Origin of the sequence: Aliikangiella coralliicola (genome assembly GCF_007004725.1) — a bacterium.
Classification (GTDB): domain Bacteria; phylum Pseudomonadota; class Gammaproteobacteria; order Enterobacterales; family Kangiellaceae; genus Aliikangiella; species Aliikangiella coralliicola.
In genome coordinates this window covers 57,672-115,342 of record NZ_ML660174.1, presented here as the reverse complement: position 1 = coordinate 115,342, position 57,671 = coordinate 57,672, and the positions used below count along the sequence as shown (strand labels likewise).

50 protein-coding genes (1 of these 50 only partly in view) are annotated in these 57,671 nt (G+C 41.4%); 18 read left to right on the top strand and 32 right to left on the bottom strand.

Annotated elements, in window-relative coordinates; genetic code table 11:
• The 4 genes from FLL46_RS26650 to rlmD form a co-directional block, all read right to left on the bottom strand.
• Nucleotides 1-397 carry the 5' end (the start) of a CTP synthase gene (locus FLL46_RS26650; protein ID WP_142935452.1) on the bottom strand. Its footprint begins 1,238 nt before the window's first position, so 397 of the gene's 1,635 nt are visible here — the first part of the coding sequence; it begins with the start codon at nt 395-397; its stop codon lies off the left edge, out of view.
• A 411-nt stretch (nt 398-808) separates the two neighbouring features.
• On the bottom strand, nt 809-1,639 hold the full coding sequence (gene mazG, locus FLL46_RS26645) for a nucleoside triphosphate pyrophosphohydrolase (RefSeq protein WP_246119413.1): 831 nt from the start codon (nt 1,637-1,639) through the stop codon (nt 809-811).
• Between the two features lie 87 nt (nt 1,640-1,726).
• Nucleotides 1,727-3,946, bottom strand: a complete 2,220-nt coding sequence (relA, locus tag FLL46_RS26640; protein ID WP_142935450.1) for a GTP diphosphokinase — start codon at nt 3,944-3,946, stop codon at nt 1,727-1,729.
• 79 nt (nt 3,947-4,025) lie between these two features.
• Nucleotides 4,026-5,366, bottom strand: coding sequence for a 23S rRNA (uracil(1939)-C(5))-methyltransferase RlmD (gene rlmD, locus FLL46_RS26635; protein WP_142935448.1), 1,341 nt, complete (start codon nt 5,364-5,366; stop codon nt 4,026-4,028).
• A gap of 224 nt (nt 5,367-5,590) precedes the next feature.
• On the opposite strand from rlmD, the gene FLL46_RS26630 reads away from it, so the two are divergent.
• Together FLL46_RS26630 and barA are read left to right on the top strand one after the other, a co-directional pair.
• A complete protein-coding gene (locus FLL46_RS26630) occupies nt 5,591-6,739 on the top strand; it encodes a hypothetical protein (RefSeq protein ID WP_142935446.1) in 1,149 nt (382 codons plus the stop codon).
• Nucleotides 6,708-9,554: a two-component sensor histidine kinase BarA gene (gene barA / locus FLL46_RS26625; RefSeq protein WP_142935444.1), complete on the top strand. Its 2,847-nt coding sequence runs from the start codon at nt 6,708-6,710 to the stop codon at nt 9,552-9,554. The genes FLL46_RS26630 and barA overlap by 32 nt, the downstream gene beginning before the upstream one ends.
• 46 nt (nt 9,555-9,600) lie before the next feature.
• Here barA and mtaB read toward each other — a convergent pair whose 3' ends face one another.
• From mtaB to FLL46_RS26610, 3 genes are all read right to left on the bottom strand, one after another.
• A complete protein-coding gene (gene mtaB, locus FLL46_RS26620; protein ID WP_142935442.1) occupies nt 9,601-10,941 on the bottom strand; it encodes a tRNA (N(6)-L-threonylcarbamoyladenosine(37)-C(2))-methylthiotransferase MtaB in 1,341 nt (446 codons plus the stop codon).
• 6 nt (nt 10,942-10,947) lie between these two features.
• Entirely contained in the window at nt 10,948-11,436 is a 489-nt protein-coding gene (locus FLL46_RS26615; RefSeq protein ID WP_142935440.1) for a DUF4442 domain-containing protein, read from the bottom strand.
• Nucleotides 11,437-11,528: 92 nt separating this feature from the next.
• The gene (locus FLL46_RS26610) at nt 11,529-12,518 is read right to left on the bottom strand and encodes a YhdH/YhfP family quinone oxidoreductase (protein WP_142935438.1); all 990 of its coding nucleotides are present in this window, start codon (nt 12,516-12,518) and stop codon (nt 11,529-11,531) included.
• A gap of 330 nt (nt 12,519-12,848) precedes the next feature.
• Here FLL46_RS26610 and FLL46_RS26605 point away from each other — a divergent pair, with 330 nt between their 5' ends.
• The gene (locus tag FLL46_RS26605) at nt 12,849-14,249 is read left to right on the top strand and encodes a peptide MFS transporter (protein WP_142935435.1); all 1,401 of its coding nucleotides are present in this window, start codon (nt 12,849-12,851) and stop codon (nt 14,247-14,249) included.
• A gap of 106 nt (nt 14,250-14,355) precedes the next feature.
• Nucleotides 14,356-15,732: a YfcC family protein gene (locus tag FLL46_RS26600; RefSeq protein ID WP_142935434.1), complete on the top strand. Its 1,377-nt coding sequence runs from the start codon at nt 14,356-14,358 to the stop codon at nt 15,730-15,732.
• Between the two features lie 128 nt (nt 15,733-15,860).
• Here the strand turns inward: FLL46_RS26600 and FLL46_RS27250 are convergent, their stop codons facing one another.
• On the bottom strand, nt 15,861-16,007 hold the full coding sequence (locus tag FLL46_RS27250; RefSeq protein ID WP_168204331.1) for a hypothetical protein: 147 nt from the start codon (nt 16,005-16,007) through the stop codon (nt 15,861-15,863).
• 73 nt (nt 16,008-16,080) lie between these two features.
• Between FLL46_RS27250 and FLL46_RS26595 the strand changes: the two genes are divergently transcribed.
• Entirely contained in the window at nt 16,081-16,500 is a 420-nt protein-coding gene (locus FLL46_RS26595; RefSeq protein WP_142935432.1) for a CBS domain-containing protein, read from the top strand.
• Nucleotides 16,501-16,515: 15 nt separating this feature from the next.
• On the opposite strand, the gene queF is transcribed toward FLL46_RS26595, so the two are convergent.
• The gene (gene queF / locus FLL46_RS26590; protein WP_246119412.1) at nt 16,516-17,331 is read right to left on the bottom strand and encodes an NADPH-dependent 7-cyano-7-deazaguanine reductase QueF; all 816 of its coding nucleotides are present in this window, start codon (nt 17,329-17,331) and stop codon (nt 16,516-16,518) included.
• Between the two features lie 5 nt (nt 17,332-17,336).
• Nucleotides 17,337-17,663: a DUF1820 family protein gene (locus FLL46_RS26585; protein WP_246119411.1), complete on the bottom strand. Its 327-nt coding sequence runs from the start codon at nt 17,661-17,663 to the stop codon at nt 17,337-17,339.
• A 96-nt stretch (nt 17,664-17,759) separates the two neighbouring features.
• Between FLL46_RS26585 and FLL46_RS26580 the strand changes: the two genes are divergently transcribed.
• Nucleotides 17,760-18,353: a class I SAM-dependent methyltransferase gene (locus tag FLL46_RS26580; protein ID WP_142935427.1), complete on the top strand. Its 594-nt coding sequence runs from the start codon at nt 17,760-17,762 to the stop codon at nt 18,351-18,353.
• Nucleotides 18,354-18,925: 572 nt separating this feature from the next.
• Here the strand turns inward: FLL46_RS26580 and FLL46_RS26575 are convergent.
• Nucleotides 18,926-20,158 (bottom strand): nucleoside recognition domain-containing protein, encoded by a 1,233-nt coding sequence (locus FLL46_RS26575; protein ID WP_142935425.1) that lies wholly within the window; start codon nt 20,156-20,158, stop codon nt 18,926-18,928.
• A gap of 278 nt (nt 20,159-20,436) precedes the next feature.
• Between FLL46_RS26575 and ttcA the strand changes: the two genes are divergently transcribed.
• The gene (ttcA, locus tag FLL46_RS26570; RefSeq protein ID WP_142935423.1) at nt 20,437-21,342 is read left to right on the top strand and encodes a tRNA 2-thiocytidine(32) synthetase TtcA; all 906 of its coding nucleotides are present in this window, start codon (nt 20,437-20,439) and stop codon (nt 21,340-21,342) included.
• Nucleotides 21,343-21,458: 116 nt separating this feature from the next.
• On the opposite strand, the gene FLL46_RS26565 is transcribed toward ttcA, so the two are convergent.
• From FLL46_RS26565 to FLL46_RS26555, 3 genes are all read right to left on the bottom strand, one after another.
• The gene (locus FLL46_RS26565; protein WP_142935421.1) at nt 21,459-23,792 is read right to left on the bottom strand and encodes a TonB-dependent receptor; all 2,334 of its coding nucleotides are present in this window, start codon (nt 23,790-23,792) and stop codon (nt 21,459-21,461) included.
• Between the two features lie 77 nt (nt 23,793-23,869).
• Nucleotides 23,870-24,160 (bottom strand): hypothetical protein, encoded by a 291-nt coding sequence (locus FLL46_RS26560; RefSeq protein WP_142935419.1) that lies wholly within the window; start codon nt 24,158-24,160, stop codon nt 23,870-23,872.
• Between the two features lie 356 nt (nt 24,161-24,516).
• Nucleotides 24,517-24,777 (bottom strand): DUF5062 family protein, encoded by a 261-nt coding sequence (locus FLL46_RS26555; RefSeq protein ID WP_142935417.1) that lies wholly within the window; start codon nt 24,775-24,777, stop codon nt 24,517-24,519.
• A gap of 220 nt (nt 24,778-24,997) precedes the next feature.
• Between FLL46_RS26555 and FLL46_RS26550 the strand changes: the two genes are divergently transcribed.
• The 8 genes from FLL46_RS26550 (at nt 24,998) to FLL46_RS26515 (ending at nt 35,462) form a co-directional block, all read left to right on the top strand.
• On the top strand, nt 24,998-25,981 hold the full coding sequence (locus FLL46_RS26550) for an AAA family ATPase (protein ID WP_142935415.1): 984 nt from the start codon (nt 24,998-25,000) through the stop codon (nt 25,979-25,981).
• A gap of 107 nt (nt 25,982-26,088) precedes the next feature.
• Nucleotides 26,089-27,159: a DUF58 domain-containing protein gene (locus FLL46_RS26545; RefSeq protein WP_142935413.1), complete on the top strand. Its 1,071-nt coding sequence runs from the start codon at nt 26,089-26,091 to the stop codon at nt 27,157-27,159.
• Nucleotides 27,156-27,698 carry a DUF4381 domain-containing protein gene (locus tag FLL46_RS26540; RefSeq protein WP_142935411.1) on the top strand — a complete coding sequence of 181 codons (543 nt, stop codon included), beginning with the start codon at nt 27,156-27,158 and terminating at the stop codon, nt 27,696-27,698. The genes FLL46_RS26545 and FLL46_RS26540 overlap by 4 nt, the downstream gene beginning before the upstream one ends.
• Complete coding sequence (locus FLL46_RS26535; protein ID WP_142935409.1) at nt 27,695-28,783, top strand: vWA domain-containing protein; 1,089 nt, start codon at nt 27,695-27,697, stop codon at nt 28,781-28,783. Before FLL46_RS26540 ends, FLL46_RS26535 begins: the two co-directional genes overlap by 4 nt.
• Nucleotides 28,773-30,539, top strand: coding sequence for a vWA domain-containing protein (locus FLL46_RS26530; protein ID WP_168204330.1), 1,767 nt, complete (start codon nt 28,773-28,775; stop codon nt 30,537-30,539). The genes FLL46_RS26535 and FLL46_RS26530 overlap by 11 nt, the downstream gene beginning before the upstream one ends.
• Nucleotides 30,539-32,266, top strand: coding sequence for a BatD family protein (locus FLL46_RS26525; protein WP_142935405.1), 1,728 nt, complete (start codon nt 30,539-30,541; stop codon nt 32,264-32,266). The genes FLL46_RS26530 and FLL46_RS26525 overlap by 1 nt, the downstream gene beginning before the upstream one ends.
• Before the next feature lie 302 nt (nt 32,267-32,568).
• The gene (locus FLL46_RS26520) at nt 32,569-34,719 is read left to right on the top strand and encodes an adenosylcobalamin-dependent ribonucleoside-diphosphate reductase (RefSeq protein ID WP_142935403.1); all 2,151 of its coding nucleotides are present in this window, start codon (nt 32,569-32,571) and stop codon (nt 34,717-34,719) included.
• A gap of 59 nt (nt 34,720-34,778) precedes the next feature.
• Nucleotides 34,779-35,462 (top strand): TSCPD domain-containing protein, encoded by a 684-nt coding sequence (locus FLL46_RS26515; protein WP_142935401.1) that lies wholly within the window; start codon nt 34,779-34,781, stop codon nt 35,460-35,462.
• Between the two features lie 237 nt (nt 35,463-35,699).
• Here FLL46_RS26515 and FLL46_RS26510 read toward each other — a convergent pair whose 3' ends face one another.
• Nucleotides 35,700-36,107 carry a hypothetical protein gene (locus FLL46_RS26510; protein ID WP_142935399.1) on the bottom strand — a complete coding sequence of 136 codons (408 nt, stop codon included), beginning with the start codon at nt 36,105-36,107 and terminating at the stop codon, nt 35,700-35,702.
• A complete protein-coding gene (locus tag FLL46_RS26505) occupies nt 36,104-37,000 on the bottom strand; it encodes an oxidoreductase (protein WP_210418830.1) in 897 nt (298 codons plus the stop codon). The genes FLL46_RS26510 and FLL46_RS26505 overlap by 4 nt, the downstream gene beginning before the upstream one ends.
• A gap of 127 nt (nt 37,001-37,127) precedes the next feature.
• On the opposite strand from FLL46_RS26505, the gene FLL46_RS26500 reads away from it, so the two are divergent.
• Nucleotides 37,128-37,733 (top strand): TetR/AcrR family transcriptional regulator, encoded by a 606-nt coding sequence (locus FLL46_RS26500; RefSeq protein WP_142935395.1) that lies wholly within the window; start codon nt 37,128-37,130, stop codon nt 37,731-37,733.
• 190 nt (nt 37,734-37,923) lie between these two features.
• Here the strand turns inward: FLL46_RS26500 and FLL46_RS26495 are convergent, their stop codons facing one another.
• From FLL46_RS26495 to FLL46_RS26480, 4 genes are all read right to left on the bottom strand, one after another.
• The gene (locus FLL46_RS26495; protein WP_142935393.1) at nt 37,924-38,571 is read right to left on the bottom strand and encodes an OmpW/AlkL family protein; all 648 of its coding nucleotides are present in this window, start codon (nt 38,569-38,571) and stop codon (nt 37,924-37,926) included.
• A 169-nt stretch (nt 38,572-38,740) separates the two neighbouring features.
• Nucleotides 38,741-39,286, bottom strand: coding sequence for a peptidoglycan recognition protein family protein (locus FLL46_RS26490; RefSeq protein ID WP_142935391.1), 546 nt, complete (start codon nt 39,284-39,286; stop codon nt 38,741-38,743).
• A 143-nt stretch (nt 39,287-39,429) separates the two neighbouring features.
• Nucleotides 39,430-40,362, bottom strand: a complete 933-nt coding sequence (locus tag FLL46_RS26485) for an electron transfer flavoprotein subunit alpha/FixB family protein (RefSeq protein ID WP_142935389.1) — start codon at nt 40,360-40,362, stop codon at nt 39,430-39,432.
• On the bottom strand, nt 40,362-41,111 hold the full coding sequence (locus FLL46_RS26480) for an electron transfer flavoprotein subunit beta/FixA family protein (protein WP_142935387.1): 750 nt from the start codon (nt 41,109-41,111) through the stop codon (nt 40,362-40,364). Before FLL46_RS26480 ends, FLL46_RS26485 begins: the two co-directional genes overlap by 1 nt.
• A gap of 452 nt (nt 41,112-41,563) precedes the next feature.
• Here FLL46_RS26480 and FLL46_RS26475 point away from each other — a divergent pair, with 452 nt between their 5' ends.
• Nucleotides 41,564-43,219, top strand: coding sequence for an electron transfer flavoprotein-ubiquinone oxidoreductase (locus FLL46_RS26475; protein WP_142935386.1), 1,656 nt, complete (start codon nt 41,564-41,566; stop codon nt 43,217-43,219).
• A gap of 545 nt (nt 43,220-43,764) precedes the next feature.
• On the opposite strand, the gene FLL46_RS26470 is transcribed toward FLL46_RS26475, so the two are convergent.
• From FLL46_RS26470 to FLL46_RS26415, 12 genes are all read right to left on the bottom strand, one after another.
• Nucleotides 43,765-45,102: a DUF3466 family protein gene (locus tag FLL46_RS26470; protein WP_142935384.1), complete on the bottom strand. Its 1,338-nt coding sequence runs from the start codon at nt 45,100-45,102 to the stop codon at nt 43,765-43,767.
• 35 nt (nt 45,103-45,137) lie between these two features.
• Complete coding sequence (gene maiA, locus FLL46_RS26465; RefSeq protein WP_142935382.1) at nt 45,138-45,803, bottom strand: maleylacetoacetate isomerase; 666 nt, start codon at nt 45,801-45,803, stop codon at nt 45,138-45,140.
• Nucleotides 45,804-46,076: 273 nt separating this feature from the next.
• On the bottom strand, nt 46,077-46,643 hold the full coding sequence (locus FLL46_RS26460; protein WP_142935380.1) for a MarR family winged helix-turn-helix transcriptional regulator: 567 nt from the start codon (nt 46,641-46,643) through the stop codon (nt 46,077-46,079).
• 193 nt (nt 46,644-46,836) lie between these two features.
• On the bottom strand, nt 46,837-48,948 hold the full coding sequence (locus tag FLL46_RS26455; protein ID WP_142935378.1) for a 3-hydroxyacyl-CoA dehydrogenase NAD-binding domain-containing protein: 2,112 nt from the start codon (nt 48,946-48,948) through the stop codon (nt 46,837-46,839).
• A 68-nt stretch (nt 48,949-49,016) separates the two neighbouring features.
• Nucleotides 49,017-49,952, bottom strand: a complete 936-nt coding sequence (locus FLL46_RS26450; protein WP_142935376.1) for a PaaX family transcriptional regulator — start codon at nt 49,950-49,952, stop codon at nt 49,017-49,019.
• Between the two features lie 39 nt (nt 49,953-49,991).
• On the bottom strand, nt 49,992-51,080 hold the full coding sequence (gene paaE, locus FLL46_RS26445) for a 1,2-phenylacetyl-CoA epoxidase subunit PaaE (RefSeq protein ID WP_142935374.1): 1,089 nt from the start codon (nt 51,078-51,080) through the stop codon (nt 49,992-49,994).
• A 119-nt stretch (nt 51,081-51,199) separates the two neighbouring features.
• Entirely contained in the window at nt 51,200-51,730 is a 531-nt protein-coding gene (gene paaD, locus FLL46_RS26440) for a 1,2-phenylacetyl-CoA epoxidase subunit PaaD (protein WP_246119410.1), read from the bottom strand.
• The gene (gene paaC / locus FLL46_RS26435) at nt 51,724-52,485 is read right to left on the bottom strand and encodes a 1,2-phenylacetyl-CoA epoxidase subunit PaaC (protein WP_142935372.1); all 762 of its coding nucleotides are present in this window, start codon (nt 52,483-52,485) and stop codon (nt 51,724-51,726) included. Before paaC ends, paaD begins: the two co-directional genes overlap by 7 nt.
• Nucleotides 52,486-52,508: 23 nt before the next feature.
• Nucleotides 52,509-52,796 (bottom strand): 1,2-phenylacetyl-CoA epoxidase subunit PaaB, encoded by a 288-nt coding sequence (paaB, locus tag FLL46_RS26430; protein WP_142935370.1) that lies wholly within the window; start codon nt 52,794-52,796, stop codon nt 52,509-52,511.
• 41 nt (nt 52,797-52,837) lie between these two features.
• Nucleotides 52,838-53,794, bottom strand: coding sequence for a 1,2-phenylacetyl-CoA epoxidase subunit PaaA (paaA, locus tag FLL46_RS26425; protein ID WP_142935368.1), 957 nt, complete (start codon nt 53,792-53,794; stop codon nt 52,838-52,840).
• Between the two features lie 198 nt (nt 53,795-53,992).
• Nucleotides 53,993-55,195: a 3-oxoadipyl-CoA thiolase gene (pcaF, locus tag FLL46_RS26420; protein ID WP_142935366.1), complete on the bottom strand. Its 1,203-nt coding sequence runs from the start codon at nt 55,193-55,195 to the stop codon at nt 53,993-53,995.
• Between the two features lie 172 nt (nt 55,196-55,367).
• Nucleotides 55,368-55,763, bottom strand: coding sequence for a hotdog fold thioesterase (locus FLL46_RS26415; RefSeq protein ID WP_142935364.1), 396 nt, complete (start codon nt 55,761-55,763; stop codon nt 55,368-55,370).
• Between the two features lie 443 nt (nt 55,764-56,206).
• Between FLL46_RS26415 and FLL46_RS26410 the strand changes: the two genes are divergently transcribed.
• Nucleotides 56,207-57,349 carry a hypothetical protein gene (locus FLL46_RS26410; protein ID WP_142935362.1) on the top strand — a complete coding sequence of 381 codons (1,143 nt, stop codon included), beginning with the start codon at nt 56,207-56,209 and terminating at the stop codon, nt 57,347-57,349.
• Nucleotides 57,350-57,671 lie beyond the last annotated feature (322 nt).

The following is a 57,671-nucleotide window of genomic DNA, read 5'->3' as shown; positions in this document are numbered from 1 at the left end:
CATCTCCCGCACCTTCAATCACTTTCTGTTTAATTTGATCAGTTATGTGGGGAATAACCTGAACGGTGCCGCCGAGATATTCACCTTTACGTTCCTTTTTAAGCACATCAGCATAAACACGGCCCGTCGTGAAATTATTAGCCTGAGTCATACGGGTGCGAACAAATCGCTCATAGTGACCGAGATCCAGATCAGTTTCGGCACCATCGTCAGTCACAAATACTTCACCGTGCTGAAATGGACTCATCGTACCCGGATCAACGTTGATATAAGGATCAAGCTTCAGCAAGGTCAATTTAAGCCCTCGCGACTCTAATAGCGCTGCTAATGAGGCTGCCGCAATACCTTTTCCGAGAGAAGATACAACACCGCCCGTAACAAATATAAACTTAGTCATGTAAAATCGCCAAAATCGTTTAAAAACAAATTGTTAGAAAGAAACTTCTGAGCACGGCTTGCTGTTTTTTTGTTACTAACTAGCACTAACTCCAACATAAACATCTTGAAATGGGAGTTGTAAAAATTAAAAGTTTAGTTAAAACATTATTGACTTTTTCGCAAGACACTGTTTTTGCTAGCAAAAAAGCTGGTTTGTGTAACAAAAATCAAGATCACTAGAAGCTATCAGGACGGGAAGCTATTGTAACAAATAATTTCTTGCGAATCACGAGATTAAATTGAATATTGCGGTATTGTGCGGAATTCGGGTGAGAAACTTTGACTAACAGGTATTTTGTTCGTCTCCCCCTTCAAGTCTAATTGGCAAAGCTAATAAAAAAGAGATAACGACAAGTTGAAGCAGCTGAAGTTAACGAGTTTTTTTCGCCCGTTGCCACAGTAATTCCAATTCCTCCAGAGTCGACTGGTTAAGCGGTTTCTCACTGAAAGTTTCTACTTTGCGAAATCTAGAATCAAACTTTTGATTTGCTTTTCTAAGCGCCATATCGGCATCAATACCATAGTGACGACTCAGATTAACCACGGCGAATAAAAGGTCGCCGACTTCTTCTTCTAAATTTTCAGAATCGCCTTGATCAGCTGCCAGGGTTATTTCTTCGCACTCCTCTTTCACTTTGTCCCATACTTGGTCAACATTTTCCCAGTCAAATCCAATTTTTGCGACTCGCTTCTGTATTTTTTGTGCTCGCTTTAGCTCTGGAAGTGCTTTAGGAATATCATCTAAAACACTGGTATTCGTTTTCGATTTTTGTTGCCTTTCCTGGTGTTTCTGTTCTTCCCATGCTTGCTTCAGTTGTTTTTCACTTTCAAATTGAACATCTCCAAATACGTGCGGGTGCCTTCGTACCAACTTGTCACAAATATTTTCTACAATGGCATAAAAATCAAATCGTTTTTCCTCTTTCGTAAGTTGCGCATAAAAAACCACTTGAAACAACAAGTCACCTAATTCATCTTTTAAACTGTCAAAGTCTTTAGATTCAATTGCCTCTGCCACCTCATAAACTTCTTCAATAGTAAAGGGTAAAATAGTCTGATAGTCCTGCTCTAAATCCCAGGGACAGCCCCCTTCCCGATCTCTTAGTGAGGACATTACCGCCAGCAATTTATCAATTCCTGAACTATTCTCAACCTGGGCTAATAATTTTTCTGCAATATTTTCTTTTTGAATTTCAGACACAATCTTCTCAATCGATTCGGTTACTAATTTTGCGATTCAACAGGTTTTACGACTCAAGTGATTTTACAACTTAACAGTTCTACTGGTTTATTTTCTCTGTACACTCACGATTGTTGGCAATCTTTCAATCCGCGACATAATTCGAGACAAGGCATTGATACTGGAAACTTCAATTTGAATATGAATGCTGACCATTAATCGCTTTTTATTAACATGAGTATTGAGACTGGTTACACTCACTTTTTCATCTGCCATTAATGTGGTTACGTCTCCTAACAAACCTTTACGATCATAAGCTTTAATGAGCAAGTCAATAAGATAACTTTCGTTGACCGAGTCACTCCAGTCAACGCTAAGTACTTTTTCAGGGTTCGATTTTTGTGATGTTAACAAATAATGACAGTCCGAACGATGGATCATAATCCCCCTCCCCACCGTGACATAACCTGCTATCATATCGCCTGGAACAGGTTTACAACAACCTGCCATTCGCGTGAGTAAATTGCCGACGCCTTCAACCAGAATATCACTGGACGCGCTGCGCTTGGTAACCTTAGCGGGTCTTTTGATCACTGTATCGCGGTTGATCGGCGGTTGAGCTTCTTGAATACTGCGAATGTAGTTAGTGACCTGATGTAAGCCTTTGTCGCCAACACCGATACCAGCAAATAACTCTTCTTCTTTGTTAAAGTTAAAATGCCTGGCCACTTTTAAATAATCAACTTGGCGAAAATTATGCTTATGGATTTCTTTTTCTAATAATTGTTTACCCGCCGCAATATTTTTATCTTTATCCTGGTGTCGAAACCACTGGTGAATTTTGGATCGGGCGCGAGAGGATTTAACGTAACCTTGATGCTCGCTTAACCAGTCTCGACTAGGTCCGCCGGTTTTACTGGTTAGAATTTCAATTCGTTGCCCCGTTTCGATTGGCTGAGTTAAAGGAATAATTCTGCCGTTAACTTTAGCCCCTCTGCAACGATGCCCTACTTCGGTATGAACTCGATAAGCAAAATCGACAGCAGTTGACCCGCTCGGTAAGTCAATTAATTTGCCTCGCGGTGTAAACACATAAATTCTTTCTTCCAATACCTGGTTGCGAAACTCTTCAACAATATCAGCAGACTCAGTCACTTCATCTTGCCACTCCAGCAATTGCCTCAACCAGGCTATTTTCGCCTCATAACCATCGCTCGGCGCAGCTTTGCCTTCTTTATATTTCCAGTGCGCGGCAACACCTAACTCAGACTCCTGATGCATTTCGTGTGTGCGAATTTGAATTTCAAGCGTTTTACCTTCCATGCCAACCACTGCCGTATGCAACGACCGATAACCATTCTCCTTTGGCGTCGCAACATAATCATCAAATTCTTTGGGAATGTGTTTCCAAAGGCCATGGACTGCACCAAGAACCGTATAACAATCCTGTATTTTTGGAACCAGAACACGCACCGCACGAACATCATAAATTTCTTCAAAGCCAACTTGTTTACGTTGCATTTTTTTCCAAATGCTAAATATGTGTTTCGCTCTTCCCTGAAGCTCCGCATCGACATTAAAGTCAGCTAAAGAGTCACCGATAATCTGTAAAACCTTCTCCACATAAATTTCACGCGCTCCACGCTTTTCTGCAAGGCTTTTGGCAATTTTTTTATACTCATCGGGTTTTAAAATCCGAAAGGCCAAGTCTTCCATTTCCCACTTTAACTGCCCGATACCTAACCTGTTCGCCAAAGGTGCGTAGACATCATTGACTTCCTGGGCTACAAGAATACGTTTTTCAGAATCGGACTTTACTGCTTTGCGTAATATGCATAATCTTTCTGCCAGTTTGATTAATACCACTCTGACATCATCAACCATCGTGAGCAGCATCTTACGCAGGTTATCAATATGGCCGGGATCATTACTTTCAGCGTAGTTTGACTGCAAAGCCCGAATAGCATCCATAGTCGCAACGCCCTTAATTCTATTGGCAATTTTGCTTGAACATTGCTCCTGAATTGTTTCGATATTCAATAACTCAGCATCAACAAAGGGATAGAGAATAGCGGCTATCAATGTTGTATTATTAGCATTCAATGAGGAAAGAATATTTCCCATCTCAAAGCTCTGTTCAAAAATATCAGGGAGTTTCGCCGCTTTATCGCCGGTTTCCTGTTGACTTACCTGTTGTAAAAGCTCAGTCGCTTTATCCCACCCTTCTTGATCATTCGGATCATTTTCAGGTTGAATTGATAAACACCATTGATGATAGTGACTATCATTAATATCTTTCGGTGTGCGAATGTCGTGTACTTTTACCATTTGCTTTCCGCTGCCAGTCTTAATTTACAACATTAGTCTGTTGATATTTTTTATTTAATATATATTTTTTCTTTTTTAACTAAACTTTTTCAAATAACGCGATTGATTCAACATGCGTTGTATGTGGGAACATATCCATAACGCCGGCTTTACATAAACGATATCCAGACTTCACCAACTCTCCGGTATCTCTGGCCAATGTTGCGGGATTACAAGATACATAAACAATTTTCTCCGCATTAAATCGAACAATATTATTAATAACTTCTAATGCGCCACTGCGCGCCGGGTCAATTAATATTTTGTTGTATTGGCGCTGATTCCATTCTTTATCAGACAAATCAGAAGTCAGGTCGGCCTGGTAAAATTCAACATTATCCAACTGGTTAAAACGCGCATTTTCTGCGCCTCTTTCAACCATCGCCTGTACACCTTCTACGCCAACGACTAACTTCGCTTTCGTGGCTAAAGGAATGGTAAAGTTCCCAAGTCCACAAAATAAATCTAACACCTGATCCTCTGGCTGAACGTCTAACAACTCTATTGCAAAAGGGACCATTTTACGATTAATGCTGGCATTAACCTGGGCGAAATCTAAGGGTTTTTGAAGCAACTCAACACCAAATTCCGGTAACCGATAACTGAGTTGCGCCGCCTCATCATCAATCGGCCAAAGACGAGTAATTGTGTCCGGCCCTTTGGGTTGCAAATAAACAATCAAATTATTTTCTTGGGCAAATGAAAACCATTTGGCACGATCCGAATCGCTCATCGGTTTAAGATGACGAATGATTAATGCCACTTTATCATCGCCACAAGATACTTCTATTTGCGGTATAAATTGACGACCATCAAGTGTATCGATCAACTGACTGGCAGTAACCAACAAATCTGATACTTGCTTTACCAGCACAGGACAAGAATCTATATCTGCAAGAAAGTTAGAGTATTTTTCACGAAAACCTATCAGTGTTCGCTCTTTTTTCATGACGTAACGAACACCCAACCGAGCTTTTCGTCGATAGCCTAATAAATCAGCTTGCAGCGGTGGCAGCCACTCTTCAGGCTGAGTTTGTGCAAAATGCGCCAGTTGTTCCTGTAAAATAGACTGTTTATGACTGATCTGTGCTTCACTGGACATATGCTGCATGCTACAGCCACCACAAACCTCAAAATGCTTACAAGGCGGCTCTACTCTGTCATCTCCAGAGGTAATAACTCGATGAATTCGACCTTCATCGAATTTTCCTCGCTGGTAAGTATAGAGCATTTCAACCCGTTCACCAGCTAGCGCGCCATCGACAAAAACAGTCTTTCCGTCAATTCTGCCAACCCCTCTGCCTTCATGGGAAAGACTATCAATATCAATGACGACGGGTTCAGTAGGTAATGATTTCTTTTTCCGGTATTTTCTGGACATCTAACAACTTCCGCAGTGAATTTCAGGTCACCTACAATGGCAACAACTTACTAACCCGGCCCCCATTTTCTTAGTTATCAACGGGATTCGGGCTAAATCGATGGTGCATTATATACTTACGAAAGTGAACTATTAACAAATTTATCCGTTGCTTTAACAATTCAGGTGGGTATAGTCAGTGCAAATGGAATAATACTCGCCTCAAACCTTAAAAATAGCTAAAAATGCGTCGAGAACAATACAAAAAAATGGGACTACCTGAAAATCAGACAACTGTTTTCAAGTATCTTCTTTCAATAACACGAACAATTTGGCATTCAAGTCTTATTCTCTTTTTTAGTGCTTTCTCAAATAATGTCCTGTCTGATTCGGACAAAAGCACTGGTATCTCAGAGAAAAATCAATATAACCTATTGATTTTTCACGATAATATGAGCGAAGTTCAAAATCAATTCTCACAATCTTTGCAAGCTCAACTTCTGTTGAAAATGCCTGATTACAACTATGAGCTAATCGATACTAGCTCAAAATCCAGGAAAAAAATTGAAGCTCATTTGACACAACCTGCAAGCTGCGCAGTAACCATCGGTGCCGTTGCGACTCAGAAAGTGCTCAGTGTCAGGCACCCGGTATATATCTTTAGTCTTTATGTCCCTCGATATAAACTGGATAATCTTTACCGAATCTATCAAAAACTTGGTATTCCATTGAGTGGAATTTATGAAGAACAGCCATTTACCCGGCAAATGTTTCTTGCAAAAGCGCTAAATCCAGAACTCAACCAGGTAAATATTCTCCTGGGCCAGGCAGATAAATTTTATTTGCGCGAATTTCAAAAGCTCGCTTCAGAAAATCAACTATCACTCAACTATCAAATACTCAAACCCGCCGACACCCCGGAAAAGTTTTTGAATAATGTCACTAAACCAACTGATTTTCTGCTAATTCTTAATAACGCCCAGCTTTTCCAAAATTCAAAATTAACGGGGGTTGTACTAGCCGCTTACTATCAAAAAGTAAATCTTATCGGCAATCGAATAGAACATGCTAAAATTGGAACATTAGCAAGTATTTATACATCTCCCAATACGCTGGCAATTGAGACCACCGGAGAACTAAAAAAGATATGTGAGGCAAAAATTAATCAAAACAATAAGCCTGAGGGCAAAACTAAAAGTAATAGCGGCAAAAATAATCGAGACAAAAATCAGAGCGATAGCCAAACAAAACCAAGATTCGCCAACAGTTTCAGTGTCATCATAAACGATCAGATTGCGCAAAATATGCAATTGGGAAATCTGAGTTCCAACGAGTTAAGTAAACAAGTGACTCGAATGGAAAATGAACAAAATAGAAGGCACGGTAATGAATGAATGGGGTATAAAAGCAAGAGTTATCCTGCTCGCACTCATCCCAACAGGATTAGTCGCGCTGGTGATGGGCGCCTATTTTATTGCCACCAGAATGCATGATCTTGATGTCTCACTCAAAGAGCGCGGTCAAACCATTGTTAATTATCTAGCACAAACCGCAGAATATTCCGTTATCTCTGCGAACACTCAAGCACTTGAAAGACTGGTTTCAAATGCGCGAGACGGCGATGACGATATTCTTGCTGTCGCAATTTTCGATAAGAATAATCTGCTTTACGCCAAATCAGGAACCGCCGGGCTCATTCAAAAACTGGCAATAAACTCGCAAAGTTTACCGAGACAAACATTTACAGAGATTGTCGGTGAAGGGATTGTCGTTAGAACCCCCATCGTCACTCGGCCAATGCTCGACAATAACTTTCAATTTAATCAATCGGCCCCCGAACTACCAACCCTTGGTTATGTTTCTGTGTATCTCACGATGAAAAATGCCAAGTTACGCCAATACCAAACTGTTGCCACCGCGTTGGTTATTTTGATTATCGGTTTAGGATTGGGCGGCGTGCTCGCCCAGGGAATGGCCCGCTCAATTACGATCCCAATTATTCAACTCGCATCTGCAGTTAAGAGAATTAAGGAAGGACAACTCAAAGTATCAATCAAATCCCAAGCTACCGGAGAACTTAAAACGCTAGTTGATGGGTTTAACGATATGAGTCAATCCATTTACGAAGCCAGTGAAGAAATGCAGGCAGCTGTCGAACAAGCCACCGCGGATCTTCACGAAACCAACGAAGCATTAGAATTACAAAACGTCGAACTGGACATGGCCCGTAAACAAGCCATAGAAGCCAGCCGAGTTAAGTCAGAATTTCTGGCGAATATGAGTCACGAGATCCGAACGCCAATGAACGGCGTTATCGGTTTTACCAACTTGCTATTGCGCACTCAACTAACCTCCAAACAGGCCGATCATTTAAATACCATCAAAAAGTCTGCCACCGGTTTATTATCTATTATCGACGATATTCTCGACTTCTCGAAAATTGAAGCAGGAAAAATGGATTTGGAGAAGCGCTCACTTAACATTAATGATTGCGTTGACGAAGTGCTTAATTTATTGGGCCCGGCGGCACAAGGAAAAAATATCGAATTGCTCGGAATTGTCTATCAGGATGTTCCCGAGTATTTGTTGGGAGACTCCGTCAGAATTTCACAAATATTGACTAACCTTACTAACAACGCGATTAAGTTTACTCAGCAGGGTAACATCCAAATCCGGGTAATGCTTGATGATGAAACCCCTCAATCGGTTCGACTCAAAATTAAAGTCACAGATACTGGTGTCGGCTTATCAAAAGAACAACAAAAAGTGCTGTTCCAGGCATTTACCCAGGCAGACACTTCAACGACACGGCGATTTGGTGGTACGGGGCTGGGATTAGTTATTTCCAAAAAACTGGTCGAGTCGATGAATGGTAAAATTGGTCTTGAGAGTGAAGAAAATGTGGGCTCGACCTTCTGGTTTACCATCGAACTTGATAAAGATCCCGATGATAGTAAACAAGCCGACTTTGGTTTTCCTGGGCGACGAATATTGCTCCATGATTATAGCCGGGTTTCTCAACTAGCCACCCAACACTTACTGACCCGCTGGAATACCAAAGTTGAAACAACCGATGATTTAAATTCATTGGTTAAACTAGCAGAACTTAACAAACAGCAAAAGAAAAATGTCCATCTGATGCTGGTTGGCGGTTACCAGAGTTACGAGTATCAAGATGCTTTTTCCCAGTTAAAAGAACTCGCCGGCGAGCTCAATTGCCCTATCGCGGTTTTACTCAACACCAACGATGAAAGTGTTATCAACCAATTTACAGAGTTAGGTATTAAGAAGCACTTGAGCAAACCAATTATTCGCAAAAACTTTTATAACGCATTGTTCGGCTGGTTCGAAATTGGAAAAGAAACTATCATCAAAGAAGTTAAAACCGTTAGTAAACCTGAGCAGCTTGAAGGTGGTAGTTCGAAAATTTTATGTGTCGATGACAACGAAGCCAATCTAAAGCTAATTGCTGAACTATTATCTGAATATAATGTTGATACTTCACTCGCTGAAAACGGAAAGCAAGCGGTACAAGCGTGTGAAAAACAAGAGTTTGACTTAATTTTTATGGACATTCAAATGCCTGAAATGGATGGAATTCAAGCAACACGCCATATTCGAAAAATGAAAAACAGGCGAGCGAGAACGCCGATAATCGCGCTAACAGCCCACGCGATGAAGGGCGAAAAAGAGAAGCTTTTAAAAGAAGGTATGGATGACTATTTAACGAAACCCATTAGCCAGGTTCAACTAGAAGAAACTATTCAGAAATGGACTCGAAAAAAACTGGTATTTTCAGAAGAGCATGAACACACAGAACCACAAAAGGATAATTCATCACAAGATGGCTCAAAACCACAAGAAAATGCCGCTGACAAAATCATTGATTGGAAACTCAGTTTAAAAGCAGCCAATCAAAAAACGAATTTAGCAAAAGATATGTTATCGATGCTAGTTGCCAGTTTTAAAGATGCCAAACAACAAATCTCCGGTGCGTACCAGGACAAAAACCTGGAACAGCTTACCCAGCAAGTTCATAAGCTTCATGGAGCGACAGCTTATTGTGGTGTCCCTCAACTTAAAAAACTCGCTTACGATTACGAGACTCATCTGAAGCAAGATGGCCTTAATGATAACTCTCCTGTTATCCATACTAACTTTATGCAGGCCATCGATGCGGTAGAAAAAGCGGCTAAGGAATATATTTAATTGATACCAATTAAATATAAAATAGCTTTAATTGCTCATATTTAAATTAAAGCTGCTTAACAATCAGTTTGTTTTGATTTTGAGACTCAAGTTCCGACATTGCTTTAGCGACCAGAGTTTGTGTTTGTGCGTCGTAATCGACAACTTCACAAGGTATCACTTGATTAGCAATATCAATATGCTGATCGATATCCAGAAAAATTTTGTGGTAATTCTCAGTGTGTCCAAAAAATCGAAAACGCCCTTCTTCGGTTCTACTTGCTTTGCCTTCCCACAAAATATTTTGCCGTTGGCCAATCATTGACATCATATTTTGCTGTTTAGCATTTGCCGCCAATTTATGCAGTTGTTGACTGCGTTTTTTCTTGGTTTCATTATCAATTTTTTCTGGCAGTCTAGCGGCTTTAGTCCCTTCACGATCAGAATAAGAAAAGATATGGACATGGCCAAAGTTTGCTTGCCCGATAATCTGTTGCGACAGCTCAAAATCTTCTTGTGTTTCTCCCGGAAAACCGACGATGATGTCTGTGGTCACGTTAAATTCAGGGATCACTTCGCGCGCTTTTTCAACTAGCTTCAAAAAAGTCTCAGATTTACAACGCCGTGACATTTTTCGCAGAATACGATTACTGCCGCTTTGAATCGGCAAATGCATATGCGGCATTAACCGTTCGTTTCTGAATAACTCAAAAAAGTTTTCAGGTAAATCCCATGGTTCGACCGAAGCAAATCGGATCCTTGGAATTTGTGTTTTTTCTAAAATGGCAACAACCAGTTCATACAATGAGGTACCTAAATCCGAGCCATAACCACCAACGTGAACACCAGTTAAAACAATCTCATTAACGCCCTCTTTTTCAAGTCGCGAAATTTCATCAATAAGTTCGTCAATGGTTCGACTTGATTCATCTCCTCGGGCAACGGTGACAATACAATAAGTACAACGATAGCGACAGCCATCCTGAATTTTGATAAACGCCCTTTCTTTGTTGCGCACAAACAAAGCAGATTCTTCGGGCTCTGTGGCAGCGAAAGGCATAGAATTCGACTCAACCAACTCTTTTGCAAGTGACGGTAGTTCTTTCTTATCGGCATTACTAACAATCAGGTCAACACCCAGAATTTCTTCAGCCTGTTGTTTTTCAAGCGAAGCATAACAACCGGTAACAACAAGCTTAGCTTGAGGGTTTTTTCGATGAAGTTTACGGATCGTTTGCCGTGATTTACGTGCAGCCTCACTGGTCACTGCACAAGTATTGATGACCATTAAGTCAACATCATCAAGTTGTCGAGAAATGGACATACCTTCACGACTGAACTCGTCCGCCCACATTTGAAGCTCAGCTTCGTTTAATCGACAACCCAGGGCAGTTAAAAATACTTCCATAAAACACTAACCTCTTCGCTTGGGTACCCAGGCCCAAGTCATTTGACACTCAACCGGTTCAACGCCTGCTTCGTCAGTTACCACCACCGAAATAACCGTATCGCCTTTTTCAACCTGATGGAGCTGTTCAATTTGCGCCTGCTCAATAGTCGCCACTGCACGCAAGTTGCCTGTTGATCGTTTAACATAATCAATGTGCATCGTTTTAAGTACCGGAGTTTTATCATCCGGGATGTTCATGCCTATCACCATGCCGCTCGCCGTTTCCGCCACCAAGCTGGTTGCAGCTGCGTGTACTGTGCCAATATGATTGCGAACCTTTTTTCGGTTTTTAAGTAAAAAACACGCTCGTTGTTGTGTTAGTTCTTCGCAATGAAGCCCTGCAGTACCAATAAATTTAATCGTTGAGCCGAGTGCAAAATCCAACAACCAACCTCTCAACCATTTGGGTTTTGATTGCAACTTGTCAACTATCTTCGCTAATTGATTTTTCATATTGTTCGACTTTTATTTATTTTTACTCCGCTAACTCAACTCATTGTTAGCACGTTTTTTTTCTAGCTGACGCCTGTGAATTCTAAACAAAATCAACTCTTGCAATCTATCACAACGCGACCATGCTTTTTTCGATCTAACAAATCATTAAACACCGACGAAACCTGACTTAAGGGAACTGTTTCTGTCACAATTGAATTGAGATGTTTCGGTTTGAGCTCTTTGCCCAATCTTTGCCAGATTGCTTTGCGTAATGACATTGGACAATTAGTTGAACTCACTCCCAACAGGCTGACACCACGCAAAATAAATGGAAACACCGTTGCATCTAGTTTGTGACTGTCTGCTAAACCAATACTGGCAACATTTCCCCACAAATTAGTATGCGCGATAAGTTGCGACAATAGTTTGCCGCCAACATTATCAATAGCACCGCCAAACCTGCTTTTTTCCAGTGGGCGACCACCAAGCTCTAAATCATCAGGCGAACAAACCTGGCTTGCACCAAGCTCCGTTAAATACGGATAATATTCCTGTCGACCGCTTACCGCTATAGTTTCAAATCCAAGACTGGATAATATATCAACAGCCACCGATCCAACTCCACCGCTCGCTCCTGTGACTGCGATGGGCCCCTGCTCCTTGTTTTGATGATTTTCCAACATTCGATGAATCGCTAGTGCAGCGGTAAAACCCGCAGTTCCTAAAATCATACTTTCAAGCAAACTTAATCCTTCAGGAAGTGGCATTACCCAATCAGCTGGTACACGCGCCATTTCTGCCAGTCCACCATCGTGACTCTCACCCAAACCACATCCATTCACAATGACTTCATCGCCCTGGGTAAATCTCTCATCAGTTGATGATTCAACCACACCGGCCAAATCAATTCCGCCATTCAGCGGAAACTGCTTTAAAATTTGACCTCGTCCTGTGGCACCAAGCGCATCTTTATAGTTCACTCCTGAATAATGAACTTTTATCACAACTTCGCCTTCGCACAGCGCATCAAGCTTGATTTGCTCTAAACGATGCTCAACGCCATTATCAGTTTTATAGATACGACAAGCTAGAAAAGTCACTTTTTATATCCCGTTTTCAAATTTTGGCGCTATTGTACCCCAAAAGTAATCATTGTCTTGCGCTTTTTAGCCAATTTGCGCAAAAGATAAACGATTTAAATAAAGCTCCAAATGTCCCGAGTCTGCTCGGATGACAAGCTAAATCAGCTTAATTTTCATAGGGTTGTTATAAAAAAGGGTAATTCTTCACTAAAACTTAACTTGTCAGGAGTGGTCCAAAAAGGGTATAAACGCTGACTAAATCAAAATTAAAGACCGCTAGCACTAGACTTGGCAATAATAAAAAAGCGGACGAAAGAAAAAACATTTCAATTTCAATAGGAGTTTTTCATGTCGATCAATATTCCAAAGGGAGAGTTTCTCGGTCATCCGAAGGGACTTTTTCTTCTTTTTACCACCGAAATGTGGGAGCGGTTCAGCTACTATGGTATGAGAGCACTTCTTGTATTAACGCTGATAGCCGGCACCGAAGCCAATAATGCAGGCTTTGGTTGGGACCGCTCAGAAGCACTTGTTCTTTATGGGTGGTACACCGGACTTGTTTATTTCACACCGCTTATCGGTGGTTGGTTGGCAGACAACTACATAGGCCAACGTAAATCAATCATTATTGGTGGTTTATTAATGGCCGCCGGGCAATTTACACTTGCAGCCTCTATTCCAGGAAACCTCCCATTATTCTACTTTGGTTTAGTGTTAATCATATTAGGTAACGGATTCTTCAAGCCAAATATCTCGACCATGGTCGGCGATTTATATGGAGAGCACGATAACCGTCGCGACGGCGCTTTCACTATTTTCTACATGGGTATTAACGTAGGTGCTTTCTTAGCTCCGCTTGTATGTTCAACCTTAGGTGAAGATCCAGATTTTGGCTGGAAATATGGTTATGTAGCGGCTGGCGTTGGAATGGTACTCTCAGTCATCATCCAATTAGTATTCGCAAACAAATACCTTGGTTCTGTCGGTGTACAACCATCAGCAAAACTTTCTCTTGAACAAGACGGCGGTCAAAAGAAACCTCTAACCGCAGAAGAAAAAGATCGACTCCGCGTAATTTTCATGTTGTTTATATTTGTGGTTCTTTTCTGGGCTTCTTTCGAACAAGCTGGCGGCTTAATGAATATTTATGCTTCAGAAAAAACTGATCGTGTGGTAGATGCGTTTAACTTTGAAGTTCCTGCAGGATGGTTTCAGTCTTTAAACCCTCTTTATATTGTTATTTTAGCCCCGATTTTCTCTTTATTGTGGATAAAGCTCGGTAGTAAAAATCCAGCAACTCCGATAAAGATGGTTTTTGGTTTGTTACTAACAGCCATTGGCTTCCTGTTCATGGTTGGTGCTGTTGTAGAACAACAATCTAGCGGTATGGCTTCAATGTGGTGGTTATGTGCTGCTTACTTATTCCATACCATGGGTGAGTTATGTATATCGCCGGTCGGCCTTTCAATGACAACAAAATTATCCCCTCTGCGTTTGGCAAGTTTGATGATGGGCGTATGGTTCTTGATCAATTTCTTCGCAAACCTGCTGGCAGGTGTTGTCGGCTCATTTGCTGAAGAACTAGGCGAAATGTCAATATTCGGCGGAATTGCTGCTGCAAATGTTATCTTCGCTCTTATTCTTTGGCCACTATCTGGTAGACTTGTTGAATGGATGCATGGAGCAGAAAGCTATCATCAGTCTCCAACCGTTAAAGACGAACTTGAGACTGCTTCAGAAGCAGTGTAAATCATGCAGAAGAAAAAACCGGCTTTACGCCGGTTTTTTTATATTTGAAAATAGACACAAATAATCGATTTCCAGTTAAATTTTAGACATATCTTTTGGAATTAAAATGAAGTCATTTAAAGTCCCACATACCTTAGTTTTGCTCTTCTTAATGATGATTTTTGCCTACCTCCTAACTTGGGTATTGCCATCAGGCAACTTTGAGATGGCCACTAGTGAGAGCGGTAATAAAACCGTTGTGCCAGGCACATACCAGGTTAGTGAAACAGATGTTAATTTGCCTATCTGGAACTTATTTACAGTCATTCCAAGAGCGTTGGGAGAAGCCCAGGGGATCATCTTCTTCCTGTTTTTAATTGGTGGCTCAATCGCCGTTTTAAGATCAACCGGCGCAATCGATGCGGTTTTAGGGAAAATATTAAAACGATTTTCTCACAGACCGGCCTTATTATTATTTATGAGCACAGCAGCTTTCATGGTTGGTTCTTCAACGATAGGCATGGCTGAAGAATATATTCCGCTGGTCTTGATATTAATTACACTATGCATTTCATTAAAAATGGATACGGTATCTGCAGTAGGCTCCATGGTGATTGGCTATGGTGTCGGGTATGGAACTGCAATTCTAAATCCATTTACGGTTTTAGTCGCACAAGGTGTGGCAGAAATTCCACCAACATCAGGTTGGGCTTATCGGCTCATTATTTTTATTCCCTTTATGTTAATTGGTTTTCACCATCTGTGGAAATATGCCAGTAAAGTTCGCCAAACCCCATCAGCAAGTCTTGTTTATGATGTACCTGAAGCCCAACCACCTGAAGTGACCAACTATCCACAATTGGATAGAAGAAAGCTGGCAATCGTCGCATTAACTTTTGTCGCTCTGGTTGTCATGGTCGTTGGCATTGCTAAATATCATTGGTACTTCATTGAATTGGGTGCCATGTTTTTTGTACTCGCAATTATCATCAGTTTGATCGCGGGCCAAAAATTTGATGATGCGGCAAAAACTTTTACTCAAGGTGCAGCAGAGTTGACAGGTACCGCACTGCTTATCGGTTTTGCTCGTAGTATCGAGTTATTACTATCTGACGCACAAGTATTGCACACAGTGGTTAATGGGCTCGCAACCCCGTTAAGCGAAGTTGGCGCTGAATTTTCAGCTGTGGGCATGCTTTTAATTCAAAGTCTGCTTAATTTTTTCATTCCATCAGGCTCAGGTCAGGCTTATGTAACAATGCCAATCATGGCTCCCATTTCCGATCTGGTTGGTGTATCACGCCAGGTTGCGGTGTTAGCTTATCAAATGGGTGACGGCTTTATGAACATGGTTGTGCCAACTAACGCGGTGCTAATGGGTATTCTTGGAATGTGCGGAATTCCTTATGGTCGTTGGTTTAAATTTATTGCACCGTTAATACTGAAACTTTTTGTCGCCGGTAGTTTAGCTCTGATAATCGCAGTATTAATTGGATATCAATAATTGCAATTGTGACCTACTGCCCTGCGCGATCGCTATAAAGTATTCTTAGCCCTAACGATTTCGAGGGAGGTATGAGAACCTCTTAATTAGCTCAGCCTAGTCTGAGCTAACCTGGGCATTACTACAATCTAACTAATCAGGTTTATCTTCAATTGCACTCGTTGAAATTCGAGGTAAACCATTTTATTAGAACTATCACTTAAAACAACACTAACAATCATCGCCAAAGTTACGTACGACCCTCCCTCTACTGCCAACTCGAACAGCACCTGCATAGCTATCTCCTGGTTTGACGCCAAAATTTTGGTCTATACTCAAAAATATCTAATAGTCTTGGAAGTAATAGATATGGCCAGTATTGAAAGCATTATGACCCCTAATCCTGTGTTTGTTTCTCAGCACTCAAATATCAATAAAGCCAGAATGCTTATGGCAGAAAAAAAGGTCCGTCACTTACCCGTGAAAGACGCAAGTTCTGGGAAGTTAATTGGAATGGTTAGCCAAAAAGCGGTGTTGGCCCACGCGATCAAGGTGATCAATCAAAGAGGCTTTGAGCAACTTGAACACACCGAGAAATCAATGGATGTTGCCTCAATAATGGACGACTCCCCTGCCGTTTTTGACATATCTACTGAGCTTCTACCGGTCGCAAAGAGCTTACTTGAACAAAGAAGTGGCTGTATCGCCATTGAAAGTGAAGGCAAATTGGCGGGCGTAGTGACTTCCAGCGACTTTGTTAAGCTTGCTGTGCAAGAACTGGACAATTAGCTGTGAATGACAAACTCACTGTCTGGCCAAGCGAGTGTTTGTCATCTTTACTTCGAAGTCACTTCTCCAGGGATTAATATCCAACCCGCCGCGCCTTGTATATCTCGCATAAACAGACAGCTTCTGTGGCTCGCAAAATTTCTTTAAGTCACAAAATATTCTTTCGACACATTGCTCATGGAACTCATTGTGGGAGCGAAAAGAAACCAGGTAAGCCAGTAATTTTGCGCGATCGATTTGTGGGCCAAAATATCTGATCTGAATTGAAGCCCAGTCAGGCTGGCTGGTGATAAGACAATTACTTTTTAGCAGATGGCTGACCAGCGTTTCTTCAACCAAACTATCAGGCCGACAAGCATTAATCAGCAACTCCGGCTGATAATCATAGTTGTCTATTTCAATATCCTGATGATCGATTAACTCGCCGTTAAACTCAGACACAGCAAACAGGTCAAATTCCTGAGGACTGCACAGTTTCACCGATACTGGTTTTCCAGTCGCACGACTCAAATCGGTGGTAAGAATCGCGGCAACTTTCTCACTACTTTCAAAGGACGTCTGATTAAACGAATTCAAATACAGTTTGAAAGACTTGGACTCAACAATAAATTCACTACCAGCACTCACCCGAAACTCGGCGATTGCGACTTGCGGCAATCCCTTAGGGTTAAGCCAGCTTATTTCATAGGCGTTCCAAACATCTTCACCATTAAACTGTAAAAATCGCGAATCTAATTCATCACGTTTTTCACTACGAGGGATCGGAAACAATAGCTCAGGCGAATACTGGCTAATATACAGGGTGGGTTTGCCTAATGGATTTTCAGTCACCACTGTCAACCCTTGGTTTTATCAGGTCTGGGCAGCGGAAAAGCCGTGACAACATCGCCTTTTAGTTCACTGATTTTGGCGGTGCCCTGTTTTTCAACTTCATCAATGCGAATCACCGAATGCAGTGGTATATTAGTACGGCTAACACCTTCAAATTCCGCTTTCAGTTTTTCTTCTGCGGGATCAACAACCAAGCCTGAGCGCTCATCAAACAAAAGCTCTTCTACTTCAACGAATCCATACAAATGCCCCTGATGGACGCTATTCGCGTATACTTCATAGGTTTTTCCATTGTTAATGAAAACCACACGAAACACTGGTTTGTTCTCCACAAAAATCCTCATCCCAAATTTGAACCAATAAGTTGAATTTTATCATATAATAGCCGCCCACAATCAACCTGATCATTTAAAACTGAGAAATAGATAATGTGCCCCTCACCACTACCCGAAGCTGCAAAAATACGCCAACCACTTAAAGTGTCCGCTCAGATTTGTGGCGAAGATCTGGTATTTGAAACAAGCTTCGGCGTGTTTTCCCCCAAAGAAATCGATGAAGGCACTCGGCTTTTACTTAACTATCTGGAAGTTAAGCCAGAATATGACTGCCTTGATCTGGGTTGTGGGTATGGTCCTATCGGCATTTGGATGGCTCGGAAAGCAAGTGGTGGAAAAACCCTATTGCTTGATAAGGATTTCGTCGCAATAGAACACGCTAAGCAAAACATAGCGCTCAACAAAACAGACAATGCCAATGCAATGCTCAGTAACGGTTTTTCGGCACTAAACGATGAGAAATTTGATCTGATAGTGTCAAACATACCCGCAAAAGTCGGTAATGAGATGCTCTACCTGTTTTTATACGACGCATTTCACCACCTTAAACCCGGCGGTCAATTTGTGGTAGTCACAGTCAATGGATTACGCCATTTTTGTAAAAGAACCTTCAATGAAGTGTTCAATAACTACAAAAAAGTGAAGCAAGGAAAAACCTATACTGTATCTTCCGCAACAAAACTGTAGTTTGACCGTAAATTGAGAACACAATTTGAGATAATTGGCAAGAATTATGTCAAAAATAAGTAACTTTTTTAGAGAAAACAAGTGTTTAAAGTATTCCACAAAATCTGTGGATAACTTTGGGGAAAAGAATTATAAAACTGCTGCAATCCCGCATTATTACTTACCCTGTAATAAATTGGCTATATTTTAACCAGCATTTTTAAATCTTTTAAAAATCAATAACTTACGATATTTTTTAGGAAAATCAGCAAGTTACCGACGCTGTATTTTATTTGTGCAGAGCGCAACAAAACATCGAAAAATTTTCTGTGGATTTTTGTTGACACGTTACCCCAAAAATGTTCCAGATGACAAAAATATGACTAAAATTGGCGGTTGTTAGGAATTACGACTGATTCAACGTAAAGTACCCACTTACATGTCATAGAAAAGCGACAATTTGGCTCACAAAGTCTAGACTATAATCCAAAAAAAGGAGTAAAAAGTTGGTTTAATATTGCAAAAATAGATGATAAGAAATTAACCAAATGCAAGGAGTTGTTTAGCGTCCCTAATTATTATTAATCTTCCCTTTAACTCGCAAAAAACCAGTAACTCACCAAAATGGCAGCGATAATTCCCGCAAGATCAGCGAGCAACCCACAACCGATAGCATGGCGAACTCTTTTAATACCGACAGCGCCAAAATAAACCGTTAATACATAGAAAGTTGTCTCAGTACTTCCCTGCATAACCGCGGCCAATTTGCCGACAAAAGAATCGACACCATGGGTTGACATCGTTTCTAACATCATCGCCCTGGCCCCGCTACCACTGAATGGTTTCATAATAGCCGTAGGTAGTGCTTCAATAAAACCGGTATCAATACCAAAGAAAACAAATATCCAGCTGACAGCTTCTATCACAACTTCTAACACACCCGATGCCCGCAATACCCCAATCGCTACCAACATAGCAACCATATAAGGAATAATGCGCACCGCGATATCGAAACCCTCTTTAGCGCCTTCGATAAACCCATCATAAACGGCAATCTTACGGATGTAGGCCATTAATAAAATGGCGACAATTGCGCTAAACAATAGCCCATTACCAACACCGGCTGAGAGTTCAGCTAATTTTTCTGACGGTAAGCTGCTCAATCCCCAGAAAAGCGAACCAATAAATACGATTAACGCGGCAAAATAAGCGCCAATAACCCGGTTAAATAAGTTAATTTTTTGAATCAATGCAACCGCTAAAAGGCCCACGGTGCTGGAAACAATAGTGGCAAGTAAAATCGGCAAAAACACTTCTGCAGGCGACACCGCTCCCTGCTGAAAACGGTACATAATAATAGTAATCGGAAAAATGGTAACTGAAGAAGTATTTAAAACCAGGAACAATATCTGCGCGTTACTGGCCGCCTGTTTGTTAGGGTTAATTTCTTGCAAACTTTGCATCGCCCTGATCCCCATCGGCGTAGCGGCATTATCAAGCCCTAACATGTTAGAGGCCATATTCATTGTGACGTATCCCAGTGCAGGATGTCCCTTAGGAACTTCAGGCATTAACCGATTAAACAAGGGAGACAATATTCTTGATAAACCGTTTGCCAATCCCGAGTGTTCCGCTAATTTAAGAATGCCACACCAAAAAGCCAAAACGCCAATCAGTCCGATCGCAATATCAACACTCAGTTTTGCCATTGAAAATATACTTTCAACCACCGAATTGAAAACGGCGATATCGCCTAGAATTAGCCAGTGGTAAAGACAAGCAATAAAGGAAACCAGAAAAAAGCTAAGCCAAAGTCTATTAAGCATTATAAATTGTTGTTTTTTAAGGTTGATTAACGCCAACTGCGTTTGATAGTACGCACTCAAACGGACAAATTCAATTAAAGCCGTTTATTTAATTTCTTTTGATCAATAAGATATTGAGCAATCAAACTTACCGTAATCCCTTAAATAGCAGCGTGTTTGAAGGTCAATCACACAATTTGCTATTGTCCCGAACCTTATTTTTGTATAATCCCCCACCAATTGATTATTGAGTTAACCTGTAAAAGGGTTTACCTGCGCAGCATCCGGTTATATTAGCAATGAGTGATATACTATCCATCGATAGAAAAAACAAGACAGAGTTTAATAAACTCCAAAAGCGTTTACGACGAAATGTAGGTCGCGCCATAGACGACTTTAACATGATCGAAGACGGCGACAAGATTATGGTTTGCTTATCTGGCGGAAAAGATAGTTATACTATGCTGGAAATTTTGCTTAATCTGCAAAAAAGTGCGCCAATTCAGTTTGAGATTGTTGCTGTTAACCTTGATCAAAAACAACCGGGATTTCCCGAAACCGTATTACCAGACTATCTCTCTTCGTTAAATATCCCATTTCATATTATCGAGGAAGACACCTACAGTATCGTGCGTGAAAAAATTCCAGAAGGAAAAACAACCTGCTCACTCTGCTCCAGATTGCGACGCGGTATCATTTACTCATGGGCACAAGAAAATAAGATCACCAAAATTGCCCTTGGACACCATCGTGAAGATATTATGGAAACACTTTTTCTGAATATGTTTTTTGGTGGAAAAATGAAATCAATGCCGCCTAAGCTGCTGAGCGATGACGGAAAAAATACCGTTATTCGCCCACTGGCCTATTGCAAGGAATCTGATGTAGCTAAGTTTGCCGAGTTAAAAGAATTCCCTATCATTCCATGTAATCTTTGTGGCTCTCAGGAAAATCTTCAGAGAAAAAACATTAAGCAAATGCTTAAATCCTGGGAAAATCAGTTTCCCGGAAGAATTGAAAATATTTTTAAATCAATCAGCAATGTAGCGCCTTCACACTTAATGGATCGCGATCTTTTTCCATTTCAAGATTTAACCAATGACATGCAAGTCAAGCGCGAAGCCGAAACACTTTTCGATGAGCCAGAAATTTCATCAAGTGACAAGCAAGCAAACGCAGTCGAAATTCAAGTGAAAGCAATTTAACGTCCAGTTTACAGCTGGATTATTCCCTCAAAAAATTCATTAATAATATATTGATTTAAAAGATGGGTTGCCGTCAAACAGACGGCAACCTCAATCAATAAAGAGATCCGAAAATACTAAAAAGTATATCGCGCTCCTATAACAAAATTCCTTCCAACTCTTGGTGCCAGATCCTTTAAGAAAGAGGCATGATCTCGCGCTTCTTCGTCGAGTAAATTCTTGCCTTTAAAGAACAGAAATAATTCGTCCTGTGCAAACGGAAGCCGATACGCGATGTCTAAATCAACAATGTCAAATCCCTCTGTCGGCAACTCATTATCACTGACATTCTTTTGATCTTGGTAGTGTAACCAGTTTAAATCGGCAGAAAGCGCTTTAAAATCGTAGCGGAAAGCTGCACCGACTTTAACCGGCGGAATTCTTGGAATATACCCACCACTATCCAACTTGGCTTCAACATAATCTCCTACAAAACCAAGCGCAAACTGATGCTCATTAATATTTCCGAGTGGGATCTCTAACTGTAATTCAATACCTTTAAAATCAGCATCAGTCTGTTTATAACAGACCAGTTGAAGTTCTTCTTCAGCCGCCTCAGTCGATGCTTCTGCGGAAACACAGGGATCAGTATCCGCAACATTAGCCGCATAAATAAAATCACTAAACTGATTGTAATAAAGGTTTAATTCGCCGCTCACTTTTTCGGTTTCAAACCGGTAGGAAAAATCCAGATTGTTTGAAATTTCTTTATCCAAATTTGCGTTGCCAATCTCAAATGAACGAGTAGCGATATGCGGGCCTTCAGAATAAAGTTCCTCGACACTCGCGAAACGAATAGCGCGAGAAAAATTAAACGCTATTTTATTGTGAATACCTAATGAATAAACCGTTCCTACCGAAGCACTAACACCACTTTCATCTGTGTCATTCGCTCCCATGACAGAGATAGATTGCGACTCAAAGCGTGCACCAAGCTCCCACTTAAGGTCACCATAATTTTTTTCTTCAACGATAAACAAAGCGCGAGACTTCGTGACAGATGGCGGAACAAATGCTTCTTCGCCGATTGCGGCAAAATCTCTTTCGCTGATTTGAATGCCCAATACACCAGACCAGTCATTCCAGGCGTCATGTTTTATATAAGATTTAAGCTCCCACGCTTCGTTATCAAAATGTGTACCTATTTCATCACCTTCAATTTCCATGTGTTCATAATCAGTGTATGCATAGCCCACAAATAATTGCGCAATATTTGGCATAGGTGAATTAAACTGTGCCTGTAGATCGTAGCGAGTCTGTTTCATATCGATCAGCACCGCTTCTTCTTCGTGCTCTTCATGTTCTTCTTCTTCGTGCTCTTCCTCACCTTCCTCATGCTCTTCTTCATGATGAGCGTGACCAGGAACGCCGTACTCTTTATCGATTTTACTTACAGCGAGACCAACATGGCCCCAGCTACGAACGAAGGTTGTTCCAATGCTCCCGCCTTGAGTTTCAACAGCGCTATTTTCTAATACCCCAACAGCCTCTTCTTCGTGCTCTTCTTCATGTTCACCTTCAGCCTCCTCCGATTCGTGAAGAATTTCTGACTCTGCAAGGCCCGGAATTTCCAGATCATCGGTCGAGTTAGTATATCCGTCGATATGCCAGTTCCAACCGTTGCTTCCACCGTCAAGAGTAAACACGACAGATTCTTCACCAGTGGCACCATCGCCGAGCCGCATTTCGACTCCGCCACTCACTCCCTCGAGAGAGTCGGCATTAATCTTACGGTCAGTCGCGTTAACGACTCCGCCAATTGCACCGCTTCCATATAGCAAAGTGGCAGGTCCTTTGACTACTTCGATCTGGTCAGCGAGTAATGGCTCTATACCAACATCGTGATCGGCACTTGTCGTGGATGCATCTTGCACGATCATCTGGTTATTAGTGACTTTCACTCTATCACCAGCTAAGCCGCGGATAACTGGGCGTGAAACAGCAGGACCAAAAGAAGATACGCTGAGTCCCGGTTCAAACTGAAGAATTTCGCCGAGTGTACCGGCGCGCTTCATCACCAATTCTTCACCGGCGAGAATAACTGTTGGCGTGGCCATATCTAACGATGTATGTTCAAGCGGATTGGCTCTTACAACAATTTTATGTTCGGGTTCGCTTTGCAAAGAAATCAAAATTGGTGCTTGTTGCCCGTCGACAACTTCAATTTCCTGATGAAAATGCGCCTGATTTCCTGCTTTTACATCAAGCGTATATCGGCCGACATCTAAATCAATCTGAAACTGACCATTGTCGTCGGTTTTTACTTTTATTTGGCTTCCTCTAACCTCCAACACGGCATTTGCCAAAGGTTCACCACTCGCATTACTAACCTCTCCGCGAATCACTTTCGCAGAAACACCACTACCCCAAATTGCTGCACATACAGCAGCACAAATTACTGACTTTTTCATTAATCTACTCCAAAAGAACGAATCTCGGAAATGCGTAAAACATCCGAGAACTAATTAAACTTGTTAAATAAAATAAATCAGGAGTAGAGAGGTGGTGCCCTGGGCGGGTTACCTTTGGGGAGTTGTAATGCTTTCGAGGAAACAAATTCAGTTGCTAAGCTGAGTACATCTAGCTCAAGTGGAAGCGTTTTTTCGTCGCCGTCGGCATGAACAAAATCATCAAGCTGAGTTGCCTGACTCAAACAAAGGTGGTTTCCACTTGACAGCAAATGTTCTGAACTAAATTCATGATGCAACGCAGTCGACTGAACGGCAAGCCATCCAACCAATAGTATTAACGCTGTTATTGAATTTCGTTTGTTAAACACTTTAAGTTTTCTTTAGTTACTGTTTTTCTAATTACTGCTACAAATGAAACTGTCATTTCGTTTTAAAATAAGGACATCCCATATTTATAAACAAAAAATCACTATAAACAAAAACCACATATTCGGTTAAAAGTCGACCAGATAACTCATTTAGAGAATCTAATCGACGAATGTTGCCAGAATGTGACCTGACTTATCAAGTAATTCTTACACATTCTCGTAACAAACAGTTAAAACATCGATAGAACCATATTATTATAACTTAATATTCTTGCGCAAAAAATTCAGACAGACTAATCGAGCGAATGTGTGGTCAACCGACACTGCTCTCCACCCCATCATTTCTCGCACGAATATTACTTTAACAATTCATGTCCTTCGGGTAATTGCTTGGAAATCCACAAAGCTAACTTATGCTTCATATTCAGCTGATTTTCTTGATCTTTTGCGAGCGGCTGGACAAGTTTATCGTGAACTAACAAACGATAGAGACTTTCTATTTTTTGTTTCGCAGAATCAGTTCCTGAAAACCCTTTATAGCCGCGATTCTTCGCATATTTTTCACCGATTTCAATTGCTTTTTTTAGCAACGCTGTTTCATTTTTTATCTTTTTCATAATCGATTTCTCTGCGCCAGTTGATCTTTGCAACACCATAATGGAACCGGGTATCATTGTAAACCAGCGCGTTTTTCCTCAAATGAGGCAAAGTTTAATATTTTGTTGCACTTCATCTAAAACTTTTAGGACAAAAAACGTCTAACCACTGGAAATACCGAGTATTATCAGTTAAAAATGCACCCCAATTCGAAAAATTATTACAAAAGGCCGTATTCGTATGTTATTGAATGAGACCAATTCATCATTAAAAGACAGTTTCGCTCAGCTAAAAACCAATCTCTGTCAACAGATAATTGGCCAGGAGTCACTTGTTGACCGTTTAATGATCGCTTTATTGGCAGATGGCCACCTGATTGTCGAAGGAGCTCCTGGATTAGCCAAAACACGTGCCATTAATGCCCTATCCAAAAGTATTGAAGGCAACTTTCATCGCATACAGTTTACCCCTGATTTGCTGCCTGCCGATTTAACTGGAACTGAAATTTACCGGCCTCAAGACGGCAGTTTCCGCTTCGAAAAAGGCCCGTTATTCCACAATCTAGTTCTGGCTGACGAAATCAATCGTGCTCCGGCCAAAGTTCAATCAGCGCTACTCGAAGCCATGGCTGAAAGACAGGTCACTGTTGGCAGCAAAACATATAAATTACCTGAGTTGTTCCTGGTCATGGCAACGCAGAACCCGATCGAGCAGGAAGGAACTTACCCACTTCCAGAAGCACAACTTGATCGATTTTTAATGCACGTAAAAGTTGACTATCCAGACGCGAGTGCTGAAGCCGAAATACTCAAGTTGACACGCGCCGAAGCACACAAAGCATACCAGGACGACGAACAAATTGTACTTAAGCAGGAAGATTTATTTGTCGCACGGGATCAAGTTCTCGACATTCACATGTCTGAGCAATTGGAAGCCTATATAATCCAACTAATTGTTAACACCAGAGACACAGCATCGTTAGATAAAGATCTAAACCGGTGGCTTGATTATGGTGCGAGTCCGCGTGCTACGATTTCTCTTGATCGTTGCGCGCGTGCAGCTGCATGGTTGGCCGGTAGAGATTATGTCACACCAGAAGATATTCAAAATATGGCCTACGATATTTTGCGTCATCGATTAATACTCACCTACGAAGCGGAAGCGGAAGGCGTTAACACAGATATGGTTATCAATCGACTTATTCAGATTACGCCGGTTGCCTGATTAAAATTGATGTTGGAGAGGTTAAAATTAACAGCATATTTTAAAGTTATTAAACGCTCTTTACGAACTTATGTAACCACTAACCCGGTAGGATTTGGAATAAATTAATGACAGTTTGGTCAAAACCATCACATAAATTTGCTACCAGTACACAAGAAGAACTGCCAGAGGATTTCAAATTTGGTATCGACTTATCCTTGGGCCAGCTGATAGAAACGCGCAACAAACCAGTTATCCAATGGCTTGCGCCCGATTCGCGAGTAAAAACCAATCGTGTCGGTGGATTTCGTTCTCGCTTTAAAGGCCGCGGAATGGATTTTGACGAAGTTCGTCTCTATCAAATCGGTGACGACATTCGCAATATTGACTGGAAAGTCACTGCCCGCACCGGCGAAGCTCACACAAAACTATTTAAAGAAGAAAGAGAACGGCCTGTATTTGTTGTACTCGACCAAATGCCTAATATGTTTTTTGGCACTGCAGAGGTATTCAAGTCAGTCGTCGCCAGCAAAATAGCCGCCCAGCTGATGTGGAATACTTTGTCCAACGGCGATCGATTTGGTGCTTTGTTATTTTCCCAATCAAACCATGTGGAGATGAAGCCATCGAGTAATCGCAGAAACTGCATGCGTTTATTAAATCGAATCGTTGAAAACCATCAAAAGATTCTTAACCTGACATTCGGCGAGCAAAAAACAGTCGGCAAAGAAGATACTTCGCAGGTTGATAGTCAATTTAGTCAGACATTAAAACGTCTCAAGTTTCTAGCTAAGCCGGGAACGCTGATTCACATTGTTAGCGACTTCAATCAGTTTGACGAGAGTTGTCAAAGACATTTAAGTAAACTCTCTCAACACGCCGACATTCATTGCATTCAGATAAGTGATCCCATAGAAAGAGAGTTACCCCCTGACGGCTTATATGGAATTACCGATGGCACCACTAATGGATTTTTAAATACTCAACAAAAGGGTATGAGAGAAAATTACCGACAAGCCTTCGAAAATAAAATTGAACTCGTAAAAGATTTCGCGCTCAGCCACCGTGGAGCTTTTTCTCAGGTGGATACTAACTTCAAGCAGCAATCTGTCGGCCAGCACCAAACTAATAGTGGTCGCGCGCTAAACGAAAAAATGGATGCCTCCGGTAACAACAATATGTCGGGAGGTCGCCGATGAACCAGGCTGAAAATCCTCTCGATCAACTAAGAGACATTCATTTACCAGAACAGATTAATCAATTGCAACTCGCCCCCGGCTGGTGGTTTTTAATTGCCTTGGCGTTATTCCTGGTTGCTTTTATTATTTATCGCTGGTACAAAAAACGTCGCTCACTCTACTTGCTAAAACCAGCCAATGAAGAACTCAATCAAATTGCGCAACTTCATCCTGATAATCAGGCAATCGCAAAACTATCGGCCTTACTAAAACGTATTTGCCTGCTGTATTTTCCTGCACAACAAGTGGCGGCGCTTTCTGGAAATCATTGGATCAGTTTTCTCAATCAGCAATACTCAGAACAAAATCCAAAAGGTAATCATCAGTTGTTGTTTAGTGAAGAACAGCAACAAGTTTTTAGTGAGAAAATATATCAAGCCAATGCACAGGTTGATCATCATCTCTGGCAATCATTAATTGATACTAGCCGAACGGCTATCGATACGATTATTCGTAAACAAGCCGGTATTCGCAAACAGGCCGGGGAACAAAAACTATGATTCAGATCGCCTATCCCCTGGTATTTTTGTTGATACCGCTACCACTAATTATCTGGTTGTTTACAAAATCAAGACAACCTCAACTGTCCCCTATTCGAACACCTTTGTTTGCCAAATGGCAGGCGATGCAACAGGCTCACTCAACCACATCAAGTAGTTTTTTAAAACGTTTACTCGTGTTTTTAACCTGGGTTGCACTAGTCACCGCAGCGGCAAGAATTCAATGGATTGATGAACCCATCGAGTTGCCGGTTAGCGGTCGAGACCTGCTTCTTAGTATTGATATTTCTGGCAGTATGGAAGAAGAAGATTTGAAACTGGCTGGTCGCCCGGCTAATCGACTTGAGGTGGTTAAATCTATTATTACGCAGTTTATTGAGAAACGTGAAGGCGATCGACTTGGTTTAGTGCTGTTTGGCGAAAACGCTTATTTACAAACGCCGCTGACATTTGATTTAACAACTGTAAAACACATGTTAAGTGAAACCGAAATAGGACTGGCGGGCGCCTCTCGAACTGCGGTTGGCGATGGTATTGGATTGGCGGTAAAAAGACTGAGAGAACGTCCCGAACAAAATCGCGTTTTAATTTTGTTAACCGATGGTCGAAATAACTCAGGCGAACTCGATCCAATAGAAGCGGCGAAGCTCGCCCAGCATGCTGGTGTAAAAATTTATACCATTGGTGTTGGCGCAGATGAAGTAATACGCCGCTCATTATTGTTTGGAACAACCAAATTTAATCCATCAGCTGAACTCGACGAGAAAACACTCAAGCAAGTCGCTCAACTAACCGGCGGCCAATATTTCCGCGCACGGAGTACTAACGAACTTGCAAAAATTTATGATTTACTCGATCAATTAGAACCCGTTGAAGATGAACCAGAAACTTATCGTCCAGTTCAAGAATTATATTTTTACCCGGGTTTGGCGGCACTTATTTTATTAATGCTACCCATACTGTTTAATTTGTTCTCCGAGTTACTAACGTCCATTAACAAAACTTCTAGCAAGAAATCTTTTGTTGAAACACCTCAGAGCAAACGAAAAAACATGACGAATGTGGAGCGTTCAAATGCCCATTGAAATAACTGATTTTCATTTTTTACGCCCTTATTTATTGTGGCTGCTGATTCCGGTGTTACTGATCGTTTTCTATCTGAAACACAGTGCCAGAAAACAATCAGCCTGGCAAAATGTGATTTCCCCTCACCTGCTCGAATTTCTGTTTGTCAGTGGCGAAAAAAATAAAGTTCGATCATCTATCTGGTTAGTCGGATTATTAGCCTGCTCGATTATAATAGCGATTAGTGGACCGAGCGTGAGACAAAAAGCAGTACCTGTTTTTGAAACCGAAAACGCACAGGTTATTCTGCTCGATCTTTCATTGTCAATGGATGCGACGGATATCAAACCATCACGTCTTGAACGAGCAAAGTTCAAGTTACTCGACGTACTTAACCAAACAAAAGAAGGCACAGTTGCACTCGTTGTCTATGCTGGTGACGCCTTTGTGATCAGCCCATTGACGTCGGACTCAAATACAATTGCTAATATGGTTCCGACACTTTCAACCAGAATAATGCCAGTGTTAGGAAGCCGTCCTGATGTTGCCATCAACCAATCAATTGAGTTGTTAAAAAATGCAAAACACACCAGAGGCAGTATTATCTGGCTGACCGACGGTGTCGAGAGCAAGTTTGTTGATCCTATTATTTCAAGCGTTCAACAAAGTCATTACCAATTGTCTATTTTGGCTGTTGGAACTGAACAAGGTGCTCCTATTCCTTTGCCCGATGGCAATGGTTTTTTAAAAGATAACAGCGGCGCGATTGTCATTCCTAAGCTGGAAGCTTCTTCATTAATCGAAATCTCCGAAAAAACCAATGCTGGTTATGTTAAGTTGACAGCGGACGATAAAGACATTGAATACTTACAAAGACACCAGCAATGGCAAGCTGAAAATTCAGACGAAGCTGAAGAAGGAAATCAGGCACTCAGTCGTTGGATTGATGATGGTTATTGGATAATCTGGCTAGCATTATCCCTATTGCTAGTGAAAATTATCCGCCAACCGTCAGGACAATTTAACCAGGTAAATATCGGGATAACTGTTTTGTTAACGTTTGGCCTGATGACCCCACAGCCAGTTCAGGCAGTTTCATGGGATGATCTCTGGTTTACCAAAAACCAACAAGCCGACAAAGCCTATGCACAGGGCAACTATGAAAAAGCCGCTGAACTCTATGAAAATCAACAGTGGCAGGCAACTTCTCAATATCGAAATGGCAATTTTGCCGAAGCAGCGAATAATTTCGATCCTGAGCAATCAATTCAGTCGCTATATAACCACGCTACCAGCATGGCGAAATCACAACAGTTGCAGCCGGCACTAGACGCCTATAATCAGCTTCTGGAAAAACAGCCTGATCACGAAGACGCACAATTTAATAAAAAAATTATTGAAGACATGCTAAAGCAGCAACAGCAACAAAACCAACAGCAAAAAGATCAGGAATCTGATCAACAAAACAAAGATCAACAGTCACAGGATTCTGAATCAGACTCTCAAGAACAACAAAAAAGTGATGAAAATTCTGAGCAACAACAGGAAAATCAACAGCAAGAGCAACAACAAAGCGCTGAAGAACAAGAACAGCAAGAAGCTGAACAAAAAGAAATGGAAATGACGGAAGACCAGCGAAATAAATCCGAAAAAGATCAAGCTTTAGAGCATTGGCTGGAAAAAATCCCAGATGATCCCGGTGGTCTGCTACGTCGAAAAATGTATCGAGAATATCAACGCCGAGGGCGTCAACAAAAAGAAGAGAAACTTTGGTAATGCAATCAATGAGACTGACACTAAAACGCCCAAAAATTAAACTTTCGATGATTAAGTTTCTTGCTCTATTTCTATTGCTTGTAAGCAATACGGTTTCAGCTAAATTAACTCAAACCATCGATAGAACCGATATTTCTGCCGGTGAAACATTTGTCCTTGATATTCAAATAGATGGAGAGACAAATGTACAGCCAGACCTATCGTTAATCCCTTCTAGTTTTACCATTGTCTCAAATAGCCAATACCAACATACACAAATTGTAAATGGCAGTCGTTCAGCGATTAAGGGCTGGAAAATAAAATTAAAAACCCTGCAAACAGGCAAAGTCACCATACCTTCAATAACGGTAGGCAATGAGTCAACCAAACCCATTGTTTTGACCATAAAAGATTCCTCAGATCAATTAGATCTCAACGGTCAGTCAAAAGCGATTTTCCTCGAAGCTGAAGTTGACCAGGAAGACGCCTACGTACAACAACAGATAATATACACTATCAGCCTTTATCGTTCAGTGAATACGCATTATGCCAGTCTGACCGAACCAACGGCCGAAAATAGCATTGTTGAAAAACTTGGCGACGATGTTCAATTTGAGAAAATGATTAATAATAGAAGGTATATTGTCACGAAACGAAAATACGCAATTTTCCCACAACAAAGCGGAAATTTGCTTATCAGCCCCGTCAGTTTCACTGCCGATGTTAATGACAACAGTCAGCGCCGACGCAGTGTTTTTCTTAATTCGACCCGTCCAGTCAGTATTACCACTAAACCGATTAATTTAGCAGTTAAACCCAAACCAGCTTCTGCATCTAATCCCTGGTTACCTGCGCAAAATGTGATTTTAGCGGACAAATGGACACCGACGACGAATGAATTAAAAGTTGGTGAACCTGTCACCTGGACCTTGCTTATGACAGTTCAAGGTTTAAGTGAATCTCAACTACCGGAACTCTCTCTACCGACGATCGATGGTTTGCAACTCTACCCCGACACACCGCAGAAAGAACGCCAGATTGATGGCAAAGGTATTATGGGCCAGCGAATAGAAAAATATGCAGTTATCCCCTCAAAGGAAGGAACCATCACAATCCCGGAAATTAAGCTTAATTGGTGGGACACCGTTAATAATGTCCAGAAAACAGCGATTTTACCGTCTAAAACATTTAATGTGCTAGCTGGAGAAGCTATCACTAAAGAACCACAACCAGTTGATTTACCACCCATTGGTGTAGACAGCGATCTAACAACGCCAGTAAACGATAAAGCGTTAAAACAATGGCAAATGATCTCTGCCGGACTACTCGCGCTTTGGTTATTGACTTTAATTGCCTACTTTAACAAAAAGTCAGGTGTGCCCAAAAACAGCGCAAAGACGAAAAAGGCCCAGGACAAAATCGTTGGAGAGTCTCAAAAGGAAAATTTAAGACTTGCTCGTAAAGCCATCAATAATGGAGACCTTGTTGAGTTGGAGAAAACAATAATTAACCTGGTTAAAAGTCTTGGTTATTCAAATATTCATTCAATCGGCTCACTCAGCAATCAGGTGTCAAATCAAGAGTTGATCGACAAGTTAAATTCTCTTGAAGCTGGACTTTATTCTGCAACGCAAAAAAATCACTCAATCGTGCTCGAAAATAAAGATTTAGACCTATTGATTAATGAGATATCCGGCCAACGTAGTAGCAAGGGCTCCGAGTCCATTCCTCCGCTGTACCCCAGATAACTCCGTCGCTAGAGCAATTTCAAAGCGCTAAATTTTCGCAATTTAGTGCTTTACTTTATCCCCCTCCATCTATATATTGTGTCGCATGCAGAAGCCATGCTACCAGATATAGTGATTATCAGGTTTGTAAATAATTTCTGCTTGTCTACACTTAAATAACATTTTACTCAGTGTTTAGTCACAGACTTACACACAATCTTGGCGTAGTTAGCTTACTTTTATGACATTAGACTGACTCTAAAGCCATAATTAAGCGAACTCACAAAGACGAAAATACGATTAAGGAACGAGGGATTCCATTAATGACCGCTTCTTTAAAAAAAGCTCAAACTCCAGAAAACTTTCAAATTAAATTCCAAGATACCTCCATTGATATTTGGGAGACAAAATACCAATTAAAAACCAAAGAAGGCCTTCCGGTTGATAAGGATATCGATCAAACTTATGAGCGCGTCGCAAAAGCGCTCGCAGAAGTAGAAAACAAAGAAAAACGACAAGAAGTCTACAATGAATTTGTCTGGGCGTTGAGACATGGCGCAATTCCAGCAGGTCGAATTATGTCTAATGCCGGTGCGCTCAAGCACAAGCCAGCGACCTCTACCATCAATTGTACTGTTTCAGGCACTATCGAAGATTCGATGGATGACATTCTAGACAAAGTCCATGAGGCTGGATTGACGCTCAAAGCAGGTTGTGGGATCGGTTATGAATTCTCCACGTTACGACCTAAAAACGCTTACGTCTCTGGTGCAGGCGCCTATACTTCTGGCCCCCTCTCCTTTATGGATATCTACGATAAAATGTGCTTCACCGTTTCTTCAGCTGGAGGACGACGTGGTGCACAAATGGCGACTTTCGATGTAAGCCATCCAGATGTTATGGAGTTTATCAAGGCTAAACGAGAAGATGGGCGCTTACGACAATTTAACCTTTCTTTGCTGATCACTGATGAGTTCATGCAAGCTGTTATCAACGACGAAGATTGGAAGTTAGTTTTCCCTGTCACCATGAAAGAAGTTGAGATTGACGAAATTGATATTTCTGATACCAGCCAGATCGTTTGGCGAGAGTGGTCTACTACCGAAGGTTATATTACTAATGAAGTAGGACAGGTCGCTTGTCGAGTCCACAAAATCATTAAAGCGAAAAATTTGTGGAACTTGATCATGTCCTCCACCTATGACTTTGCTGAGCCAGGTTTTATTCTGATCGATCAAGTTAACGATAAAAACAATAACTGGTTTTGTGAAAATATTCGTGCAACGAATCCTTGTGGTGAGCAACCATTACCCGCCTATGGTTCTTGTTTGTTAGGTTCGGTTAACCTGACTCGTTTTGTTAACCACCCTTTCACCGAAAAAGCCGCATTTGATTGGGATAAATTCCGTAAAGTCGTCAGTATTTTCACGCGAATGCTGGATAATGTAGTTGAAATTAACGGGCTACCTTTAATCGGCCAGCGCGACGCGATTCATAATAAGCGACGCCATGGTATGGGCTATCTTGGACTAGGTTCCACGCTAACGATGCTACGTAAAAAATATGGTTCAGCTGAATCTATTGATTTTACCGAGCAAGTCACCCGTGAGTTAGCCGTTGAAGGTTGGCGAACTGGTCTGGAGCTGGCCAAAGAAAAAGGCCCTGCGCCGATAATGGAAAGGGAATTTGAAATTACCGGAGCTATGCTGCACAAACGTCCAGAAATGATCAAAGACGGCTTTAAGGTCGGCGATAAAGTTAAAGGCAAAGTTCTTCACGCCAAATACAGTCGTTATATGCAAAAAATTGGAGAAGTTGAGCCAGAATTAGTTGAAGAGTTAGCAGAGGTTGGCGCGCGCTTTACCCATCACTCGTCAATCGCCCCAACAGGCACTATTTCTTTGTCTCTCGCCAACAATGCAAGTAATGGTATTGAGCCAAGCTTCGCGCACCACTATTCGCGAAATGTGATCCGTGAAGGTAAGAAAACCAAAGAAAAAGTTGATGTATACTCTTACGAGCTTCTTGCTTATCGAAATATGGTTAATCCACAAGCAATGCCCTATTCGGAAAATCCTGAAGAGCAACTACCTGATTACTTCGTCACATCAGATAGTATTACGCCGACTCAACATGTAGATATTCAGGCTGCGGCACAAAAGTGGATCGACTCTTCAATTTCGAAAACGGCTAATGTCCCAACGGAATTCGATTATGATGAGTTTAAAGATATTTATCTTTATGCTTATAAAGAAGGTCTCAAAGGTTGTACAACCTTCCGCTTTAATCCTGAAGTTTTCCAGGGCGTTTTGGTGAAAGAAACAGACCTTGAGAAAACCACTTACCAATTTACATTGGAAGATGGCACGTTGGTTGAATTAAGAGGTAATGAAGAGGTTGAGTACGATGGAGAAATTCATACAGCTGCCAACCTTTTCGATGCACTCAAAGAAGGATACTACGGAAAGTTTTAAGCTTTCCGTATTTTATTAATGACAAATTTCTAACCTATGAAAAGTTAACGGAAAAGAAAATGCCAAAGATTATCAGTCAATCGATAGTTGGATATAAAGTTAAGGCAGATGAAAAACCTGTCGAGGAAAAAAAGCAAAGCGCCGAAATCGTGCAAATGCATGAGAGCGTTGCGCGACCAGAAATGCTATTAGGTTCTACCTACAAAGTAAAAACACCATTATCAGATCATGCGCTTTACATGACGATTAACGATATCGTGTTAAACCCAGGAACAGAGCACGAGCTACGTCGTCCATTCGAAATTTTTATTAATTCGAAAAACATGGATCACTTTCAGTGGGTTGTTGCACTAACTCGGGTAATTTCTGCTGTGTTTCGTAAAGGTGGTGACTGCACTTTCCTGGCCGAAGAATTAAAAGCAGTTTTTGATCCTAAGGGCGGATACTTTAAGCCCGGCGGGAAGTTTATGCCTTCACTGGTGGCTGAAATCGGCGATGCCATTGAGTCTCACTTAAAAATGATTGGTCTTTTAGAAGATCCTGGATTAGATGAACATCAACAGGCACTAGTGAACGAAAAAAGAAAAGAGTATGAATCTCTACAACAACAAGGCAATGCTACTGGGTACAACGGAGACTACCCTGAAGGCGCGCAAATGTGTAATAAGTGTATGACCAAAGCCGCTGTACTGATGGATGGATGCATGACTTGTTTAAGTTGTGGTGATTCTAAGTGTGGGTAAGCAGCCTAGTTTAGAATATGTCCTGTGAGAACCACTGTAAGTTGCAAATTGATACACCTTGCCACTTATGCAATGCCTTGGTTAACCAAGGCAGGTAATTAATAAGAATTTGGCTGATCTAATTTTGAGCTGGAGATTATCTACTCAAAATTAATACCACCATGATGGCCCGATAGCTTTATTGTCGGGCTTTTTTTTCTTTAACGCGCATTGTGGCCCCCTCCCCCAACAACACTTCTAGTTCCTCCTAAAGTGCTCTTGCATCAATTTCGATTTGAAAAGATAAATTGAAACCACAATATAGTTTGTGACTTCTACCACATAGCTAATATAACGGTCTTCTCTTGTCATAAAGTCAAAAGTCTGGATAAAACACATGGTTGCCAGGCAAGCGTATATAACCACTTTTACATTTGGCGTATATTTCCATCTTTTGAAATAACCAAAGAGAAAAATCGCGCCTGAAAGACTAATCAATAGCCAATGAATAAATTGAGTTCCGGGTGGAAAATTCGGATTCTGCAGTGGAATAATAACGGTAGCACCAAATAAATACTCAATAAATCCAGCGAGGCCCCATGCCGTCATTCCAATAGCACCTAAAATCAATAAGTATGAATAATATCGAGATATTTTTCTAATCATAGCGCGTCTACCTTGAATGTTGCACCAGTTAACTCTTCTGACAGACTCCATAATCGGCCGGCGACATCTTCCCTTTGAGAATATTTTGTTCGTTTGGCAAATCCAGGTTTTCCCTTCATCTCAAAAAGGCCGGTTGGTCCAAAATAATCAGCTCCCTCTGCTTCGCTATCCAGAGCAGCTTTTAAAATTGGCTTTGCCGCGTTCTCTGTGGAATGGAGAAAAATGGGTACAAACGTATACCTCATAATACCCATCAAAATTGGCGACATATGTTCAAACAAGCCTGAATCAGTACCACCAGGATGCGCAGAAACCGAAATAATTTTTTTACCTGCTAGTTTAAGTTTTCTCTGTAATTCGTCAGCGAAGATCAAACAAGCCAGTTTCGACTGGGCATAGGGAACATCCCACTTAGTTTGTGACTCACAGTTTATGTCATCAAAAAATATTTCAGATTTTTTATGGGCTAAACTGCTTAATGATACAACCCGAGAACTTTTCGAATCTGGCATTAATGGGAGCAATAATGATGTAAGTAAAAAATGCCCGAGATGATTAGTGGCGAATTGCATTTCGATATTAGCGCGATTTTTCTTGGGTTTATTTAATAATATGCCTGCATTGTTGACCAGAATATCTAAGCGCTGAAACTTTGATTGAAATTCCTGGGCAAAAATTTTGACCGACTCAAAGTCAGACAAATCGACCGTCATTACTTCAAGTTTGGATGAAGGAAAATCGGTAAGAATTTGTATTTTAGCTTTATTCGCTTTTTCCAAACTTCGACAAGCCATCACAACATGAAAACCACTTTTTAATAGCCCTTTAGTCACTTCATAGCCAACACCGCCATTAGCCCCAGTTACAATTGCCACTTTCTTGTCATTATCCACGCTAACCTCCAAATTAAAGTTCTTGACTAAGATATAGATTAAATTACACTACACAGTGTAATTTAATAATTAGAGGATATCAAGTTAAATTACACTGACCAGTGTAATTTAATCATAAAAGGCTGATATGGTTAGAAAAAAAAGAGATACTAGCGCAAAGCGGGAATCCATATTAGATGCGGCTATCGACGCATTTATCGAGTTTGGCTTCGAAAAAACGAGTATGGATTTGATAGCGGAGAGAGCTAATTCGTCAAAGCGAACCGTGTACAATCACTTCTCCAGTAAAGAATCATTGATAGAAGAAGCATTTAATCGATTTCTCAGAGGGGCTTTCGAAAGCAAAAATATTGAATATGACCCTCAAAAATCTATTGAAGACCAGCTGGGTGCTTTTGCCGATTCGAAAATGAAGTTAACCGAAGATTCGAAACAATTAGGATTAATGCGTGTCACCTTATGTGCTTTCATTACTCACCCCTTAATGGCTGAGCGAGCAGTTTTATTCTCCGACTCCCAAGAAGACGGATTAGTTAAGTGGCTGAAAAAAGCAACACTCGATGGCCGTATGAATGTTAAGGATCCTGCACTAGCAGCTGAATCTTTTTGGTCTTTATTTGCTGGTACTTTCTTTTGGCCACCGATTGTAAGAGGCCCAATTGAAAAAAAGGCAGGTCAAAAATTAAAGACCGAGTTCATCCGACTTTTCTTAGCAAGATACGGAAACGAATAATAAGCGAACTGATAGATTTATCTTGGCGGGTACTAGATGCAAAAAAGTGCCTGCTAAATATTTTTAACTTTTTACTATTATCTGATCAATAAACCTCAGTTAGCACAGTGTAAAATATACAACAGGTGTCAACCAAGGTTTAAAATCACAACTGTATTTTTTGTGGTGATGCTTACAATAAATAAATCGTTTAAAACTGAGTACTAACCCCTAACATCAAAACCCAGGGATCGATATCAACATCAACACTCGCAGCAACAGCATTATTGACAATCACATCGGCAGTGGTATCGATTTGAATATAGTAGAGACTTCCACTGAAATTCCAATTTTTTGAGACCGGCGTATCAAACCCAAACTTCACCGCTAATCCGGTCGAGGAATCTAACTCTAAATCGCTTTGTACACCCAACGCATTGTTCAAGTCCGCATCACTTTTTTCGTCAAAAAACTCTGTATAGTTAAGCCCGGCACCAACATGATATTTTGTTTCATTACCCCATTGGTAAATCAGGCTGAACGTTGGTGGCAATTGTTTGGTTTCACCTATTGAAACACCCGATAATGCCCCGCTGCCTTCAATGTCGTGAGTGAATGGCAAGGCACCAAGCACCTCAATTCCCCAATTGCTATCAAGCATATAAGTTAGGCTGAGCCCTACCCCGGTACTCGAATCGACACCGACACTGCCACCAAGTATAGTACCACTATCATCATTGGGAGTAACCTGAGCGACTCCAGTTCTAAAAATCCAATTTGAATTGCTTTCGTCATTTGCAAATATTGGCGTAGAAAAAGCAGCCAGAACAGCTGCCGCAAGACATGTTTTTTTCATCATTCAAAGACCTATCAGGTTGTTGTAAAAGCACCGTCAGTCTAGTCTTTTCGATCGATAAAGAATTGATTAAGATCAATCGAGCTGAATTATTTTTTTAAATTAATAACAATCAATATTTTTGACAAAGCAAGCTTAAAATAGAGTTAGAAATTCGGGCTCAACAAGCATATCAAACTTGTTTTCGAAGGTCTTTTAGCAATCGTTCCATCGGAAAGTTTTTACCGGGGCACAAAGTACGTTCACCATTGATATGGCCATGCCCGGAAATATTATCGAGCGGAATATTGTATTCATTAACCAGTCGCCTGGTGAGCTCCAGCAGGGATAAGTATTGCGGTTCAGGAACTGAGTCGTTTTGAAAGTTTCCAATCAAACAAATACCCAAACCACGAAAATTCCTGTCAGAATTATTACCAGATACATGTGCTCCCCAAAGGTCATTTTCCTTTCGCCAATCTGAGGCAATTTCCCCCATTTTCATTCCGTTACCATTGCCGATAACAAAATGATAAGGAATCGCATCAATAGGATCGTTTGCCTGACGCTGTCGGTGTACTTTTTGTAAAAATTCGATGTTGCCGTAGTTACCAGCCGAATGGTGGATAGTGATATATTTCCAGCGGCGAGGCCAATAAAAAACGCCCAAAGCAGCAAGACTGCCACCAGTTAAACTCCATTTTAATAAATTTCTACGACTAATATTTTGTTTTTCCATGCAAGACAACCAGCAACGAACACAAGTCTTATTAATATTGAAACTTTTGACACTAAAAAAGAAATTATCGTTCCATCGACAAGCAAAAAAAAGGCCTCTTAAAGAGGCCTTTCATCGCATTATTGCAAATTATTTAAATTTGATTATAGCGCGTCTTTTAATTCAGGAAGCACCTTGAATAAATCGGCAACCAAACCATAATCGGCGATTTGGAATATTGGCGCTTCTTCATCTTTGTTAATTGCGACAATAACTTTACTGTCTTTCATTCCCGCTAAATGCTGAATAGCACCGGAAATACCGACAGCGATATAAAGCTCAGGAGCAACAATTTTACCGGTTTGACCAACTTGGTAATCGTTAGGCACAAAACCAGCGTCAACCGCTGCCCTGGACGCACCGACAGCAGCTCCCAACTTATCAGCAATCTCTTCAATCATCTGGAAGTTTTCGCCGCTTCCCATACCTCTACCGCCGGAAATAATAACTTTTGCCGCCGTTAATTCAGGGCGTTCGGACTTGGTTAATTCTTGTGATTCGAATTTCGACTTATCGAAAATATGCGCTGCTGCATCAATCGCTGCGATCTCAGCGCTTCCACCGCTCGCTTCAACGGCATCAAAAGCAGTACCACGAACGGTAATCACTTTGACTGAATCACTCGATTGAACAGTGGCAATCGCGTTTCCTGCGTAAATGGGTCGCTTAAATGTGTCTTCACTCTCTACGCTAACGATATCTGAAATCGGTTGAACATCAAGTTTTGCCCCGACTCTCGGCGTGAAATTTTTACCGAAAGTTGATGCTGAGGCCAGAATATGTGAATAACCTTCAGCGTTAGCAACAACAATTGCCGCTAAACTTTCTGCAGTAGGATGAGCCAAATCAGCATGCTCGGCATGAAGTACCTTGCTGACACTTGAGCAAGCTGATGCTGCTTCAGCGACCGCCTGTGAGTTACTTCCCGCAACTAACACATGAACATCGCCACCAATTTTCGCCGCGGCAGCTAAAGTTGAAAGTGTCGAAGCGCCTAAAGTTTCATTGTTATGTTCTGCAATTACTAAAATAGCCATTAGATCACCTTCGCTTCGTTTTTCAGTTTTTCGACCAATTCTGCAACCGTTTCAACCTTAATCCCTGCTTGACGTTGAGCAGGCGCTTCCACTTTTAAAGTGGTTGTGCGAGCAGCAATATCTACACCCAAATCAGCAGGAGTGGTTTCTTCCAGCGGCTTGCGCTTCGCTTTCATGATATTTGGTAAAGATGCAAAGCGAGGCTCATTCAATCGCAAATCAGTGGTAACAACCGCAGGTAAGTTCAACGCTACAGTTTCCAATCCACCGTCAACTTCACGGGTAACTGCCGCTTTTCCGTCCGCGATATTTACTTCCGAAGCAAATGTTCCCTGTGGCCAGTCAAGCAATGCAGCCAGCATTTGGCCTGATTGATTATTGTCACCGTCGATAGATTGTTTACCCATAATAACGAGCTCAGGTGACTCTTTCCCGATAACCTCTTTCAACAATTTAGCAACGCCTAATGGTTCAACATTCTCTTCAGTTTTAACCAAAATCGCGCGATCAGCACCCAGTGCCAAAGCCGTTCTTAAAGTTTCTTGTGACTGGGCTGGTCCAATTGAAGCAACCACAATTTCTGTGGCAACACCTTTCTCTTTAAGGCGAACCGCCTCTTCAACCGCAATTTCGCAAAATGGGTTCATCGACATTTTAACATTTGCGGTTTCAACACCTGAGTTATCATCTTTTACACGTACCTTGACGTTGTAATCGACAACTCGCTTAACAGTCACTAGTATTTTCATGCAGACACCTGTCGTGGTTAATTGAGCTTCAACTGGTTATATCGTTAACTAGTTATATACCATTCCAGCGAGAAAACAATTGGGCGTTTACATAGAGTTTTCTAATCAATAAACGCTAACAAAAGGCACAACCGCCTCGCAATGAGCTTCTTTAACGATATCCATTTTTAAAAGAAGCCGCGATCTTGCCGCTTTATGCGTTTAACGTCAACCAAAATCAGGTATAATGCCCCACTTTCCGGCTATAACCGATATGTGTCTGGCTTATGTCGAAATTGCGGTTTAAGGGCGGTGCTCTATTTGCCGTGATTCCGTAGCGTTATATTAATTATTGTGCGCCCGTTCGCCTTGCTTAATCAGGCTTACACACCAAACAATTGGTACTATGGCAGACATTAGTTGAAAATACGGACACAAATTCGAACGTCCATCATTCTAACGAGGGGGGATCCATGGAACGAGAGTCTATGGAATTTGATGTAGTAATTGTTGGCGCAGGTCCTGCGGGGTTATCCACTGCTATTAAACTAGCCCAGATTTCACAAGAAACCGGGCAAGAAACGATGATCTGTGTGGTAGAAAAAGGCTCTGAAGTCGGTGCACATATACTGTCCGGTGCCGTATTTGAGCCAACAGCGCTTAACGAGCTATTCCCAGACTGGAAAGAAAAAGGTGCACCACTGAATACAGAGGTGACAGGCGACGATATCTTGTTGTTAAGAAATGGTGAAAAAGGTCTTAAAATTCCAAACCTGTTCGCCCCCAAAACAATGCATAATCACGGCAACTATATTATCAGTCTCGGCAACCTTTGCAGATGGCTTGCAGAACAAGCAGAAGCGATGGGCGTTGAAATATTCCCCGGCTTTGCCGCCTCAGAAGTGATATATAATGAAGATGGTAGTGTTAAAGGAATACTCACCGGTGATATGGGGGTAGCCGAAGATGGATCGCAGAAAGACGGTTACATGCCGGGTATGGAACTTCACGCCAAATATACTGTTTTTGCCGAAGGCTGTCGCGGTCATTTAGGTAAACAACTCATTGAAAAATTCCAGTTGGATCAAGGAAAAGATCCACAACACTATGGAATTGGAATCAAAGAAATCTGGAAGGTGCCGAGCGAACAACACCAACCTGGCAAAGTTGTTCACAGCGCCGGTTGGCCGCTCAATGAAAGCGGTAGTGCCGGTGGTGGCTTTCTCTACCATATCGAAGATAACCAGGTGGTAGTGGGTCTGATTACTGACCTCTCCTATTCCAACCCGCACGTCAGTCCATTTGATGAGTTTCAGCGTTATAAACACCACCCTCTCATCAGCCAATACCTCCAAGGCGGAGAGCGGATTTCTTACGGCGCACGAGCGATTAACAAAGGCGGATTACAGTCTCAACCTAAAATGACATTCCCAGGCGGATTGTTAATTGGCGATGATGCCGGCACATTAAACTTTGCTAAAATCAAAGGTTCTCACACGGCCATGAAATCGGGCATGATAGCTGCTGAATCTATCGCCAACGCAATTTCCGAAAACAAAGCCAATGATGAGCTCGAAAGTTTTTCTAATGCTTACAAAAATTCATGGGCCTGGAAAGAACTTCACGTACAGCGAAATTTTGGACCGGCTCAACATAAATGGGGAAATATTTTAGGTTCAGCTTACGCTTTCATCGATATCAACCTTTTTAACGGCGCCCTACCCTGGACACTACAAGATCCGGTTGCAGATCACGCACAAATGAAAAAAGCATCTGAGTGCCAAAAGATTGATTATCCAAAACCTGATGGTGTCTTATCCTTCGACAAACTCAGTTCCGTATTTATTTCGAATACTAATCATGAAGAAGATCAACCTGTTCATCTTCAGTTGAAAGATAAAGATGTTCCTATTCAGGTGAATCTTAGAGATTTTGATGAGCCGGCGCAAAGATATTGCCCTGCGGGAGTTTATGAAGTCATTAGCGACGACCAAGGGGAAAATCCCAAATTTCAAATTAACGCGCAAAACTGTGTTCACTGTAAAACTTGCGATATCAAAGACCCTAGTCAAAATATAAACTGGGTAACACCGGAAGGTGCTGGTGGTCCTAATTATCCAAATATGTGATCAAAAAATATTTGATTGAAAATAAGTTTAGCAAATTTTAAAAGCCACTAATTCTAGTGGCTTTTTTATTACCGCTTTTAGTATTTGAAACTAACCTGGCTTGGGGTTATTAGTCTAAAATTTTTATGACCTCTAAACAGGTAAAATGTTGCCAATAATAAAAACAGCCAACTCACCGAAAAACTTCCACCTCCGCCAGAATTATTTTTCGCACAAGCTTTCGGAGATACACCAGGCCACGGAACAAGCATATTTAAAGGATATTTTTAACCGTATCAATTGCGAAATAAGACACACTTTGCAGAAAGAAAGTTCCTTCGGAGAAAACTGAAAATACGCTTGTTTATAAAGAGGTATTGAGGTAATTAAAAACAGCAGAACGAAACTAATATATTTTTTTTCAAAACAAAATTTTAAGAAAAATTTCTGAAAAAATTAATTATTAAAGTTTTTAAACTTAATCGATGTATGATTAAAAAATCAGGCATTTCACTCATAAAAAAAGCCGCTAATCAAAGCGGCTTTCTTTTTCAGCTCTTTACGAGTTAACTTTTTCGCCTAACCCATATTCCACCAACGAGCAGAAAAGCAATCCAACTTAGCGGAAAGCTACCGCTACCAGAACTGTCTTCAGTGAAGAAAGGTTGGCAAGCCTGGGGTTGTTGTCCGGGTCTTGGAATTAGCATAAAACCTTTAGGCACACCATCCAGAATTCCATTACCAACAATCACGCCATTATCATTGATAGCCCTGGCTTCACTTAAAGTCCAATTTGCAGGTGCTATCGGCTCGCTACCGTCAACTTTACAATCAATCAAGTCGTTTAAATCTTTCATCACGCCATCTTCATAGATAAAAGCGTGATTGGTCGTTGGAAATACAGAATTTGTTGAAGTTCCTACGATTTGATTATTGTTGTTAATATCAAATGCTTCCGAGAATGGAGAATTTTCATTCAGTACACCAAGATCAGTCACAGACTGAGTTGCAACATCGTATGAGAAAGCGGTGAAATGGGTCTTTTCCGCATCTGCCGCTCTACCAACTATAACTCCTGCGTTGTTGATGGCCCAGGGAAAAGAATTTCCATCGCTCAATAAGGACATTTCCACCACATTAGTGGGATCAGCATGGTCGACATAAAATGCGACACTCAGGACAATATCGTCAACATTCTTCTGCGCCCATCCAGTGGCAATGCCGTTATTGTTCACGTCTCTCATAACCGATAATAACCCAGTGTTATCAGTTAGCGGATCAATTCGAACTAAACTGCTATCTGAAGAGTCGTAAATGAAGCCTCTATCGTAATAGGTATCCAGAGCATTACCACTATCGTCAGTATCATCTGGCGGGTTAAACTTTCCAAAACCGACAAATAAAGTATTGTCATTACCTGAAAGTGCTCGGCCAGGTTGCTCGTCTGAAGCGTCAAAACTGGGTATTTCAGTAATCGCCTGACTAGCAGTATCAATATAGATGGGTTTTTCGATTACTGTTGTGAAGGGATCTCCGTTCGAATCGGTTCTCTCTACTTCTTTGAATGAATATCCGATGGCCACATTGTTTTCATTAATCGAAAATGCAACGCTTAAATCAAATGACTCAGTATCGTTAACAATCGCCCCTAAGTCAGTCATGGTCGGATTATCAAAGGCAAACGCGTGGGAAGTAAAATCGGGTTGCTGCGTGTCGCTACCTTCAACATCAACTAGCGGACCCGCGGAATACCCAACGGCAATACCGGCATTATTTACATCGAAAACAAAGGCGGGATTAGTACCCAGATTACCCAGGTCGATAATATCATATGACTCAACTGCTGCTGCACTTGAGGATGCAAGGGCTAACAGGCTTGATATCAGTGTTCTTGAATGCTTCACAATAATATTCAACTTCTCATTAATTAATGGAACGACTAAACAGCATCAGGCTGATTTTCTGGTACTGCGTTTTGAATTCGCTCAAGTTTTAAGCAATTTTCATTGATCATCGCTAATTTTGGAAAATCATCCATGGGAAAATTAAAACGATTTGCGTTATAGATCTGCGGTATAAGACAGGCATCTGCTAGAGAAAGTTCCTCTCCGATAGAATAAGGTCCATCAAAGTCATGTTGAGCAAGAATTTGTTCATAGGCAGTAAAAGCAGAACGAATCCAGTGGTGATACCATTCCATCTTTGCTTCTTCGCCCACTTGAAGGTTATTTTGCAGATATTTCAGTACTCTAAGATTATCCAGTGGGTGCACATCACAGGCAATAATTTGGCAAAGCTGGCGTACTAATGCTCTTTGCTCGATGGCTCCAGGTAACAACCTGGGTGACGGGTATTTCTCTTCAAGGTATTCCAATATCGCCATTGATTGCCCGATGGTCACAGTTTGTCCAGTTGCGGATGTATCATCCACCAGCGCAGGCACTAAAGACTGCGGGTTAACAGACTTGTATTCTGGTTTATGCTGCTCTCCACCATCTTTTGCCAGATGAACAAACTCTTGAGAATAGGAAATTTGTTTAAGATTCAGTGCAATACGGACTCGGTACGCTGCTGACGAACGCCAATAACCATAAAGTTTTATCATAAATTACCCTCAATTTTAGAATGCTCTTAATCATTCAGAGCTTAATCAAACAATCGTCGATCGATATTTGAACTTATTTTGACTTCTTTATTGTACGATATTCTATTTATGAGCTTCTTAAGCCAAGCCCTTCTTTGCTATCTCGCTCCACCACCAGCTGAAATTTGCCCAACAAATCCAGTAACGGAGCATTTTACACGCTATCGATTTGAGCACAAAGGATTTTACACTTTCTGACATTTCGCGAGAGTTAGGAGCCCGGCTCATGAAAGACTATTCCCATTCATCTTCCTGCTCGTTTTCCATATGTTCAAGATGACGGTCAAGTTTGTTAAGCAGATGATGTAACTGCTCTTTTTCTTCATAGGAAAAGCATGATTCAATTAGCTCGCCTGTTTCAAGACGCCTTGGAATAATTAAATCATGGAAGTCAGCGCCTTCTTGCGTGAGATAAATTAACTGTTTACGCCGATCTCTTTTGGAATTTCTGGTATCAACAAAATCAAGCTTTTTTAATACTTTAACAGCGCGAGTAACAGTAGCGGCATCTGTTTTAAGCACGTCTGCAACGTGACCATTGGTTAAGCCTCCGTAGGAGCCTAACACCGAAATAACACGCCATTCTCGTTCGCCAATCGGTACACCTGAGTCGAGCAATAACGATGAAAGCTTATTCCCCGCCTGAGACATCTGCGCCGCAAGACGGTACATGCGATAAGGCAGAAAACTCTGCAAATCCAGTGTATATCGAACTTTCCCTGTTGGCTTTCGTTGCTTAGCTGGCTTTTCCTGCGATGGTTCGACAAGCTCGGTTTTAGTATCGGTTAATTTTTCCATCATCAAATCTCTGCGAGAAGGGTTAATTAAGTTATTAATCCATTACCACAAGACTTTAACCTGAAAAATCGCTTAAATCACTAAAAATACGTGCCGATCATACACTTATCTCTGACAAACGTGACTTTATCGAATGTCTAAAACCTTCAAGTGTAACCAATGCCCACTTCGAGACGATGAAATTACGAGCTAGAATTTAGTTTTCCTGTAACAGACTCACATCAACATCAGGCCAGATAAGTTCGCCGTTTTTCGCCTGTAGTTGTTTTAACGCCTCTGTCAACTTGGTGGCTCCCATCTGTCTGGCCTGGTACATCGGGCCACCCTTGTGGCGGGGAAAACCATAGCCATGTAACCAGATGACGTCAATATCAGACAACCTTTGTACAATACCCTCCGCAAAAAGCTTTAATCCTTCGCTAGTCAGCGCCAATAAAGCTCGTTCAACAATATCTTCGTCGGTAAATGTTTTCTGCTCAACCTTTAACTCCTGAGCTTTCTCCTGAATTAACGCAGCAGCTTGCGGGTCCGATTGCGGTTTTCCATTTTCATCATAGCGATAAAATCCTTGTCCAGTCTTTCTACCTAAGCGCTGGTTTTCTACCATGACAGCAGCCGCTCTGAAATATCCCGGATCATAGTCTGGAAATGGTTGCGCGCTACGGGCGTTGTGTCCAATATCAATACCCGATAAATCTTGAACCGCCAGCGGGCCCATGGCCATTCCCCAAGCGGTCATCGCACGATCAATTTGTTCAATACTCGCCCCCTCCAACAGCATTTGCTGAATTTCACGGCCATAACGGGTGTACATTCTATTTCCGGCAAATCCGAAACAAACACCGACTAATACCGATACTTTTTTCAGCCGCTTCCCAACGGCCATCGCCGTCGCTAATGCCTGCTCGGAAGATTTTTCCGCACGAACAACTTCTAATAACTTCATGATGTTGGCAGGGCTAAAAAAGTGCATACCTATCATCTGCGACGGATTAGAAATCACTGACGCGATTTCATTAATATCCAGGTAAGACGTATTGGTCGCTAAGACACAGTCATCACGACAAATTTTATCTAATTGTGTAAAGAGCGATTTTTTAACCTCAATGTCTTCAAACACTGCTTCAATCACAAGCTCACAATCAGACAGAGTTTGATAATCAGTAGCAGAACTTAAATTAGCTAACAGATTTTGAGCTGCAGCCGATGTCATTCGCCCTCTTTTAACATTGCTCTCAAAGTTAGCTTTTATTTTGGAGACACCTGCGTCAAGTGCTTGTTGATTTTGTTCAATTAGTTGCACCGAAAAGCCGCTACTTAAAAACGCTGTCGCAATCCCCGATCCCATGTTTCCGCCACCGATAATGCCAACTTTGTTAACCGCAAGAGGCTCTGCAGAAAAATTAGTTTTAGCCGCTTTTTTTTCAGCGCCAAATGCAAACCGCAGCGCGGCAGACTGTTCCGATTCCCGCAACTTCAAAAACTCAGCTCTTTCATAATTCATACCGTCGGCAATCGACAAATCTCGAGTTTCAAACAGCACCTTTGCGGCCACCGTTGGCGCGAGTTTTCCTCGTGCTTTTTTGCTCACCTTTTTTATTTCAGCGTCCCAATCGATATCCTCTTGATTAATCGTATTTTCACCGACTCGGTTTAGTTGAAGTGAGTTGGAATCGATCAATCCTTGTACGAAATCGATGGTGGCCTGATCGAGATCTTTATCGCTAGTAAACAAAGCATCAAATAAAAACCTATGACTATCACTATCTTGAGGTAACTGAATTTCATTCAGTGCAGTGGCTGAATAGTGCTTTCCACTGGTGACCATCTCTAGCGCTTTTTTTGCGCCGACAATTCTCGGTAATCGTTGGGTTCCTCCGGCGCCGGGAATCAGGCCGAGATTGACTTCAGGTAAACCTACTTTTGAGTTTTCCAGCGCCACTCGGTAATGACATGCTAACGCAACTTCAAAGCCGCCACCTAACGAAGTGCCGAACATTGAGGCGATTATTGGTTTATTACTCGCCTCAATTCGATTTACAACATCAGGTAAAAAAGGTGCTGTCGGCGGCTTTCCAAATTCCTTTATGTCCGCACCGGCGACGAAAGTTTTGCTTTTGCAGCGAATAATAATCACTTTTATATCATCGTCATTTTCAAATTGCTCAACACCATCAACAATGCCTTGCCTTACCATTTGTGACAACGCATTAACAGGTGGATAATCGATAGTGATCAGTCCAATTTGGGCGTTTTTTTCCAGTGATATTTGTGTATTTGAAATTTGAGTCTTGTTAGATTCGTTCATTTCCAATCTCTAAATTAAAATAATTAAGTCAATGGTGGCAAAATTGCTTGGTGCTATTGAATCAATCTCTACTGATTAAAACGATCGTTAAACGCTTTGATCGCGGGAGGTAATTCTCCATCCATGTTAGCTAAGTAATTAACGATATATCGACAAGAACCTTTTTCAAATTGACGATATAAATTCTTAACCAATTGGTTGGCCGGATAACCGGCCCAGTCCTGAGGTAACATATTTTCGGGTAGTTCGTGATCTTTCAGTAAAACGCGGCGATATTCATGAATTAACAACAATCTCAAAAGAAAACTCTGCCTATTACTTAGTGCAGAATGCACGTCCAAATTTTCTTTAAGCGCAGAATAACAATCCGTTAAATCACAATAACTCTCATGCAAATCTTGCAGATTCCATCTCTCAGATACCAATCTTTTGAGTACCTGGTTAGAAGCATCATCAATAGTCTGGCTGGAAAAAACAATCACCGAGTCGTTAAGCTTTTGCTCTCGTAAAGTTTCTTCTAAAGAGCTTTGATCGATAGAGGGATGCGCAAATGCACCTGATGATAGTGGGCTAAAACCGAGCCAACGCAATTGACGTTTAAAAGCCGGTAGTTTTTCTTCACTGACAAAAGTTGGTAGAACAATTAACCACTGTGTGTCTCGCTGGTGCACTCGGCTGGCGTAAATTCTTCGTGCCGCCTTTGTGTAGTGACGGTTTGCAGACTCGGTAAACGCATAGTAACTTTTGCGACCGACTTTGTTCACCTGTAGCCAGTCGTCCTGAACTAACCGAAAAACTGAAGTTCGTATAAGCCTTTCAGAAAAACCTAGCGGTTGTAATGACTCGATCAAACTCCCTAGCCAGATCCAGCCACCATGTTGAGAAATCACATCGCCAAAAACAGTCACGATAAATGACTTGCAACTAATACTGGCAGTGTCTATTCGACTGGCAATAAACGCATCCAAATCAAATATTTTTTTTGTTGGCTGCTTTTTTTCCACTAAAAAAGTATCTCTCGTCGATAAGAAAGGCAGGCATTATCAAGCAAGATCGAAATCAATTTCAACGTTTTCAGAAACTGGGTGTGACTGACAAGTCAGTATCATCCCCTCTTCCACTTCCTGAGGCGTTAACGAATGATTTAGATCCATCTCAACTTTGCCTTTTAAAACTTTTGCTTTGCAAGTTGCGCAGACTCCTCCTTTACATGAAAAAGGTAGATCGGCCCCATGCTCCATCGCTGCATCGAGAATATTTTCTCCAATCATGGAAAGTTCCATCACTGTTTTACGACCAGCCACTTTAACAGAAACAGTAGATGTTTTTTCGCCATATTTTTGCGCGCGTTTAGCTTGACTCTTCTTAGCTTTTTCTTCAGCTGAGCCGGCGAAGAATAACTCATAGTGAACCTGTTCATCGGAAAATTCATTTTGCTTTAGATACTCGGCCACATCTGTAATCATTTCTTCTGGCCCACAAAGGAATACATCATCGAAGCTATTAATATTGATAACTTTGGCTTTATCGAGTGCAGAAATTCGCTCACCATTAATTCGACCGTTAAATAACTCGGCTTCGTTTTCTTCTCGAGTGAACAAGTTAATCCACTGGAAACGAGCCATATACGCATTTTTGATGAAGCATAACTTATCCCGAAACATCATCATCGGCGTTGATTGATTACCGTAAATCAATGTCACAAAAGATTCAGGTTCAGCTTCTAATATCGATTGAATATGAGAAAGCATTGGAGTGATTCCGCTGCCAACAGCGACCATCAAATAGTTTTTCTTATTTTCAGCGCTAAGTTCTGTATAGAAATGACCTTGCGGTGCCATCACCTCAATTGCCATGCCTTTCTTCAATGACTCATTAGCAAAATTAGAAAAAATGCCTTCTTCAATTCTCTTGATACCAACAGTTAAATTTTGCTCTTGAACGCTATTACAGATCGAGTATGAGCGCCTGATATCCTGACCATCAATATCCAGCTTCAAAGTTAAGTGCTGCCCCTGAACGTAGCGATATTCTTCAGTAAGGGACTGAGGAACTTCAAGACTGACAGCAACGGCATCTTTAGTTAATTTTTCAACCGATTGAATGGTTAATTGATGAAACTCAGTACTCATATTTTATCCTTGCTACCAATATTTTTTTGTTTAGTGACCAACATTGTTAGGCGATCAACAATACGTATTTAATAACGACCCAAACCTGTTAATTTATTTGTTCCGATTTACGTAAACCATCAGAAATGTTTGAAATAATCAAAATTTTCAAAGCAATCATCACATTGATAGAGAGCTTTACAGGCCGTCGAACCAAATTGACTAACGAGCTTAGTGTGACTACTTCCGCACACCGGACAATCGACATTATCATTTTCATCGGGTGGTGCAATGTTAATACTTCTTAAGTGTTTTTTTCCGGCAGGCGAAACCATTTCAGTGCTCCACGCAGGTGCTAACACCACTTTAACTTTAACTCCGATAAAACCGGCATTAGAAAGTACTTCAACCACATCTTGATTAATTGCGTCAACCGCCGGGCATCCGCTGTAAGTTGGCGTGATATCAATTTGCCAACCATTATCCAGTTTCTTAACGTCTTGCAGTATTCCTAAATCCCAGATAGTCAGACCCGGCAATTCAGGATCATAAACTTTATCTAATAAATCCCACACTTGTTGAAAACGTGATTGTTTTCGATACGCGAGTCGCTCAGCAAATACAGGATTAACCGTTGGAATAATGTCCATGGACTTTTCGCTAGCTACCATTGCAACCCAGGATAAGCTCTTTGCATGTATTGCATTTCACTTAACATATGTCCGAGGTGCTCTGTGTGTATACCATCTCTTCCGCCACGAATTTGCAATTGGCTATCTGGGAAGTTGATTTCGGATTGCGCGAGAAACGCTTGAACATATTTATCCCAACCAGACTGCAACACTTCGCGATCAACCGCGACTCCTTCAGCAACTAGTTCTTTTTCCCAGTCAGACATAATGAAAAGTTCGCCAACAAAATTTTCTAACTCAACTAATGCCGCTTGAATGCGGCGGCGACTTTCATCAGTGCCTTCTGATAATTGGCGGATCCACGGCTCACTTCGCTTTAAATGGTAACGACTTTCTTTCACCGCTTTAGCTGCAATTGCCGCGATTCTTTCGTCGTTCGACTGAGATAGCTTTTCAAGATATTCGCAATAAAACACATCAACAAAAAATTGTCTTACCATGGTAAAAGCGAAATCGTTGATAGGTAGTTCGTGAATGAGCAAATTAGTATATTCTCGTTCTGTTCGTAGATAGGCAATGTCGTCTTCGGTTCGTCCTTTTCCTTCGACCTCAACGGCATATTGATAGAACATACGAGCCCGTCCGATATAGTCGAGTGCAATATTTGACAGCGCAATATCTTCTTCCAGATAAGGACCGTTGCTACACCATTCTGACAAACGATGGCTTAGGACAACGGCGTCATCACCAAGACCGACCAAGAAACGATAAAGATTGCTTTGTTGTTGATTCATCAGTTTTTCCTGTTCATTGCCCACTACATGTTATTGACGCTATCAGGTAGCTCGTAATGAGTCGCATGCCGGTAGGGTTTGTCGTCCATTGGATCAACAAAGTTTTCAATATCACCTTCTTGAGAAGCGGTTATGTTTTTAGATTCAACCACCCAGATACTCACCCCCTCTGAGCGACGAATATAACAATCGCGAGCATACATCAAAGCATGTTCGGGGCTTTCTGCGTGCAAACTGCCAACATGTTTATGATCTAATCCACGTGATGATCGAATGAAAACTTCGTAAACCGCTAAATGTTCCTGGCTCATAATAATCTCTTCCGCAATTTAAATTGGTTTCGGTTAATAACTTAAGCCGCGTTTTCGGCTGACTTCTCTTGTTGTTTAACTCGATAAGCTCTGACCGCTTCTCTCACCCACTCACCTTTTTCGTGAGCATTAATGTGATGTTTGAGTCTTTGGTGATTACAGGGACCGCTACCATTAATGACTTGATAAAATTCTTCCCAATCTATTTCGCCGGAATCGTAATGGCCTCTTTCTTCATTCCATTTAATTTCCGGATCGGGCATTTCTAAACCCAGCACTTCAATTTGAGGGACTGTTTGATCGATAAATTTCTGTCGTAAATCGTCGTTAGATTGACGTTTAATTTTCCATTTCATGGAACGGCCAGAGTGAGCAGAGTCACTATCGTGAGGCCCGAACATCATCAGCGATGGCCACCAGAATCGATTCATTGCATCTTGCGCCATTTGCTTTTGTTCCGGGCTACCTTTTGCCAATGAGTACATAATTTCGTAGCCTTGACGTTGATGAAAGCTTTCCTCTTTACAGATGCGAATCATCGCACGTGAATAAGGACCATAAGATGTTCTTTGAAGCGAGATCTGGTTAACTATTGCTGCGCCATCAACAAGCCAGCCGATAGCACCTACATCAGCCCAGGTTAATGTCGGGTAATTGAAAATTGAGGCGTATTTGGCTTTGCGCGTTTGCAGCGCTTCAATCATTTCGCTTCTTGAAGTTCCAAGGGTTTCAGTTGCACTATAGAGGTACAAGCCATGACCTGCTTCATCTTGAACCTTTGCCAGCAACACCGCTTTACGCCGCAAAGTTGGTGCGCGGGTAATCCAGTTTCCCTCTGGCTGCATACCAATCACTTCCGAATGAGCATGTTGCGACATTTGGCGAACCAGGTTTTTGCGATAATCGTCCGGCATCCAGTCAGTAGGCTCTATTTTTTGCTCTTCTGCTATTTTTCGGTCAAATTCTACTTGTTGTTCGGCATCATCAACAGTTTGCATGGCCAATTACCCTCTCATAGTATCAATTCAGTTATGATACCAATTGAATTAAATTTCTTCAAATACTGTATCATATTAATATGCAGATCATGGATCTTTGAGTTGGTGATTGACGCGCAGGCACAAAAAAGGGAGGCCTACTTTGCCTCCCTTTTAAAATCTTTATCGGGTTAAATCAGCCTCAATGGATACAATCCATTAGACTCTCTCAATAATTAGCGCGATCCCCTGGCCTACGCCAATACACATAGTACACAGCGCATATTTTCCTTCTCGCCTTTGAAGTTCATAGGCAGCTGTCGTCACCAGGCGAGCACCGCTCATTCCCAAGGGATGGCCGAGCGCGATTGCACCACCATTGGGGTTAACTCGCTTATCATCGTCTGCCACACCTAGCTCTCTTAAGACTGCTAATCCTTGCGCAGCAAATGCTTCATTAAGCTCGATGACATCCATTTGCTCCAGGCTTAAACCAGTATTTTTAAGCACTTTCTGGGTGGCAGTTACCGGCCCTATACCCATAATTTTTGGCTCTACGCCAGAAGTCGCCATACCAACAACCCTTGCTATCGGCTTTAACTGGTTCTCTTCAACAACATCTTCTGCCGCTAATAACAAAGCACAAGCACCGTCATTAATGCCCGATGCATTCCCAGCGGTCACTGTACCGTCTTTTCTAAATGGCGTCGCTAATTTCGCCAAACCTTCAAGAGTGCTAGGACGCGGATGTTCATCCACGGCAAACTCTTTGGTTTCTTTACGGTTAATCTTAACAGTAACCGGAACAATCTCTTTGTCAAAAACGCCATTTTCTTGTGCTCTTTGAGTTTTCTCTTGCGTTCTAAGTGCAAACAAATCCTGGTCTTCACGGCTAATGTTAAACTGCTCGGCAACATTTTCGGCAGTTTCAGGCATACTATCGACACCGAAATTTTCTGCCATTTTCTTATTAACAAATCGCCAGCCCATGGTGGTATCAAAAATTTCGGCCTTGCGTGAAAAAGCTGATTCTGCCTTTGGCATAACCAGAGGCGCACGGGACATTTGCTCTACACCACCGGCAATCGCTAAGCTTTGTTCGCCACAGGCAATTGCTCTGGCTGCTGAGCCAATGGCGTCCATACCTGAACCGCATAAGCGGTTGATTGTCATTCCCGGCACCGATTGTGGTAAACCCGCGAGCAATGAACTCATTCTGGCAACATTTCGGTTGTCCTCACCAGCCTGATTAGCGCAGCCATAATAAACATCATCAACCGATTCCCAATTAACTTGTGGGTTTCTTTCCATCAACGCTTTAATCGGAATCGCTCCCAAATCATCAGCTCGAACTCGCGATAAAGAACCACCAAATCGCCCGATTGGTGTTCGAATGGCATCACAGATATAGACTTTTTTCATGGATTCGTTCCTAACAATTATGTGTTCGTGCTAATTATTTGTACTACTTAACCGTGCTAATAATTTATGTTAACCGGACAGGTACAGATGTTGTTTTTGCGCAAAGTTTATTCCGCTAATCGATATCATTCAAGTGAAACCTGACAATCCGCTCAGGTCATTGTATTGCCAGTTAGGCCGTAGTATTTTTGCTGATGAGTTGGCTTCTCATCAATGCAACGGCCTTACCATGTTGGTTGGTAACTGATACATCGCAAAAAAGTCGTCTGCCGCTAATACAGTTGATACTTGCTTTGGCGGTGAGTTCATCGCCTAGTTTTGCCGGTAGTAAATAATCGATTTGGTTACTCGACGATAGCACTGTTTCTCCTTCCATCGCCCCGGCAAATGCACTAGCAGTGTCGGCGAGTGTATAAACAAATCCACCGTGGCAAATATCGTAGCCATTGGTCATGTTTTCCTGCACCAGCATAAAAACGCTGCAACTTCCATCATCGATATCAGTTAATTCTATGCCTAGCATTTTTGATGCAGGGTCGTTGGCGAGTAACTGGCTGGCTGTGGTCATGTTTTTTCCAAAGGTTGGACTAAAGTCGATTTATTGATAGTTGTTAACTTTATTATATGACGGTTTTAGCTTAGCAGAAATTTTAAATTTATTTGATTGCTTTTCCTAGGAAAGATTACCAGAAGTCTCAACAGTTATGCTTTTAAGCACAATTATAGTTTCTTTAATCTTATTCATGAATAAAGTCCCGTCGTTAATATTTTGTGTCCTAATTTTAATACCTCATCAAAGAGGTCACTGTGTATCGTAAGCACTCGGTTTTTAAACACATTAAGATTCTACTCAGTGAACATTTCGAGGAAATGGACGAACATCCTACACAGTGGTTTTCTAAATCGTCGTAATGCTTCTACTTGAATAGAGTTCCGTACACCAGAAATCACGAGCGTGTTATCAACTCACATCAACTTAGTTAAGTTTGATTATTAAGATAGGAATACTTTATGAAAAAATTTTTAGGAAAGTTTGTCACAATAATATTTGTATGTCTGGCGACTTTAGGGATTACACAGGCAGGAGTCACACCTACATCACAACCACTCAACCATTTAGGGGTTTATTTGGGTATGTCTACCAGTCAAGACGTTACAATGGACTACTATTGTGATGACATGAATGAACCATCCGGAGCAGATTTGGATTGCATCATTGATCAAATAATATATAGCAAAGCCAACGTATATTACTATTCATTTAGTGACTCTCACTATTCGCATTGGGATCTATTTGACGACTTTCTTGCTCAGTTAGCAGATAGAGCGCCAAGTGTTCGAGTTTATGCTAACTTCAGGAGTCATGGTATAACATCACTACCATTTTCAGTATGCCAAAAAGATTTGAGTACATGCAATTATCTCGGGGATGGGCAATGGGGCGCTGGGGCGCTTTGTAATTGGAGAGGAGGATTACAGTCAGATCTAGATAATTGCAAAATGTTAGATCTGCGAATTTGGGCTGATAAATTAGCCGAGCTTAAAGCCAAACACTCCAATCTAGCAGGCATATCATTGGATGATTTCGACAGTGAGCTTGATGCAAATGGCATTAACAATCTTTCTGAAGTGGCATATGGCAATGGAATGCATGTCGACAATCACCAATATTGGACTCCGTCTGAACTTTTATCAGTCAAGTACATACTTAACTCAGTAGGTATGAAGTTATTGGTTACCGCGTATTATACTAACGATTTGTTGTTAAATGACGGCTTTTTACAAAATTATAAATGGTTAAGTCGTTGGGCCTTTGATGGAATCAACTTCCCAGTGATTTATACCTCTAATGGTAGCTGGGGCTATGGAGACGCCGATGATTTTTCAATTCAAATTAGTAAACTAAGGAATCAATTACCTGGTTTAAACATTTACACAATGCTATATGCTACACACTATAACTACACGATGCCTCCCACTACAACTCAATACGTTCGTCAAATGGCACATCGGGCAATTTCTCTTACTGATGGCGTAACTATGTACCGCTTACCATCGGGTTTAACTGAGCAGGATGTACCAACTTTTAATGTTCCAGAAAAAAGAGAATTGATTCGAACTTTGTTTATGTGCGAACTTAAATTGTGGTGTTAATACTTTCGTGACTTTCGTTTTTACTTAGCATCTCGGAACAAATAAGCTGCTTCAATTTGAGCAGCTTTTTTATGTATGGAATATTAGTAGTTATCTCGGGAAAAACTATAGTTGCTCAAAGTTTAGTTTTCTCAACCAACAATGTGAAGTTAGCATTAAGAAATAAAATATTCCTGTTTTGATAAATCTAAAATATTTAGTTTAAACAGTTGAGAAAATTTCCGAGGCACAGCTCAATTGCACTGAGTTTTCACTTATCGCTCTATTGGAAAACCATCTATTAATTCTTGCCTACTAATTATTCGTCAACAAAACTATTTGC

Bases quoted from the DNA above. Each gene is read 5' to 3' on its own strand.
- mtaB (WP_142935442.1), bottom strand. From the start codon at position 10,941: ATGGAAGTATTTTTAACTGCCCTGGGTTGTCGATTAAACGAAGCTGAG.
- paaA (WP_142935368.1), bottom strand. From the start codon at position 53,794: ATGCAAACTGTTGATGATGCCGAACAACAAGTAGAATTTGACCGAAAA.
- FLL46_RS26540 (WP_142935411.1), top strand. From the start codon at position 27,156: ATGAACCAGGCTGAAAATCCTCTCGATCAACTAAGAGACATTCATTTA.
- FLL46_RS27250 (WP_168204331.1), bottom strand. From the start codon at position 16,007: ATGCAGGTGCTGTTCGAGTTGGCAGTAGAGGGAGGGTCGTACGTAACT.
- FLL46_RS26630 (WP_142935446.1), top strand. From the start codon at position 5,591: ATGCGTCGAGAACAATACAAAAAAATGGGACTACCTGAAAATCAGACA.
- FLL46_RS26595 (WP_142935432.1), top strand. From the start codon at position 16,081: ATGGCCAGTATTGAAAGCATTATGACCCCTAATCCTGTGTTTGTTTCT.
- pcaF (WP_142935366.1), bottom strand. From the start codon at position 55,195: ATGAAAAAAGTCTATATCTGTGATGCCATTCGAACACCAATCGGGCGA.
- paaD (WP_246119410.1), bottom strand. From the start codon at position 51,730: ATGGTAGCTAGCGAAAAGTCCATGGACATTATTCCAACGGTTAATCCT.
- relA (WP_142935450.1), bottom strand. From the start codon at position 3,946: ATGGTAAAAGTACACGACATTCGCACACCGAAAGATATTAATGATAGT.
- maiA (WP_142935382.1), bottom strand. From the start codon at position 45,803: ATGATAAAACTTTATGGTTATTGGCGTTCGTCAGCAGCGTACCGAGTC.
- FLL46_RS26580 (WP_142935427.1), top strand. From the start codon at position 17,760: ATGTGCCCCTCACCACTACCCGAAGCTGCAAAAATACGCCAACCACTT.
- FLL46_RS26515 (WP_142935401.1), top strand. From the start codon at position 34,779: ATGCCAAAGATTATCAGTCAATCGATAGTTGGATATAAAGTTAAGGCA.
- FLL46_RS26545 (WP_142935413.1), top strand. From the start codon at position 26,089: ATGACAGTTTGGTCAAAACCATCACATAAATTTGCTACCAGTACACAA.
- FLL46_RS26600 (WP_142935434.1), top strand. From the start codon at position 14,356: ATGAAGTCATTTAAAGTCCCACATACCTTAGTTTTGCTCTTCTTAATG.
- FLL46_RS26550 (WP_142935415.1), top strand. From the start codon at position 24,998: ATGTTATTGAATGAGACCAATTCATCATTAAAAGACAGTTTCGCTCAG.
- barA (WP_142935444.1), top strand. From the start codon at position 6,708: ATGAACAAAATAGAAGGCACGGTAATGAATGAATGGGGTATAAAAGCA.
- paaC (WP_142935372.1), bottom strand. From the start codon at position 52,485: ATGAATCAACAACAAAGCAATCTTTATCGTTTCTTGGTCGGTCTTGGT.
- FLL46_RS26475 (WP_142935386.1), top strand. From the start codon at position 41,564: ATGGAACGAGAGTCTATGGAATTTGATGTAGTAATTGTTGGCGCAGGT.
- FLL46_RS26520 (WP_142935403.1), top strand. From the start codon at position 32,569: ATGACCGCTTCTTTAAAAAAAGCTCAAACTCCAGAAAACTTTCAAATT.
- FLL46_RS26615 (WP_142935440.1), bottom strand. From the start codon at position 11,436: ATGAAAAATCAATTAGCGAAGATAGTTGACAAGTTGCAATCAAAACCC.
- paaB (WP_142935370.1), bottom strand. From the start codon at position 52,796: ATGAGCCAGGAACATTTAGCGGTTTACGAAGTTTTCATTCGATCATCA.
- FLL46_RS26500 (WP_142935395.1), top strand. From the start codon at position 37,128: ATGGTTAGAAAAAAAAGAGATACTAGCGCAAAGCGGGAATCCATATTA.
- FLL46_RS26535 (WP_142935409.1), top strand. From the start codon at position 27,695: ATGATTCAGATCGCCTATCCCCTGGTATTTTTGTTGATACCGCTACCA.
- FLL46_RS26480 (WP_142935387.1), bottom strand. From the start codon at position 41,111: ATGAAAATACTAGTGACTGTTAAGCGAGTTGTCGATTACAACGTCAAG.
- FLL46_RS26525 (WP_142935405.1), top strand. From the start codon at position 30,539: ATGCAATCAATGAGACTGACACTAAAACGCCCAAAAATTAAACTTTCG.
- FLL46_RS26410 (WP_142935362.1), top strand. From the start codon at position 56,207: ATGAAAAAATTTTTAGGAAAGTTTGTCACAATAATATTTGTATGTCTG.
- FLL46_RS26565 (WP_142935421.1), bottom strand. From the start codon at position 23,792: ATGAAAAAGTCAGTAATTTGTGCTGCTGTATGTGCAGCAATTTGGGGT.
- FLL46_RS26530 (WP_168204330.1), top strand. From the start codon at position 28,773: ATGCCCATTGAAATAACTGATTTTCATTTTTTACGCCCTTATTTATTG.
- FLL46_RS26495 (WP_142935393.1), bottom strand. From the start codon at position 38,571: ATGATGAAAAAAACATGTCTTGCGGCAGCTGTTCTGGCTGCTTTTTCT.
- FLL46_RS26485 (WP_142935389.1), bottom strand. From the start codon at position 40,362: ATGGCTATTTTAGTAATTGCAGAACATAACAATGAAACTTTAGGCGCT.
- FLL46_RS26575 (WP_142935425.1), bottom strand. From the start codon at position 20,158: ATGCTTAATAGACTTTGGCTTAGCTTTTTTCTGGTTTCCTTTATTGCT.
- FLL46_RS26415 (WP_142935364.1), bottom strand. From the start codon at position 55,763: ATGACCACAGCCAGCCAGTTACTCGCCAACGACCCTGCATCAAAAATG.
- FLL46_RS26510 (WP_142935399.1), bottom strand. From the start codon at position 36,107: ATGATTAGAAAAATATCTCGATATTATTCATACTTATTGATTTTAGGT.
- FLL46_RS26555 (WP_142935417.1), bottom strand. From the start codon at position 24,777: ATGAAAAAGATAAAAAATGAAACAGCGTTGCTAAAAAAAGCAATTGAA.
- FLL46_RS26455 (WP_142935378.1), bottom strand. From the start codon at position 48,948: ATGAACGAATCTAACAAGACTCAAATTTCAAATACACAAATATCACTG.
- paaE (WP_142935374.1), bottom strand. From the start codon at position 51,080: ATGAGTACTGAGTTTCATCAATTAACCATTCAATCGGTTGAAAAATTA.
- FLL46_RS26460 (WP_142935380.1), bottom strand. From the start codon at position 46,643: ATGATGGAAAAATTAACCGATACTAAAACCGAGCTTGTCGAACCATCG.
- ttcA (WP_142935423.1), top strand. From the start codon at position 20,437: ATGAGTGATATACTATCCATCGATAGAAAAAACAAGACAGAGTTTAAT.
- FLL46_RS26490 (WP_142935391.1), bottom strand. From the start codon at position 39,286: ATGGAAAAACAAAATATTAGTCGTAGAAATTTATTAAAATGGAGTTTA.
- FLL46_RS26605 (WP_142935435.1), top strand. From the start codon at position 12,849: ATGTCGATCAATATTCCAAAGGGAGAGTTTCTCGGTCATCCGAAGGGA.
- rlmD (WP_142935448.1), bottom strand. From the start codon at position 5,366: ATGTCCAGAAAATACCGGAAAAAGAAATCATTACCTACTGAACCCGTC.